The 57,671-nt window shown below is 69.3% G+C and carries 41 protein-coding genes, 1 tRNA gene, 1 other RNA gene and 1 pseudogene; 12 read left to right on the forward strand and 32 right to left on the reverse strand.

Features of this window, described 5'->3' with window-relative positions; translation table 11 throughout:
* Positions 1-399 precede the first annotated feature (399 nt).
* Together IE307_RS37170 and IE307_RS37175 are read right to left on the reverse strand one after the other, a co-directional pair.
* Positions 400-3,939, reverse strand: coding sequence for an FkbM family methyltransferase (locus IE307_RS37170; protein ID WP_191304153.1), 3,540 nt, complete (start codon positions 3,937-3,939; stop codon positions 400-402).
* Between the two features lie 9 nt (positions 3,940-3,948).
* Positions 3,949-5,292 carry a glutamine synthetase family protein gene (locus tag IE307_RS37175; protein ID WP_191304154.1) on the reverse strand — a complete coding sequence of 448 codons (1,344 nt, stop codon included), beginning with the start codon at positions 5,290-5,292 and terminating at the stop codon, positions 3,949-3,951.
* Positions 5,293-5,417: 125 nt separating this feature from the next.
* Here IE307_RS37175 and IE307_RS37180 point away from each other — a divergent pair, with 125 nt between their 5' ends.
* Positions 5,418-5,969 carry an LppX_LprAFG lipoprotein gene (locus IE307_RS37180; RefSeq protein ID WP_229905460.1) on the forward strand — a complete coding sequence of 184 codons (552 nt, stop codon included), beginning with the start codon at positions 5,418-5,420 and terminating at the stop codon, positions 5,967-5,969.
* The gene (locus IE307_RS37185) at positions 5,970-7,484 is read left to right on the forward strand and encodes an MFS transporter (protein ID WP_191304156.1); all 1,515 of its coding nucleotides are present in this window, start codon (positions 5,970-5,972) and stop codon (positions 7,482-7,484) included.
* Here the strand turns inward: IE307_RS37185 and IE307_RS37190 are convergent.
* The gene (locus IE307_RS37190; RefSeq protein WP_191304157.1) at positions 7,439-8,962 is read right to left on the reverse strand and encodes an alpha/beta hydrolase; all 1,524 of its coding nucleotides are present in this window, start codon (positions 8,960-8,962) and stop codon (positions 7,439-7,441) included. The genes IE307_RS37185 and IE307_RS37190 overlap by 46 nt on opposite strands.
* Entirely contained in the window at positions 8,962-10,524 is a 1,563-nt protein-coding gene (locus IE307_RS37195) for an alpha/beta hydrolase (RefSeq protein WP_191304158.1), read from the reverse strand. The genes IE307_RS37190 and IE307_RS37195 overlap by 1 nt, the downstream gene beginning before the upstream one ends.
* A 29-nt stretch (positions 10,525-10,553) precedes the next feature.
* Here IE307_RS37195 and IE307_RS37200 point away from each other — a divergent pair, with 29 nt between their 5' ends.
* On the forward strand, positions 10,554-12,266 hold the full coding sequence (locus IE307_RS37200; protein ID WP_191304159.1) for an NAD+ synthase: 1,713 nt from the start codon (positions 10,554-10,556) through the stop codon (positions 12,264-12,266).
* Here IE307_RS37200 and IE307_RS37205 read toward each other — a convergent pair.
* Together IE307_RS37205 and IE307_RS37210 are read right to left on the reverse strand one after the other, a co-directional pair.
* Positions 12,263-13,315: a serine hydrolase domain-containing protein gene (locus tag IE307_RS37205; protein WP_229905461.1), complete on the reverse strand. Its 1,053-nt coding sequence runs from the start codon at positions 13,313-13,315 to the stop codon at positions 12,263-12,265. The two genes, IE307_RS37200 and IE307_RS37205, sit on opposite strands and share 4 nt — an antisense overlap.
* A 107-nt stretch (positions 13,316-13,422) precedes the next feature.
* Positions 13,423-14,118: a hypothetical protein gene (locus IE307_RS37210; RefSeq protein ID WP_191304160.1), complete on the reverse strand. Its 696-nt coding sequence runs from the start codon at positions 14,116-14,118 to the stop codon at positions 13,423-13,425.
* On the opposite strand from IE307_RS37210, the gene IE307_RS37215 reads away from it, so the two are divergent.
* Positions 14,117-15,307 (forward strand): sensor histidine kinase, encoded by a 1,191-nt coding sequence (locus tag IE307_RS37215; protein ID WP_191304161.1) that lies wholly within the window; start codon positions 14,117-14,119, stop codon positions 15,305-15,307. The two genes, IE307_RS37210 and IE307_RS37215, sit on opposite strands and share 2 nt — an antisense overlap.
* A gap of 3 nt (positions 15,308-15,310) precedes the next feature.
* Positions 15,311-15,958 carry a response regulator gene (locus IE307_RS37220; RefSeq protein WP_191304162.1) on the forward strand — a complete coding sequence of 216 codons (648 nt, stop codon included), beginning with the start codon at positions 15,311-15,313 and terminating at the stop codon, positions 15,956-15,958.
* Here IE307_RS37220 and lysX read toward each other — a convergent pair.
* Positions 15,952-19,194, reverse strand: coding sequence for a bifunctional lysylphosphatidylglycerol synthetase/lysine--tRNA ligase LysX (lysX, locus tag IE307_RS37225; protein WP_229905462.1), 3,243 nt, complete (start codon positions 19,192-19,194; stop codon positions 15,952-15,954). The two genes, IE307_RS37220 and lysX, sit on opposite strands and share 7 nt — an antisense overlap.
* A gap of 21 nt (positions 19,195-19,215) precedes the next feature.
* Here lysX and IE307_RS37230 point away from each other — a divergent pair, with 21 nt between their 5' ends.
* On the forward strand, positions 19,216-20,055 hold the full coding sequence (locus IE307_RS37230) for an alpha/beta fold hydrolase (RefSeq protein ID WP_191304163.1): 840 nt from the start codon (positions 19,216-19,218) through the stop codon (positions 20,053-20,055).
* Here the strand turns inward: IE307_RS37230 and IE307_RS37235 are convergent.
* Positions 20,033-20,395: a VOC family protein gene (locus IE307_RS37235; RefSeq protein ID WP_191304164.1), complete on the reverse strand. Its 363-nt coding sequence runs from the start codon at positions 20,393-20,395 to the stop codon at positions 20,033-20,035. The two genes, IE307_RS37230 and IE307_RS37235, sit on opposite strands and share 23 nt — an antisense overlap.
* Before the next feature lie 125 nt (positions 20,396-20,520).
* On the opposite strand from IE307_RS37235, the gene panB reads away from it, so the two are divergent.
* Positions 20,521-21,375, forward strand: coding sequence for a 3-methyl-2-oxobutanoate hydroxymethyltransferase (panB, locus tag IE307_RS37240; protein WP_191304165.1), 855 nt, complete (start codon positions 20,521-20,523; stop codon positions 21,373-21,375).
* A gap of 18 nt (positions 21,376-21,393) precedes the next feature.
* Here panB and IE307_RS37245 read toward each other — a convergent pair.
* Positions 21,394-22,257, reverse strand: a pseudogene (locus tag IE307_RS37245) (glutathione S-transferase family protein); the annotation flags it as partial.
* An 18-nt stretch (positions 22,258-22,275) separates the two neighbouring features.
* Here IE307_RS37245 and pip point away from each other — a divergent pair.
* Positions 22,276-23,217 (forward strand): prolyl aminopeptidase, encoded by a 942-nt coding sequence (gene pip / locus IE307_RS37250; RefSeq protein ID WP_191304166.1) that lies wholly within the window; start codon positions 22,276-22,278, stop codon positions 23,215-23,217.
* Here pip and IE307_RS37255 read toward each other — a convergent pair.
* From IE307_RS37255 to IE307_RS37310, 12 genes are all read right to left on the reverse strand, one after another.
* Positions 23,214-23,639, reverse strand: coding sequence for an RICIN domain-containing protein (locus IE307_RS37255; protein ID WP_191304167.1), 426 nt, complete (start codon positions 23,637-23,639; stop codon positions 23,214-23,216). The genes pip and IE307_RS37255 overlap by 4 nt on opposite strands.
* 50 nt (positions 23,640-23,689) lie before the next feature.
* Positions 23,690-24,451 carry a helical backbone metal receptor gene (locus tag IE307_RS37260; RefSeq protein WP_191304168.1) on the reverse strand — a complete coding sequence of 254 codons (762 nt, stop codon included), beginning with the start codon at positions 24,449-24,451 and terminating at the stop codon, positions 23,690-23,692.
* Positions 24,451-25,116, reverse strand: a complete 666-nt coding sequence (npdG, locus tag IE307_RS37265; protein WP_191304169.1) for an NADPH-dependent F420 reductase — start codon at positions 25,114-25,116, stop codon at positions 24,451-24,453. The genes IE307_RS37260 and npdG overlap by 1 nt, the downstream gene beginning before the upstream one ends.
* Positions 25,117-25,186: 70 nt before the next feature.
* Positions 25,187-26,593 (reverse strand): RNB domain-containing ribonuclease, encoded by a 1,407-nt coding sequence (locus IE307_RS37270; RefSeq protein ID WP_191304170.1) that lies wholly within the window; start codon positions 26,591-26,593, stop codon positions 25,187-25,189.
* Between the two features lie 23 nt (positions 26,594-26,616).
* A complete protein-coding gene (locus IE307_RS37275; protein ID WP_191304171.1) occupies positions 26,617-26,811 on the reverse strand; it encodes a hypothetical protein in 195 nt (64 codons plus the stop codon).
* Positions 26,808-27,281, reverse strand: coding sequence for a hypothetical protein (locus tag IE307_RS37280; protein WP_191304172.1), 474 nt, complete (start codon positions 27,279-27,281; stop codon positions 26,808-26,810). The genes IE307_RS37275 and IE307_RS37280 overlap by 4 nt, the downstream gene beginning before the upstream one ends.
* Positions 27,282-27,299: 18 nt before the next feature.
* A complete protein-coding gene (locus tag IE307_RS37285; protein ID WP_191304173.1) occupies positions 27,300-28,307 on the reverse strand; it encodes a C40 family peptidase in 1,008 nt (335 codons plus the stop codon).
* Between the two features lie 3 nt (positions 28,308-28,310).
* Entirely contained in the window at positions 28,311-28,910 is a 600-nt protein-coding gene (locus IE307_RS37290) for a hypothetical protein (RefSeq protein WP_191304174.1), read from the reverse strand.
* A 12-nt stretch (positions 28,911-28,922) separates the two neighbouring features.
* Positions 28,923-30,791 (reverse strand): hypothetical protein, encoded by a 1,869-nt coding sequence (locus IE307_RS37295; protein ID WP_191304175.1) that lies wholly within the window; start codon positions 30,789-30,791, stop codon positions 28,923-28,925.
* Positions 30,788-33,649, reverse strand: coding sequence for an ATP-binding protein (locus IE307_RS37300; RefSeq protein ID WP_191304176.1), 2,862 nt, complete (start codon positions 33,647-33,649; stop codon positions 30,788-30,790). The genes IE307_RS37295 and IE307_RS37300 overlap by 4 nt, the downstream gene beginning before the upstream one ends.
* On the reverse strand, positions 33,624-34,100 hold the full coding sequence (locus tag IE307_RS37305; RefSeq protein WP_191304177.1) for a hypothetical protein: 477 nt from the start codon (positions 34,098-34,100) through the stop codon (positions 33,624-33,626). Before IE307_RS37305 ends, IE307_RS37300 begins: the two co-directional genes overlap by 26 nt.
* Positions 34,101-34,103: 3 nt before the next feature.
* The gene (locus tag IE307_RS37310; protein ID WP_191304178.1) at positions 34,104-34,382 is read right to left on the reverse strand and encodes a hypothetical protein; all 279 of its coding nucleotides are present in this window, start codon (positions 34,380-34,382) and stop codon (positions 34,104-34,106) included.
* A 426-nt stretch (positions 34,383-34,808) separates the two neighbouring features.
* On the opposite strand from IE307_RS37310, the gene IE307_RS37315 reads away from it, so the two are divergent.
* Positions 34,809-35,072, forward strand: coding sequence for a ParB family protein (locus IE307_RS37315; RefSeq protein ID WP_229905463.1), 264 nt, complete (start codon positions 34,809-34,811; stop codon positions 35,070-35,072).
* Positions 35,073-35,136: 64 nt separating this feature from the next.
* Here IE307_RS37315 and IE307_RS37320 read toward each other — a convergent pair whose 3' ends face one another.
* The 3 genes from IE307_RS37320 to rnpB form a co-directional block, all read right to left on the reverse strand.
* Entirely contained in the window at positions 35,137-36,723 is a 1,587-nt protein-coding gene (locus IE307_RS37320) for a DUF6345 domain-containing protein (RefSeq protein ID WP_191304180.1), read from the reverse strand.
* A 156-nt stretch (positions 36,724-36,879) separates the two neighbouring features.
* Positions 36,880-38,004 carry a threonine synthase gene (locus IE307_RS37325; protein WP_229905464.1) on the reverse strand — a complete coding sequence of 375 codons (1,125 nt, stop codon included), beginning with the start codon at positions 38,002-38,004 and terminating at the stop codon, positions 36,880-36,882.
* Positions 38,005-38,021: 17 nt separating this feature from the next.
* An RNA gene (gene rnpB / locus IE307_RS37330) (RNase P RNA component class A) lies at positions 38,022-38,404 on the reverse strand.
* A 177-nt stretch (positions 38,405-38,581) separates the two neighbouring features.
* On the opposite strand from rnpB, the gene IE307_RS37335 reads away from it, so the two are divergent.
* Positions 38,582-39,103: an NAD(P)H-dependent oxidoreductase gene (locus IE307_RS37335; protein ID WP_191304182.1), complete on the forward strand. Its 522-nt coding sequence runs from the start codon at positions 38,582-38,584 to the stop codon at positions 39,101-39,103.
* On the opposite strand, the gene IE307_RS37340 is transcribed toward IE307_RS37335, so the two are convergent.
* On the reverse strand, positions 39,096-40,160 hold the full coding sequence (locus IE307_RS37340) for a bifunctional RNase H/acid phosphatase (RefSeq protein WP_229905482.1): 1,065 nt from the start codon (positions 40,158-40,160) through the stop codon (positions 39,096-39,098). The two genes, IE307_RS37335 and IE307_RS37340, sit on opposite strands and share 8 nt — an antisense overlap.
* Before the next feature lie 66 nt (positions 40,161-40,226).
* Here IE307_RS37340 and IE307_RS37345 point away from each other — a divergent pair.
* Positions 40,227-40,309: transfer RNA gene (locus IE307_RS37345), tRNA-Leu, on the forward strand.
* A gap of 533 nt (positions 40,310-40,842) precedes the next feature.
* On the opposite strand, the gene IE307_RS37350 is transcribed toward IE307_RS37345, so the two are convergent.
* Both IE307_RS37350 and IE307_RS37355 read right to left on the reverse strand, forming a co-directional pair.
* The gene (locus IE307_RS37350; RefSeq protein WP_191304183.1) at positions 40,843-41,214 is read right to left on the reverse strand and encodes a hypothetical protein; all 372 of its coding nucleotides are present in this window, start codon (positions 41,212-41,214) and stop codon (positions 40,843-40,845) included.
* A complete protein-coding gene (locus IE307_RS37355; RefSeq protein ID WP_191304184.1) occupies positions 41,214-50,858 on the reverse strand; it encodes a LamG-like jellyroll fold domain-containing protein in 9,645 nt (3,214 codons plus the stop codon). The genes IE307_RS37350 and IE307_RS37355 overlap by 1 nt, the downstream gene beginning before the upstream one ends.
* A gap of 335 nt (positions 50,859-51,193) precedes the next feature.
* Here IE307_RS37355 and IE307_RS37360 point away from each other — a divergent pair, with 335 nt between their 5' ends.
* Entirely contained in the window at positions 51,194-53,989 is a 2,796-nt protein-coding gene (locus IE307_RS37360; protein WP_229905465.1) for a tachylectin-related carbohydrate-binding protein, read from the forward strand.
* 61 nt (positions 53,990-54,050) lie between these two features.
* Here IE307_RS37360 and IE307_RS37365 read toward each other — a convergent pair whose 3' ends face one another.
* The 5 genes from IE307_RS37365 to IE307_RS37385 all read right to left on the reverse strand — a co-directional run bounded on the left by IE307_RS37365 (position 54,051) and on the right by IE307_RS37385 (position 57,593).
* Positions 54,051-54,623: a hypothetical protein gene (locus IE307_RS37365; RefSeq protein ID WP_191304186.1), complete on the reverse strand. Its 573-nt coding sequence runs from the start codon at positions 54,621-54,623 to the stop codon at positions 54,051-54,053.
* 179 nt (positions 54,624-54,802) lie between these two features.
* On the reverse strand, positions 54,803-55,540 hold the full coding sequence (locus IE307_RS37370) for a zinc ribbon domain-containing protein (protein WP_191304187.1): 738 nt from the start codon (positions 55,538-55,540) through the stop codon (positions 54,803-54,805).
* The gene (locus IE307_RS37375; RefSeq protein WP_229905466.1) at positions 55,537-56,358 is read right to left on the reverse strand and encodes a Nif3-like dinuclear metal center hexameric protein; all 822 of its coding nucleotides are present in this window, start codon (positions 56,356-56,358) and stop codon (positions 55,537-55,539) included. The genes IE307_RS37370 and IE307_RS37375 overlap by 4 nt, the downstream gene beginning before the upstream one ends.
* Positions 56,355-57,350 (reverse strand): Rv2231c family histidinol phosphate aminotransferase CobC, encoded by a 996-nt coding sequence (cobC, locus tag IE307_RS37380; protein ID WP_191304188.1) that lies wholly within the window; start codon positions 57,348-57,350, stop codon positions 56,355-56,357. The genes IE307_RS37375 and cobC overlap by 4 nt, the downstream gene beginning before the upstream one ends.
* Positions 57,351-57,386: 36 nt before the next feature.
* Complete coding sequence (locus IE307_RS37385; protein ID WP_030472678.1) at positions 57,387-57,593, reverse strand: hypothetical protein; 207 nt, start codon at positions 57,591-57,593, stop codon at positions 57,387-57,389.
* Positions 57,594-57,671: the final 78 nt, after the last annotated feature.

Consider the following 57,671-nt stretch of genomic DNA (forward strand, 5'->3'; position numbering starts at 1 on the left):
AATTCATATATTACTGGCTGTGTTTCGGCACGCTGTTGAGTTCTCAAAGAACACGCGCTCACCGGTTCCAGTCTCCGTTTCCGGAGGCTTTCTCTCGGGGCTTGTGTTGAAAGCTTAGCCAGTTCGTTTTCGCTTTGTCAAATCGGCCGTTTCGGCTTCTTCAGCTCCGCGCAAACTCGCTTCGCATTCAGTTTTTGGCTTGGTTCAGAAGTTATCTGAGCGGCTTTCCAGGTGTCAAATCGGGGTCATTTTCAGATCCCGGACAGCACGTTAGGCCGCTTATTTACTTCTGGGGGTTTGACGCCGTGAGACTTTACCCGGCCCGATCCGCGGTGTCAACCGCTCGTTCCGGGGTCTCGCTTGCGACTTGGAGAAAGTTACTCACGGGGAGGATCAAAGTCAAATCGCCTGGTCAGCGGGCTGCTTGATCGGCACGGAGGGCGCGGGAGCAGCCGACTTGGCCCCGACCGGACGCGGTCGCAGCCACAGGGTGATGGAACGAAGTCCCTCCATCGCCCGCACGATCTGGTCCGGCGGGGCGGGCTGACGGGTCGCCACGGGCACCAGGTCGTAGCCCCAGACGCCGAACTCCTTGAGCACCGTCACCGGATCGTCACCGAGATCGGCCGTCGCGGTCGCGGAGAACTCGAGGAACACGTGCGGCCTGTCGCGACGCAACAACCGGACGAGTCCCGCGAGAGCGCGATGCCCGCGTCCAGGCGTGTCGACCCGCACGACGGAAAGCTTCATCCCCTGCACAAGTGCGATCTCTTCGAGTGCCTTGTCCAGGCGAACCGCCCGAACTCGGGCCACGTCCTCGCCGGCGTCCTCGGCGAGCGGCGAAACCGACACACCGCCGGTCAACGTCGGCGAAGCCGCGAGCTCGCCCGCGCTCTCCCAAGCCGCGCCCTCGACCACGGTCAGCCGGGAGGCGACGGCGGCGGGGAGGTTCGCCGAGACGTTGTGCCGCAGAAGCGCCGCGGCGGACGCGTCCGGTTCGACGGCGACGACAGCGCCCATCAACCCGAGGCGCGACAACACGCGAATCGAGTGGTAGCCGACGTACGCGCCGACGTCGAGGAAGATCCCGTCCGGTTCCAGCACGGAGTCGAGCAGTTCCGCGAGGTCGGGCTCCCACACGCCGTTGGACGACAACAGCGGAAGCATGAACGCGTCGTCTGAAGGCAGCCGCATCATTCCCGCGTCGCACAACACCAACGACGAACGCACGGCGGGCGCGTCACCTGCGCCCTCGTGCTGACGAACCACCACGCGACGCAACGCGTCCGCGGTCTGTTGTGCCTGGTGAGCGGTGCGAAGAGCAGCGTCGAGACGCACGTCGCGCTCGCGGAACACCTCGACGACCTTGGACTCGAGCGAGTCGATCCTGTCCAGCGTCCGGTCGAGCGCCACGGTCAGCTTGTCGATCCGCTCGGCGAGCACCTCGTCGGACTTCGCGCGCTTGGCCGCCTCGGCGACGACCGCGTCCTCGACGTCGCGCTGCCTGCGGCCCTGACCGGCCATGTCCGCGCGCACGCGCACGACGCCGTCGTCCACGCCGATGAGCTGGTCGGCGAAGTGCGACTGCCGCGCCGCGACCTGCTCGACCTCGGCGCGCAGCAGCTCGAGCTCGCCGGCGCCGATGCCGGCCTTCATCGCGTCCTGCCGGTTGACCAGCTCGGACACCGTGCGCTCGACCCCGTCGATCAGGGTGGTCAGCACCTGGCGCATGTGGTTGTCGTAGTGGTCCAGCGCGCGGAGCACGACCTTGCGCAGCGCGGGTGCCATCGGCGTCCGGCTCGGGCCGTCCACGGTCGGCTGCCGCAGTAAAGCGTGCTTGGCCGACTGCAGGGCGAGCATCGGGTCGACCTCGGCCTTCGGCTTCGGCCGGCGTGCCCGCCACCCCCGGTACGAGTGCTCGACGCGTTCGCGGAGAACCTCGGCCACCCGTGCGACCGACCGCACCGACAGCACGTGCTCTCGTGCGGCCGCACCGAGCGCTTCTGCCGTGGGCAGGTCATCGGCCAATGAACGCAGCAATTTCGCGGCGGCCTGCACGTCGGGTTCGGCGCCCTGGTGACACGGCACGAGAACCGCCGTCTTGCCGAACAGCTCGGCAACGGCGCCGTGATCGGACGCGACGACGGGGACTCCCCGCACGGCCAGTTCGGCCAGGCGCAACGCAATCCGGTCGTCCGCTCCTCCGCGGTGCAACGACACCACGGCGTCGGCGACAGTGGCCACGTCGAGGTCGTCGACCAACGAGATCCGCTGGTCAGAGGCAGTGGCGAGGCGCAACCGCTCGGCCGCCTCCGGGTGCTCGAACGCACCCGACACGGCGATGCGCAGCTCGACGTCCGTCCGGTCCGGGAAGGCGGTCAGGAACGCCGACACCGCACCCAGCACGTTGCCGGGCCTGTCGAGGTCGTGGTCCGCGATCGCCGCGAACACCACCACTTCACCGGTCTCGTGCTCACGGGCACCCACGTCGTGCACGGGCACAGGCACCACACGCACGACAGGACCGCCGACGCGTTCGGCGGCAGCACGCGACACGTCCGAAGAAAGCCATAGTTCATTCACGCCCGTGCGGTCGTCCGCGGCCGTGGCGTCCAGCGCGACCTCGACGACGAACCGGCCGGGAGGCACCTCGTCAGAAGAAGAAGCGCGCACCACGACGGGATAACCCGCACTGGCCGACACCGGCAGACCGGACGCGCGCGCGGCGGCGAGCATCAGCTCCGCCACCGGCCCCGAACCCACGACGGACACACCGAGCTGGTCGAGCAGCGCCGGGCCTTCGGACCGGGGCTGCGGCACGGCGGGCGCGGGCAACCGGCCGGACCCGACGCCGACCCCGGCACACCACTCGCGCCACGCGTCGGCGTCCGCCCCGAAGGGCGCGGGGAACTGCTGTCGCAGCGACCTGTCGGCACGCCAGACCGCGTCGGCCCACCGCGTGCCGCCGTTCTCGGTCGGCTCGCACGCCCAGATGAGGAACCCGCCGCCACCGTCCTCACCGAACGCGGGCGGCGGGGTCGGCACGGAGGCGAGGTAGTCGGCGCGCAGCTCGGACGGGATGGACGTCCCGTCGATCAGGGCGTCGAACCGGTACGGCACGGGTGCCACGGACCAGCCGTTGCGCACCAGCTCGGCGCGATAGGACTGGCAGAGCTCAGCGAGCTCCGGGTGTTCCGAGAGCAGCACACGGGGACGTTCGGCGAACTCGGCCGACAGCAGCCAAGGGCGACGCGGGTCGAACCCGCGGAAGTGCACCGTCAGCAGGTCCTGGCCGACCACGGCGAGAGAGCCGGACTCGGTGCGGTGCAACGGGCGGTCCGCCACGTTCCACACCGACAAACCGACCCGTGCGTCACGCACGACGTGGTGGGGCACGATCGCCGGCATGTCCAAAGAGGTCAGATAGGGCTCGGCGCCCTTGCCCACGGCGATGAAACCGGGGTCGAACGCGCCCTGGTCGTGCAGGTCGGAGGGCCCCGGCTGCAGACCGTCGGACGCCAACGGCCGCAACGTGCGAGGCAGCAGCACGACCGGTGCGTTGCGCAACGCCTCCAGCACGAGCTTCGTCACCGACCCGAACACCTGCACCCACGGATCGAGGTACAGCACGGGCATGCCCTGCGGCAGCAACGCCTCCAGCAGCTTCGGCACCATGGCGGCCTTCAGCGCGGAGGCGTCGAGCGAGGTGGCGAGCACGTGCAGGTCGTGCTCGTCGACACCGATGTCGACCGGTGTCATCAGCCCCGGCCCCGAGTGCTCCGGCTGCGCGTCGACGACCAGCGCGACGAACCGGCCCTCGGGGTGCTCCGCGAGGAACGTGCTGGACAGGACCTTGACCGCGGGCAGCTCGGCCGCCGTGGCGACCGTGCACGCGCAGATCGTCGGCTGGAACTCGGGGACCTCAGTCGCGGAGAGCACGTGCCTGCCTCACAGCATGGGAAGAAGTGTGCGCAACTCGTACGGGGTGACGCTACGACGGTACGCGTCCCATTCCGTCCGCTTGTTGCGCAGGAAGAAGTCGTAGACGTGCTCGCCCAGGGCCTCGGGGAGCAGCTCGGAGTTCTCCATCTCCGTGAGCGCCTCGCCGAGGTTCTGCGGCAGGTTCGCGTATCCCGCCGCACGACGCTCGCGGTCCGTCAGCGACCACACGTCGTCCTCGGCGGGCGGCGGCAGTTCGTAGCCCTTCTCGATGCCCCGCAGGCCGGCGGCCAGGATCACCGAATAGGCCAGGTACGGGTTGCACGCGGAGTCGACTGAACGGACCTCGACGCGGCGCGACGACGACTTGCCGGGCGAGTACATCGGCACACGCACCAGTGCGGAGCGGTTCGCGTGACCCCAGCACACGGCCGTGGGGGCTTCACCGCCGACGATCAGCCTCTTGTAGGAGTTGACCCACTGGTTCGTGACGCCGGAGATCTCGCGCGCGTGCTTGAGGATGCCCGCGACGAACTGCTTGCCGATGTCGGAGAGCTGGTACGGGTCCTCCTCGTCGTAGAAGGCGTTGCGGTCGCCCTCGAACAACGAGAAGTGCGTGTGCATGCCGGAACCGGGCTGGTCCGAGAACGGCTTGGGCATGAACGAGGCGCGCACGCCCTGCGTGATCGCGACCTCCTTCACCACGTAGCGGAACGTCATGACGTTGTCCGCCATGGTCAGCGCGTCGGCGTAGCGCAGGTCGATCTCCTGCTGGCCGGGCGCGCCCTCGTGGTGGCTGAACTCGACGGAGATGCCCATGGCCTCCAGCGCCTCGATGGCGTGGCGGCGGAAGTGCGTGGCCGTCTCGTGCGAGGTCTGGTCGAAGAACCCGCCGTTGTCGGCGGGGATCGGCTCGCTGCCGTCGCCGGGCAGGTCCTTGAGCAGGAAGAACTCGATCTCGGGGTGGACGTAGCAGGTGAAGCCGGCCTCGCTGGCCTTCGACAGCGTGCGGCGCAGCACGTGGCGCGGGTCGGCCCACGACGGGGAGCCGTCCGGCATGGTGATGTCGCAGAACATGCGCGCGGAGTAGTTGGTGCCCTCCGGCGTCTGCCACGGCAGCACCTGGAACGTGCCGGGGTCCGGCTTCGCGACCATGTCCGACTCGTAGACGCGGGCGAAGCCCTCGATCGCGGAGCCGTCGAACCCGATGCCCTCGCTGAAGGCGCCCTCGAGCTCGGCCGGTGCGACCGCCACGGACTTCAAGAAGCCCAGGACGTCCGTGAACCAGAGCCGGACGAACCGGATGTCGCGTTCCTCTAGCGTGCGGAGCACGAACTCCTGCTGGCGGTCCATATGCGGCAGCTTAAGGGCTACTGAGTCTCTACGATCAACGCATGTCGGCACGTTGGTTGTTGGTTTGCGCACTCGCCCTGCTCACGAGCTGCACGTCAGGGGGAGATCTCCCCGATGGTGCGACCTTGCTCTCGAAGTCGGCCGAGTCGATGAAGTCGGTCAAGACCGTGCACTTCACCATCAAGGTCGACGGTGAGCTGCCGGACGTGCCCGTGAAGGACGCCGACGGCGACCTCACGTCCGCCGGTGAGTCCAAGGGCAACGCCAAGGTGACGTTCGGCGGGCAGCTGCTGTCCATCGAGTACGTGCTCACCGGTGGAAACCTGCACTTCAAGGGCCCGACCGGCGGGTTCACGAAGCTGCCTGCGGCGTTCGCGGGCCAGGTGTACGACCCGTCCGCGATCCTGAACCCGGACAAGGGCGTGGCCAAGGTCCTGTCGTCGGCGAAGGACGCGAAGACGAAGTCGTCCGGTGACGTGTCGGTGGTCGAGGCGACGGTGCCGAAGGACGTGGCGGCCGGGCTGGTGCCGGGCATCTCCGCGGACGTGAAGTCGACGTTCTCGGTCGACAAGGACAACAAGCTCAAGAGCGCGCTGTTCGAGCTGCCCGGTGGTCAGAAGGTCGACATCGGCCTCACCGACTTCGACAAGCCCGTCACGGTCACGGCGCCTGCCTAAATGAGACGAGTCGCTCTCGCCGCGTCCGGCGCGGCTGTGCTGCTGGGCGCCCTCGACGCGTACGTCGTCGTCGGGGTCCTCACGGACATGGTGCGCGATCTCGGCATCGCGGTGAACGAGCTGGAGCAGGCGACGCCGATCGTCACCGGCTACCTGCTCGGGTACGTGGCGGGCATGCCGTTGCTCGGGCAGCTGTCGGACCGGCTGGGGCGGCGGTTCGTGCTGCAGGTCTCGCTGCTCGGGTTCCTGGTGGGCTCGGTGGTCACGGCGCTGGCCGCGGACGTGCCGCTGCTCGTTCTCGGGCGCGTGGTGCAGGGCCTCGCCGGCGGCGCGTTGCTGCCGGTGACGATGGCGCTGGTCGCGGACCTGTGGGAGGAGCACCGGCGGTCGGCCGCGCTCGGGACCGTGGGTGCCGCTCAGGAGCTGGGGTCCGTCCTCGGCACGCTGTACGGCATCGCGGTGGCGTCGCTGTTCAACGCGTGGCCGTTGTTCGAGGGCTGGGAGCCGCAGAGCTGGCGGTGGATCTTCTGGGTCAACATCCCGTTGGCGGTCGTCGCGATGGTGATCGTGCAGCGGACCGTGCCGAACACACGGCGTGAAGTGCGCATCGACGTCGTGGGCGGGGTGCTGCTCGCTTCCGCGTTGTCGTTGCTGGTGGTGGCGCTCTACAACCCGACGCCCGCCGAGTCGGTGCTGCCGTCGTGGGGCTGGCCGACGCTGGCTGCCGCTTTCGTCGTGCTGGGTGCCTTCTTCTTGTGGGAACGCCGTAGTGCCGTGCGGCTCATCGATCCCGAGGGCGTGCAGTGGCGGCCGTTCTGGGCGGTGCTCGGGGTGTCGCTGGCCGCCGGTGCCGCGTTGATGGTGACGCTGGTCGACGTGGAGTTGTTCGCGCAGACGGTGTTGCGGCGCGACTCGGCGTCCGCGGCGACGCTGCTCACGCGGTTCCTGATCGCGTTGCCAGTCGGTGCTGTGCTCGGTGGGTTCCTCGCGTCACGCGTCGGAGACCGCTGGGTGTCGTTCGGCGGGCTCGCGATGGCGTCGGTGTCGTACGTGTTCATCGCGCAGTGGCCCGCGGACGTCAGCGGGCTCGTGCTCACGCGTGACCTGGCCATCGCCGGTTTCGGGCTGGGCCTGGTCATCGCGCCGTTGTCCGGTGCCGTGCTGCGTGTGGTGCCCGCCGTGCGTCACGGCGTGGCGTCGGCGTTCGTCGTCGTCGCGCGCATGACGGGCATGCTCGTCGGTGTGGCGGCGTTGTCCGCGTGGGGACTTCACCGGTTCCGCGAGCTCACGGCAGACCTGAACACACCGCTGCCGTTCGGCGTCGAACCCGCTGAGTTCCAGCGTCAGATGGCCGAGTACCAGCGCGGGCTCACCGAGGCGCTGCTCACCGAATACCACGAGATCTTCCTGATCACGGCGGTGATCTGCGCGCTCGGAGCGCTGGGATCGATCTTCCTCCCCGGGAGACGTCAGCAGACGGCGTCCGTTTCCGGCAACCTCAGGTCCACCAGGTAGTTCGTGCCCACGCCGTCCACGCAGCCGATGCCCGCGAGGAACGCCGTGTGCTGGTTTCCGTTGTACGTCAGCAAACGCGCGCCCAACGCCCGTGAGAGGTCCACGCCGGACTGGTAGGGCGTCGCCGGGTCGCCGGTCGTCGACACCACCAGCACCTGCGGCAGTCCGTTCACGTTCGGCGGATGCGGTTCCGACGTGTGCGGGGCCGGCCAGAACGCGCACGGGCCGAGCGCGGTCTCGTCGGTGGGGATCGTGTCGTTGCCCAGCAGTTCCAACAGCCTCCGACGGTTGGACTCCAGGGTGGCGCGGTCCTTGATCGGCGGTTCGTCGACGCAGCGGATGGCCACGAACGCGTCCTGGATGCGGCTGTAGGTGCCGTCCTGGGCGCGGCCGAGGTACTGGTCGGCGAGCTGCAGCAGGGTGGTGCCCTTGTTCTGCCGCAGTTCCTGGAGGCCCTTGAGCGCGGTCTCCCACAGCCGGTCCGTGTACATCGCCTGGATGATGGCGGTGTTCGCGTCCGAGTGGGACAGCTTGCGGTCGCCGACCTGCATCGGGGTCTTCTTCAGCGGCTCGATCATCTGCCGGAACTTGGACTCCGCCGCCGCCGTGTCCCTCCCGATCGGACAGTCGCGCTGCGCGCACCAGCCCGCGAAGCGCTGGAACGACTCCTCGAAGCCCTGCGCCTGACGTGCCGACGCGGCCACCTTGTCCCCGTCGACCTCCACAGCACCGTCGAGCACCATCGCGCGCACGTTGCGGGGGAACATCTCGGCGTACAACGTGCCGATGCGCGTGCCGTAGGAGTAGCCGAGGTAGCTGAGCTTCTTCTCCCCCAACGCCGCCCGCAGCACGTCGACGTCGCGCACGACGTCACGGGTGCCGACGTTGCGCAGCAGGTCGATGCCGCTGCGCTCGGCGCACCGGTCGACGAAGAACTTGTTCTCCTGCTCGGTCTGGTTCGCGCTCTCGCCCTTGGGCCGCAGCCGTTGCGCGTCGCGTTCCGCGTCGGTCAGGCACTGGACGCGGGGCTGGCTCGCCCCGACGCCGCGCGGGTCGAAGCCCACCACGTCGAACCGCTTGCCGATCGGGTTGCCCGCCTGCATGTTCGCGACGTGCGACATACCGGAACCGCCGGGACCGCCGGGGTTCAGCACGAGCGAGCCGACCCTCCGGTCCTTCTCGGCGGCGGGCCTGCGCAGCAGTCCGACCGTGATCGTGCCCGCGTCCGGCTTCTCGTAGTTGAGCGGGACCGCTAATCGCGCGCATTGGATGCCCTCGCGCTCGTACAGTCCCTTGCTCTTCGCATCGGTCGCGTAGGGCTGGCACGCACCCCACGACAACACCTGCGCGTAGAAGCGCTCGATGCCCTTGCGGCCGGCGACGGGGTTGCCGTCGATGCGCGCGTAGGACGTGGACGTGCTGAGCACAACGATCAAGGCGAACAAGGCCGCGGTGACTCGGGATCGCCTCTTCGTCATTAGGCGCACCGGGTTCCGTCAGCGGGCAACGTCTGGTCGATCAGGTACTTCACGCCCGCGCTGTCCACGCACTGGTCACCCTGCAGGAAGACCGTGTGCTGGACGCCCTCGAACGTCAGCAGCCGCGAGTTGAGCGCTTTGGCCAGGTTCACGCCCGCCTCGTAGGGCGTGGCCGGGTCACCGGTCGTGGAGATGACCAGCAGCGGCGGGATGCCGTCGGCCTTGGGCGGGCCGGTGCGGGCGGTGACGGGGGCGGGCCAGAACGCGCACGAGTCGAGTGCCGCGCCCGCCGGGTTGCCGTCGTCGAGGAACGGCGCCGCCTCCTTGTACTTCTTCTGCGTCTCCAACAGCGCGTTCTTGTCCGTCAGCCGTGCGTCGTCGACGCAGTGCACGGCGTTGAACGCGTCCGTGATGGTCGAGTACTGGCCCTGGTCGTCGCGGTCGAAGTACGCGTCGGCCAGACGCAGCAGCGTGGTGCCCTTGCCGCTCTTGAGCTCCTGGAGGCCGTTGAGCAGGATCGGCCACAGCTGCTCCGAGTACATCGCCTGGATCGCCGCGGTGATGGCGTCGTTGTAGGACAGCTTGCGGGCGCCGACGTCGATCGGCTTCTGGATCAGCGGTGTGGTGAGCTGCCGGAAGCTCGCGTTGGCATCGCCGTCCAGCGGGCAGTCCTTCTTCTCACGGCACCACTTCACGAACTCGTCGAAGGCCTTCTGGAAGCCGGCGGCCTGGGCGACCAGCGACGCGAGCTGGTCCTGGGTGGGGTCGACTGCGCCGTCGAGGATCAGTGCGCGCACGTTCTGGGGGAAGGTCTCGGCGTACTCAGTGCCTATCCGGGTGCCGTACGAGTACCCGACGTAGCTCAGCTTCGCGTCGCCGAGCGCAGAGCGGAGGACATCCATGTCCTTAACTACGTCCCGCGTGCCCAAATTGGCGAGCATTGATGCACCGAATTTTGTACCGGCGGCACACTTCTCGGCATACGCCCTGTTCTCTTGCTCCGTTTGGGCGATTCCGGCCGGACTCGTGTCCGTGTCGAGGTCCAAACGCTCCGCGTCGCGCTCCGGTCCGGTGAGGCAGGAGACCGCCGGTTCGCTCGCGCCGATGCCCCTCGGGTCGAACCCGATGAGGTCGAACCGCTCCGCGAGGTCGGTCTTGCGGTAGGTCGAGACCATGCCCGCGGCCGACGCCATGCCGGACGCGCCGGGGCCGCCGGGGTTGGTCAGCAACGAGCCGATCTTTTGCCCGGTGGCCTTGTGGCGGAGCACGCCGATCGTGATCGTGTCGCCGGTTGGTTTGCTGTAGTCGAGGGGAACCCTCAGGCGGGTGCACTCAACGTCGCGCTTGGTGCCGTACGCGTCCCTGCTGGAGCCCGTGGTGGCGTAAGGAGCGCAGTTCTCCCAGCCGAGCTTCTGGCCGTAGAACTCCTCCAGACCAGCGGGGACGACGCCCGCCGGGCCTGCCTTCTCGAAGGCGACGCCGGGCTTGGACGTCCCGTCGATGATCGACGTGCACGACGCGAGCAGGGGAATGACGAGCAACACGCTCAAGAGTCGGACCACAGCCCGATGGTATGGGAGATGATGAGGGCATGCCGCAGCTTCGGATCGCGCTAGCCCAGGTCAACGCCACTGTCGGCGATCTCGCGGGCAACGCTTCGCTGGTCGTGGACTGGACGCGCAAGGCCCGTGAGGGCGGCGCCCACCTCGTCGTGTTCCCCGAGATGGTGCTGACCGGCTACCCGGTCGAGGACCTGGCGATCCGCACGTCGTTCGCCCGCGCGTCCGCCGAGGCGCTGGAGGCCCTGGCCGGTTCGCTCGACGCCGCCGGCCTCGGTGACGTCGCCGCCGTCGTCGGGTACCTGGAGCACGACTCCGCAGGCCCCCGCAACGCCGCCGCCGTCCTGCACGGCGGCCGGATCGTCGCGCGGCAGAGCAAGCACCACCTGCCGAACTACGGCGTGTTCGACGAACGCCGCTACTTCAAGCCGGGGTCGTCGCTCGACATCGTGCGGATCAACGGCGTCGAGGTCGGCATGGTGATCTGCGAGGACCTGTGGCAGGACGGCGGCCCGATCACCGCGCTCGGTGACGCCGGCGTCGACGTCGTGGTCTCGCCCAACGCCTCGCCGTACGAGCGCAACAAGGACGACCAGCGGCTGCCGCTCGTCGCCCGTCGCGCCGCCGAGGCCCACGCGCCCCTCGCCTACTGCAACCTGGTCGGCGGCCAGGACGAGCTGGTGTTCGACGGCGACTCGCTCGTCGTGTCCGCCGAAGGCCGGTTGGTGGGGCGGGCGCCGCAGTTCGTCGAGCACCTGATGTTCGTCGACTTCGACCTCCCCGGCGGCCGCGAGTACGAGCAGGGCCAGATCGGCGACTTCTACGTGCGCCGCGTGTCCCTCTCCGACGCCGTGCCGGCCTACGAGCCGTTGCCCGCGCCGCGCGTGTTCGAGCCGCTGTCCGATGAGGCAGAGGTGTGGCACGCGCTCGTCACCGGCCTGCGCGACTACGTGCACAAGAACGGCTTCCGGTCCGTGGTGCTCGGTCTGTCCGGTGGCATCGACTCGGCCGTGGTGGCCTCTCTGGCCGTGGACGCCCTCGGCGCCGACTCGGTCTACGGCGTCTCGATGCCGTCCTCCTACTCGTCCGAGCACTCGCGTTCGGACGCCTCCGACATGGCCGAGCGCACCGGCCTGCACTTCACCACCGAGCCGATCGGCGAGATGGTCGACGTGTACGTCTCCCAGCTCAAGCTGACCGGCCTCGCCGAGGAGAACATCCAGGCCCGGTGCCGCGGCATGCTGCTGATGGCGTTGTCGAACCAGCACGGCCACCTGGTCCTGGCGACGGGCAACAAGTCCGAGCTCGCCGTGGGCTACTCGACCATCTACGGCGACGCGGTCGGCGGCTACGCCCCGATCAAGGACGTGCTGAAGACCCTGGTCTGGGACCTCGCCCGGTGGCGCAACGCCGAGGCGGAGAAGCGCGGCGAGACCCCGCCCATCCCGGAGAACTCGATCTCCAAGCCCCCGTCGGCCGAACTGCGCCCCGGACAGGTCGACACCGACTCGCTGCCGGACTACGAGATCCTCGACGCCCTGCTGGACGACTACGTCCACTGCGACCGCGGGTACGACGACCTGCTGGCCGCGGGCCACGACCCGGCCCTGGTCGACCGGGTGCTGCGGATGGTCGACAAGGCCGAGTACAAGCGCCGCCAGTACCCGCCGGGCACCAAGATCTCGAACAAGGCCTTCGGCCGGGACCGCCGCCTGCCGATCACCAACGGGTGGCGCGAGGGCTAGCAGAGGGCCCTGTCCTGGGCCTCCCTCACGCGCGCCTCGGCCTGGGCCGGGTCGCCGAGCACGCCGGGCAGCGCGGTCTGCACGACCGCCGCCGCCCGCCCCGTGTCGGTGGCGCCGCCCAGCGAGTAGTAGCCGTGGAAGCCGCCGTTGTGGCCCCACATGGTGACGCCGCAGGTCAGTTCGGTGCTGAACAGGCCCAGTCCGTAGCGGGTGCCTGGTGCGCCGGTTTCAACGGTGGTGCGCATCTGCGCGAGTTGCGCGGATGGGAGCAGGTTCCCTGCCAGCAGGCCGCGGTAGAAGGCAGCCAGGTCCTTCGGCGTCGAGATCAACTGGCCCGCGGCCCACGCCCAGGACGGGTCCATGGTGGTCACGTCGATGACCTTCGACTTCGGGTCGCTCTCGTTTTCCAGGTGCACGCCTCGTGCGTACGGCTGCCGCAGACCTTCGTCGCCTTGGGTCGGCCAGTAGGTGTCTTTGAGCTTCAACCGCTTGATCACCCGTGTGGAGACTTCCTCCTGGATCGGGCGGCCGGTCACCTTTTGCACGAGAAGGCCCAGGGCGACGTAGTTGGTGTTGGTGTAGCGGAAACCCGCGCCGGGCGGGAACTGGGCGGGCTTGGCCAGTGCCGCGTCCAGCAGGTCGTGCGGGCTCAGGTAGCGGTGGCGGACCTGGTCCGGGCGGTCGAGCCCGATGCCGTCGGTGTACTCGGGCAGGCCGCTGGTGTGTTGCAGCAGCTGGCGAACGGTGACGCCGCCCAGCTTCGGGTCCGGCAGCCTGCCGTCGAGGTCGATCCTGCCCTCGGCCACGAGCTGGAGCACGACCACGGCCACGAACGCCTTGGTGTTGCTGCCTATTCTCACGTGCGCGTTCGCCGGTGTGGCTCCGGCATTGTAAGAGCGTTCCGCGTTGTGGCGCTGGACGGACATCATCGCCGCCGGCGCGTGGCCCTCGTCGACGATGCGGTGCACGGCCTCGCGCATCTGGTCCGCGCCCGGCCCCGCTCCGGTCATGCCCACCGCGATCGCCAGTGCCGCTGCTGTCAGGTTCATGTCTCCCCCTCCGTGGATGTCGTGGCACACGATGTCGGGGAGGAGGGGATCGGCGCAGTGCCTCAGGCTGCCGGGAGAACAGGGCAGCCTGCTCCACCACGCCTGACCTATCGGCGGACTCCCTCGTAGATCCGTGTCACCCGTGCCTGGTCCAGGGGCATGCAGAAGGAGAGATTCACTCCTGTGTGGACGGCGACCAGGGTTTCCCCTCGTCGCCACCACGTGTCGGTGACACCACGCACCTCGGGGACCGGCTCGAAACCGTCCAGGTCGACTTCCTCGCGGTCGATCCTGCTGATCCGGGTCGCTCGGTGGACCGCGTCGTACGCCAGAGCCATGGCCTCGATCCAGCCCTCGACCGACTCGTGCAGGGCGACCGGTGCGTGGGCGCGGACCGCGAACTCGTCGTTCGGGCCTATCTCGAACCCGAAGCACCCGGAGGTCCGCTCCAGCCCTGATTCGAACCGCCAGCCGCCTTCCGGGCTCGGCTCCAGGCAGTCGGCGGCGAGGTACCACGGCCCCTCGTCGTACAGCGGAGCGGGCGGCAGCACCAGTCCGCCCCATCGCCGGTCGTACTCCTCGTACCTGTCGACCTGTTCCTCGGGGATGCCCCGCTCCAGCAGGCGCCGGCGGCGATCGGGAGGTGTCTCGAGGTCGAACCAGTGGCAGTAGTCGCGGATGAACTGCTCGGCTCGCGATGTGAGCCCGTCAGGGCATCTGATGAAAGGTCGTATGCCGCAATAGTAAGAGTGGAGCCTGCTCCACCGCGCGAACATTTGCCGCCCGGCTACGTTTGCCCTCATGAAACGGATCTGGGCCGCGATCATCTACCTCGCGACGGGGCTGCTGACGGCCATCGTGTCGTGGCTGGCGCTGGGCATCCTGATCCTGTCCGTGGTCATCCTGCCGCTGCTGCCCGTCACCGCGCCCTACATGCGCCGGATCGTCGACTTCGACCGGCGGCGGCTCGCCCGGTACGCCGGCGTCGAGATCCCGCCGCCCCCGCCTCTCGACGGGCCGTGGTTGCACCGGGCGCAGCGGGTGCTGGCCGACCCGGACAGTCGCCGGGACGGCATCTGGCTGATCACGCACGCCCTGTTCGGCACGTTGTTCGGGGCGGTCGCCATCGGGATCGGCGGTTCGCTGGTGCAGCAGCCGGTCGTGCTGCTGGGCTGGTGGATCTTCCCGGGCGGGAACGAGAACTCGTTCGGCCTGCACGTCGACTCGTGGCCGAAGGCGTTCCTCAGCGTGCCGATCGGGATCGTGCTCGCGCTCATCATGACCCAGATCCCGCGGTTGGCCGATCTCGACGCCAAGTGGGCGCGGAAGTTGTTGTCGCCGCCGAAGGCGTCGCTGGAGAAGCGGCTGGCCGAAGTGGTCGCGACGCGGGCGGCGGCGTTGCAGGCGCACGGGGCCGAGCTCAGGCGGATCGAGCGGAACCTGCACGACGGGACGCAGAACAAGCTCGTCGGTGTGGTCATGATGCTCGGGATCGCGGAGCGGACGCTCAAGCAGAACCCCGACAACGCGTTGCAGGCGCTGCTGCGGGCGCAGGACGCGGCCGGCGACGCCCTGGAAGAGCTTCGCAACGTCGTGCGGAGCATTCATCCGCCCGTGCTGGAGGACTTGGGGCTGGACGGGGCGATCCAGGCGTTGGCGGCCCGGTGCCCGGTGCCGTGCGTGCTCACGGCCGAGCACCTGGGGCGGTTGCCCGCGGCGGTGGAGGCGGCGGCGTACTTCGCGGTGGCCGAGGCGCTCACCAACGTGGCCAAGCACAGCGGGGCGCGGCACGCGTGGGTCAGTCTGACCATCGACCAGGACCGGCTCGCCGTGGTCGTCCACGACGACGGCAAGGGCGGCGCGGACGAGAAGCAGGGGACGGGGCTGGACGGCATTCGCGGCAGGGTGGCGGCGCTGGACGGCACCGCGGAAGTGAGCAGTCCCGAGGGTGGCCCTACCGTTCTCACCGTCGTGCTACCTGTGGGGAAGTGACCTATGCGCATCGTGATCGCCGAAGACGACGCTCTGCTTCGTGAGGGGCTGACGTTGTTGTTGCGCAACGAAGGCATCGAAGTGGCGGCGGCGACGGACAACCCCGTCGACTTCCTGGAGGCCGTGGCCGAGCACGAGCCGGACATCGCCGTGGTGGACGTGCGGATGCCGCCGACGTTCACCGACGAGGGCCTGAAGGCCGCGGTCGAGGCACGGCGCCGGCACCCGAAGCTGGCCGTGCTGGTCCTCAGCGCGTGGGTCGAGCAGAGCTACGCGCACGAACTGCTCGCCGGCACCAACGGCGGCGTCGGTTACCTGCTCAAGGAACGCGTCGGCAAGGTCGCGGACTTCCTCGACTCGCTGCACCGCGTCGCGAACGGCGGCACGGCGCTCGACCCCGAGGTCGTGTCGCAGCTGCTGGTGCGGCGCAGGTCAGACGACGCGCTCAGCGTGTTGTCACCGCGGGAGCGCGAGGTCCTCGGGCTGATGGCGGAAGGGCTGTCGAACGCCGCCATCGGCGAGAAGCTCGTCATCAGCGCGGGAGCCGTGCACAAGCACATCGGCAACGTGTTCCTGAAGCTCGGCCTCAACAGCGAGGACGGCTCGGGAGACCGGCGCGTGCAAGCGGTGCTCGCGTACCTGGATCACTGAGGGCGGACGAACGGGAACAGCACGGTCTGCCGGATCGACGTGCCGGTCAGCATCATCAGCAACCGGTCCACGCCCATGCCGAGCCCACCGGTGGGTGGCATGCCGTGCTCCAGCGCCCGCAGGAAGTCCTCGTCCAGCTCCATCGCCTCGACGTCACCGGACGCGGCCTTCAGCGACTGCGCCTCCAACCGGCGCCGCTGCTCCAGCGGGTCGGTCAGCTCCGAGTAGGCCGTGCCGATCTCCGCGCCGAACGCCACCAGGTCCCACCGCTCGGCCAAGCGCGGGTCGGCGCGGTGCTGCCGGGTCAGCGGTGACACCGAGGTCGGGAAGTCGATGTAAAAGGTCGGGCCGACGGTGTTCGCCTCGACGAACGAGTCGTAGGCCTCCTGCACGAGCTGGCCGTGGTCCCAGTCCTCGTTGACCTCCACGCCTCGCGCGGACAGCAGCGACCGCAGGTCCGCGACGGAGGTGTCCGGGGTGATCTCGGCACTCAGCGCCTCGGAAACGGCTGTGTAGACCGGGACCACCGGCCACTGTCCCGACAGGTCGAACGTGCCGTCCGGGCGGTGCGCGACCTCGGAGCCGAACGCCTCGCGGGCCGCGTGCTGGATCAGGGTGCGGACCAGGTCGAGCATGACGCGGTAGTCCGCATAGGACTGGTAGGCCTCGAGCATCGTGAACTCGGGGTTGTGGGTGGCGTCCGCGCCCTCGTTGCGGAAGTTGCGGTTCAGCTCGAACACCCGGTCCACACCTGCGACGCACAGCCGTTTCAGGTACAGCTCCGGCGCGATCCGCAGGTACATGCGCATGTCGTAGGCGTTGATGTGGGTGACGAACGGCCGGGCGTTCGCGCCGCCGTGCACGGCCTGCAGCATCGGCGTCTCGACCTCGAGGTACTCCTGCGAGTGCAGGAACTCGCGCACGCTGCGGATGACGTCGCTGCGCAGCTTCAGCAGGTGCGCCGAGTCGGAGTTCACCACCAGGTCGAGGTAGCGCTGGCGGACCCGGGCCTCCGGGTCGGTGAAGCCCTTCCGCTTGTCGGGCAACGGGTGCAGGCACTTCGCGGTCATCGTCCACGACGACGCCAGCACCGAGATCTCGCCGTGGTCGGACTTGATCACCCGCCCCGTCACGCCGACGTGGTCGCCGAGGTCGACGTCCGACTTCCACGACGTCAGGGCCTCCCCCAGCGCGTCGGCGGTCAGCATCAGCTGGATCTCGCCGCTGAAGTCGCGGATCCGCGCGAAGCAGAGCTTGCCCATCTCCCGCAGCGCCACCACGCGTCCGGTGACCGACACCTCCTCGCCGAAGCGTTCCCGTGCTCCCGCGAGGAGATCCGTGCGCGCGAACCCGACCGGGTACGGGTCGACGCCCTGGGACAGCAGCCGTTCGACCTTCGCGATCCGCACCCGGACCTGCTCGGGCCTGCGCACGGATTTCGGTTCGACGCGGATCGCGTCGATCTCGGCCACCTTCAAGGCGAAGTCGTGGCTGACGTCCGTCTTCTGCAACGCCCGCTTGCGCAGAGACCGCAGCGACGGCACGAAACCCTCGGCGACACCGGCGGCGATGCTGACCCTCGGCAACGACCGGGAGCGCTGGTAGCAGAGGAAACGCGGCTCCCACTCCGGCAGGTACTTGGCGTTCGACCGGTACAGCGACTCCAGCTGGAAGAACCGCGACGCCAGGGACAGCACGCTCCGCCACGCCCGCAGCACGGGACCGGCGCCGATCTTCTCGCCCTCCTCGAACACCGCGCGGAACATCGCGAAGTTCAACGAGATCCGTTGCACGCCGAGGTGTCCGGCGGCGGCAGCGAGCTGGGCGACCATGTACTCGTTGAGGCCGTTCTCCGCCGCGCGGTCGCGGCGCATCAGGTCCAGGGACACACCGCGACGGCCCCACGGCACGAACGACAGCAGGCCGCGCAACGCGCCCGAGGCGTCGTAGGCCTCGACCATCACGCACCGGCCGTCACCCGGATCTCCCAGGCGCCCCAGCGCCATCGAGAACCCGCGCTCGGTCTCGGCACCGCGCCACGCCTCCGCGAGGTCGAGGATCGACGCCATCTCGTCCGGCGCGATCTCGCTGTGGCGGCGGACCCGCGTGGTGTACCCGGCCCGTTCGACGCGCGAGACCGCCTGGCGCAGGCCCTTGCGCTCCGGACCGGCGAGGACGAACCGGCGGACGTCGAGGATCGCCTCGTCACCAATCTCCAGCGCCTTCAGCCCGGCGTCGGAGTAGACCTGCGCACCTCGTTCGGAAGCGCCGAGCACACCGGGCATCCAGCCGTACGTGCGCGCCTCGGCCAGCCACGCGAGGACGGCCTCCGGCCAGTGCTCCTCGTCGCCGATCGGGTCCGCCGAGGCCAGCGTCACGCCGCCGATCACCCGGTAGGTCAGAGCGGCACGGCCCGATGCCGCGAACACGACGCTCTTGTCGCGCCTGGTCGCGAAGTAGCCCAGCGAGTCGGGCTCACCGTCGGCGGCGAGCAACCGGCGAACGTCCAGCTCCTGGTCGGGAGTGATCATGCTCTGGGTGCGGACGCCGCGGAAGAACAGGTACATCGCCCTGACCGCGACCAGCGCGCCGCCGAGACCCAGCACCACGCTCAGCCACTGCGGGCCCTCGGGGATGTCGAGCCGGCCCAGCCGCACGACCTCACCCGTGGCCTGGTTCGCCGCCCACGCGAGCTTGTCGGTCTGCGCGACGAGCCTGCCGGGGAAGACCTCGGCGAGGGCCCAGCCGGCCAGGACCAGCGCGATCATGCCGAGCACGAACGACGCGAGCGCGCGCCGCCAGGCACCGCGGGCCAGCCGGGCGGGGAACGCCTCGCGCACCACGAACAGCAGCGCCACGAACAGCAGCGAGGTCGTGGCGCCGATACCCAGAAACGCCCAGTGCGGTTCTTCGCCCGCGTCCAGGACTTCTTCAGGTGCCAGGGCCAAGATGACCATGATGAAGCCGACCAGCAGCAGGCCCACGACCTGGAACAGCAGCAGCGTCCACAGCGCCGCTCGCTTGTGCCTGCGCAGGGCGGCGCCGAGCACGAAGAACACCATGGCGATGAAGAGGTTGCCGTCGATGGGCAGGCCGAAGAAGTACCCGATGCCGTCCGCGACGTCGGTGAACCAGCTCTCCTCCGGCAGGATCACCCTGAGCAGGGACAGCACCCCGGCCAGCTGGACGATCGTCGCGATCGCCCCCGCGGTCTTCCACTTCCACGCCGGTGCCACTTCAACCCCCGAGGTCAGCCGATGACCGCCATGATTCCGTCTTCCGCCGGGCGGGTGCACGTCGTGGCCTCCGGGCGTGTCGACGCGCCCGTCGTCGTGCTCAGCTCGGGCCTGGGCGGGGCGTGGTTCGACTGGGACCGGACCGTGCGGCTGCTCGAACCGCACGCTCGGGTGATCGTGTTCGACCGGCCGGGACTGGGGCTCAGCGGTCCCGCCCGGCGCGGCCCGTCACTGGCGCGCGAGGTGGCGGTGCTCGACGCGGTGCTGCGCGGCGTGCCCCGCGCGGTCCTGGTCGGACACTCGATGGCGTCGATGCACGTCGAGGCCTACGCGCGGCTGCGGCCGCACCGGGTCGACGGGGTGGTCCTGCTGGACCCGGACGCCGAGACGCCGGGCGCGGGAGCCCCGTTCGACGTGTCGGCGGTGCTCGCGCAGGGCGTGCGGGCGTTCGGCAGCCGCTGGCTCGGCGCCCGGATGACCCAGCGGTACGGGCACTCGTTCCGCAACCTGCTGACCGCGGTCTCGACGCTGGGCGTCACCGATCCGGCGCCGTCCGACCTGGTCGAGCTCGTCTACCGGCGGCCCGGTGTCGGGCGGGCGGTGCTGTGGGAGCTCGCCTCCTACCCCGGTCAGGTGGCGACGTTGGAACGGCTGCGCGCACGGCGTCCCTTACCGCGTGTGCCGTGGCTCGTGCTCACGGCCGGGCGGAAGGTGTGGCCGGAGCACCGGTCGTTGGCCGCCCTCGTGCCGTGGGGACGCAACGTGCCGGTGCCCGGCAGCCGTCACATGATCCAGATGGACCGGCCGGACGCCGTGGTCATGGCCGTCCGGGAGGTGCTCAGGGGTCTGCCCGACCGCTGAGCAGGCAGAACTCGTTGCCCTCCGGGTCGGCGAGCGTGTGCCAGCTCACGTCCTCGCCCTGGCCGATGTCGGCGCGCGTGGCTCCGAGCGCGAGGAGGCGTTCCAGCTCCTCGTCCTGCGAGCGGTCGGTGGCCGTCACGTCGATGTGCAGGCGGAGCTTCTGCAGCTTGCGGTCGGGGTTGCGCAGGAACAGCAGGGTCGTGCGCCTGTCCGGCGGGCCGATCTCCACCGACTCGTCGTCGCGGTCGAGCACCTCGTAACCCAGAACCTCTCCCCAGAAGGCCGCGAGGCGTTCGGGATCGGTGCAGTCGAGTACCAGTTCAGTGATTCGTGCTGCCACGCGTGTGACGGTAGCCGCATCTCTGTTCCGTTTCCCGTCAACGGTGCCACTCTGGCATTCGGCAACCGTGCACCAAGCGCCCGGGGACCCGCTGATGCGGGCCTCGAGGAAAGGACCGGTCGACGATGACCACTGCCGAAGTTTCCGCGCCCTACGGCTCCGGAGCGGGCCAGAAGCCCCCGGCCAAGCGCGTTCGCGTCCACCACCTGCGTGAGATGAAGGAACGCGGTGAGGCGTGGCCCATGCTCACCTCGTACGACACGTTCACCGCCTCGATCTTCGACGAGGCCGGCATCCCCGTCCTGCTGGTCGGCGACTCGGCGGCGAACACCGTCTACGGGCACGACTCCTCGCTGCCGGTCACGGTGGACGAGCTCGTCCCGCTGGTCCGCGCGGTGACGCGCTCGGTCAAGCGCTCCCTCGTCGTCGCCGACCTGCCGTTCGGCTCCTACCAGGTGTCGGTGGAGCAGGCCGTCGCGACGGCGGTCCGATTCATGAAGGAAGGCCAGGCGCACGCGGTCAAGCTGGAGGGCGGCGCCTACTTCGCACCGCACATCCGCGCGATCACGGCCGCGGGCATCCCCGTCATGGCGCACATCGGCTTCACCCCGCAGTCCGAGCACCAGCTCGGCGGCTACCGCGTGCAGGGCCGTCACGACAACCACGACGTCGTCGTGCAGGACGCGCTGGCCGTACAGGAGGCGGGCGCGTTCGCGGTCGTGCTGGAGATGGTGACCGCCGAGGTCGCGAAGCAGATCACGCACGACCTCGTCATCCCGACCGTCGGCATCGGCGCCGGTCCCGACACCGACGCCCAGGTGCTGGTGTGGCAGGACATGATGGGCCTCAACCGCGGCAAGGCGCCCCGGTTCGTCAAGCGCTACGCGGACATCGGCAACATCATGCTGGGCGCGGCCACCGAGTTCGCCAACGAGGTGCGCGGGCAGCAGTTCCCCGGACCCGAGCACACCTTCCACTGATCGTCGTTGTCTAGCGGGTCCAGACCTCCGGGTCCAGACCTCCGGGTCTGGGCCCGCCGGCACGATGCCGGTCGGGTTGATCTGGTGGTGCGTCACGTAGTAGTGGCGCTTGATGTGGTCCCAGTTCACCGTGTCGCCGAACTGCGCGTAGAGGCGCTTCGCGTACGCCCACAGGTTCGGCATCTCGGTGAGCTTGTTGCGGTTGCACTTGAAGTGGTTGTGGTAGACGGCGTCGAACCGGACCAGCGTGGTCCAGAGCCGGATGTCGGCCTCGGTCAACTGGTCGCCCACCAGGTGGGTGTTCGTCGCGAGGTGGGTCTCGATGCGGTCCAGTTCGGCGAACAGCGCGGTGTACGCCTCCTCGTAGGCCTCCTGTGACGTCGCGAAACCGGCCTTGTAGACGCCGTTGTTGACGTGGTGGAAGATCGGCTCGATCCAGGCGTCGATCTCCTCGCGCAGGTGCTCCGGGTACAGCGTGCTCTCCGGGCGCCATTTCAGGCTGAGGTCCAGGGTGATCTGCGGGTAGTCGTTGGTGACGACCTGCTTCGTGGTCGTGTCGACCAGCGCCGGGACGGTCACGCGGCCCTCGTGGGCGGGATCCGCGTTGTCGTAGGCCTCCTGCAGGAAGTCGATGCCGAGGACCGGGTCGGTCTCCGCGAACCGCCAGCCCTTCTCGTCGCGGATCGGGTCGACGACGGCCAGCGAGATGGCGTCCTCGAGGCCCAGCAGCTTGTGGACGATCACCGCCCGGTGCGCCCACGGGCAGGCGAGGCTGACGACGAGCCGGTAGCGGCCGGGTTCGGGCTCCGGCCGCGCGGTGAAGCGGTTGGACTGCCGGACGAACGCGCCGGTGGTGGACGTCTCCTTCGTGAACTGCGCCATGTGTCCGACGATAGGCCCATGTACCCCGAGATCGAGCCCCACGCGTCAGGCCACCTGGAGACCGGCGACGGCAACCTCGTGTACTGGGAGGAGTGCGGCAACCCGTCCGGCAAGCCCGTCGTCTTCCTGCACGGCGGCCCCGGCGGCGGCTGCTCGCCGTCGCACCGCCGCCTCTTCGACCCGTCCGCCTACCGGATCGTCCTGTTCGACCAGCGCGGCTGCGGGCGTTCGCTGCCGCACGCCTCCACGTCCGGTGACCTGTCGACGAACACGACCTGGCACCTCGTGGCGGACATGGAGCTGCTGCGGACGTCGCTGGGGATCGACCGCTGGCAGGTCTTCGGCGGTTCCTGGGGCTCGACCCTCGCGCTGGCGTACGCGCAGAAGCACCCGTCGCACGTGTCGGAACTGGTGCTGCGCGGGATCTTCACGCTGCGTTCGTCCGAAGTGGACTGGTACTACCGAGGCGGTGCGGCTCAGATCTTCCCGGACCTGTGGGAGCGGTTCATGGCGCCGCTGGACGGGCTCTCCGGTGATCCCGTCGAGCTGTACGCGAAGCTGCTGGCCTCCGAGGATCCTGCGGTGCACGGGCCGGCTGCGGTCGCGTGGAGCACGTGGGAGGGCGCGACCGTGACGTTGCTGCCCCGGCCCGAACTGGTCGCGGAGTTCGCCGTGCCGGAGTACGCGCTGGCGTTCGCGCGGATCGAGAACCACTACTTCGTGCACCGCGGCTGGTTCGAGGAGGGGCAGCTGATCCGGGACGCCCCGGTGCTGGCCGGCATCCCCGGCGTGATCGTGCAGGGCCGCTACGACATGGCGACGCCGGCGGTCTCGGCGTGGGACCTGCACAAGGCGTGGCCGGGGTCGGAACTGGTGCTGGTGCCGGACGCCGGGCACGCGTACGACGAGCCCGGCGTTCTGGCCGCTCTGCTGGAGGCGACGGACAGGTTCCGCGACTAACGGAGGCCGTTCCACTTGGCGCTGGCCGTGGTGCAGGCCGCGACCGTGACGGTCGCGGTCAGGCACTTGTTGGTGCCGACGTTGCGGAACTGGAAGGAGCTTCCCGACGCGACCCGGCGCCAGCGCTGGCCGGCGCTCGACGAGCAGGCCTGGGTCAGCACGTCACCGGCGGCGGTCGCGCCTAGACACTTGTCGGTCGCGATGTTGTGCGGCCAGTCGACACCGCCGCTGATCGGGACGATCCAGCGCTGCTGGTCGTCGATCTCGTTGCACGGCCTCAGGACCACGTTGCCGCCGGTGTCGGCGAGGCAGCGGGTGCTGCCGGCGAGCTGGTAGACGACGACCGGCTCGGCGCTGGCCGGGACGGCGGTGAACGTGACGGTGGCGGCGGCTGTCGCGATGATCGCGGCTAGTTTCCCCATGGGCGAGAATCCTGGCAGCGCACCGGGTTTCGCGAATCCACCCGGGGTTGTCAACCCTGGCCGTAGTCGAGCGCTCTCTCCAGAGCAGGCTTTGCCTCCACGAGCGAAGGCCCGTACCAGGTGAGGTGCCTGCCGTTGACGAGCACGTACGGCAGGCCGGGGAAGCTCTCCGGGCCGTCGTCGTGCGTGAACACGTACGGTTCGTCGGGCAGGACCACCAGGTCGGGCCGCCGGCCGTTCAGCTCGTCGAGGCTCGGCCGCGGGTAGCGCTCGGCGTGGTCCGCGTAGACGTTCTCGATTCCGAGGCGCCGCAACACATCTGTGGCGAATGTGTCCCTGCCGACGACCACCCACGGGCGGCGCCAGACCGGGATGAGCGCGGTGAGCCCGGCCGGTTTCGTGTCGCGCCACAGCTCCCCGGCCTCGACGAGCCAGTCCGGTTCGAGGTCCCACGCGAGCGCGAAGAGCTTCCGCAGGGACTCGAGCGCCATCGGCACCGTCTTCGGCGCCTCGGTCACCCAGACGTTGATGCCGTTGGCGCGCAACCGGTCCACGTCCTCCGGGCGGTTCTCCTCGGAGTTCGCGATCACGAGGTCCGGGGTCAGCGCCTCGATCTTCGCGACGTCCGGGTACTTCGAGCCGCCGATCCGCTGGACGTCGAGATCGGCGGGGTGGGTGCAGTAGTCCGTCGCGCCCACCAGGGACGCGGGCACGCTCCGCGCGACGGCCTCGGTGATCGACGGCACCAGGCTGACCACGCGCCGGGGCTGGTCCAGCGGGACCGGCACACCGAGGTCGTCGGCGGGGAGCATCAGACGCCCGTGATCTTCAGGCCGGCGTGGGTCTTGTAGCGGCGGTTGACCGCGATCAGGTTGGCGGTGAACGCCTCGACCTGGTGGGCGTTGCGCAGCCGCCCGCCGTAGACGCCGCGGAAGCCCGGCACGAGCTCGGCCAGTTCCCGGACGGTGTCGGTGGCCTCGCGGTCGTCGCCCAGCACCAGGACGTCCATGTCCACTTCGGACACCGACAGGTCGGCCAGCAGGACCGCCGACACGTGGTGGAACGCGGCCGTGACGCGGGACTCGGGGAGCAGAACCTCGGCCTGCTGCGCCGCGCTGCCCTCGGTGACCGGCAGGGCGAACGGGCCCTGCTTGTCGAAGCCGAGCGGGTTCACGCAGTCGATGACGATCTTCCCGGCGAGCTGGTCGCGCAGGCTCGCCAGCAGGTCGCCGTGGCCGTCCCACGGAACCGCGACCAGCACGATGTCCGAGTCGGCCGCGCAGTCGGCGTTGTCCGCGCCCCGGACGGTGCCGCCGGCGACGTCGGTGATCTCCTTCGCCGCCACCTCGGCCCGGTCGGCGCTGCGGGAGCCGATGACCACCTCGACGCCCGCCTTGGCCCAGCGGATGGCGAGGCCCTTGCCCTGGGCGCCGGTGCCGCCCAGGACGCCGACGGTGAGGTCACGAATGTCAGTCATCTGAGCATCTTCACACGGGCGGGTGGACGCGGGCCGCCGGACGTGACCTTGCGCTCGGCCGGGAAGCCGATCAGTCCCTCGTGAACCGCACCCGGCGCTGCACCGGGTCCGCCTCGGTCAGCCGCACGCGGATCCGCTCGCCCTCCGGCAGGCGCCTGCCCGCGCACTTGGCGAGGACCGGCGGGTCGGACACGAAGACCTCGGCCTCGTCGTCACCGGCCCGCAGCACCACGGCGTCGAACTCCTGGCCGACCCGCCCGGCCAGCACCCAGGCCTCGACCTGGTCCGTGGCCGCGCGGTCCACCTTGGAGGCCAGCGAGTCGGAGGAGCCCATCAGCGACGGCAGCTGCGGCAGGGCCTCGGCCAGCCACGCGGGCAGCTCCTCCCCCGCCGTCACGGCCAGGCAGACCTCGGTGGCGAAGCGGTCGACCAGGCGGCGCAGCGGCGCGGTGACGTGCGTGTACGGCGCCGCCACACCCGCGTGCGTGATGACCTCGGGGACGGAGCCGGAGAACGCCGAGTAGCCCGCGCCGCGCAGGAGGCGGGTGGCGTCGGTGAACAACGCCAGCGCCTCGGGGGTGGAGGCGTCCAGCCCCGCGAGGAACGCGCCGGGCGAGAGGTCGGCGGGCCACGGCACCCGCAGTGCGGCGGCGGACTTCCGCAACGACTCCACGGCGGCCTCGTCGGGGTTCGGCAGCGTGCGCAGGATGCCGACTTCGGCCTCCAGCATGATGGCGGCCGCCGCCATGCCGGTCATCAGCGAGATCTCGGCGTTCCACGAGTCGACGTCGGCGCGCGGACGGGTGACGAGCTTCCATCCCTGGCCGTCGGGTTCGATCTCCTGCTCGGGCAGCTGCAGTTCGATGGCGCCGCGCTCGCGGGCGTGGGCGCGGCGCAGCGGGCCGAACTCGGCCAGTGCCGCGACGGACGGGTGCGGGGTGCCGGCGTCGAAGGAGGCCTGGACGGTGGCGTAGTCGAACTGGGCCGTGGAACGGACCAGGGCCCGGCGCACCTCGACGTTCGACGGGATGCCGTCGGCGCCGCAGGTGAACGTCCACAGCACGGCGGGACGGGTCACACCGGGAAGGAGCGAGGCCGCGCCCTCGGAGAGCACGGTCGGGTGCAGCGGGACCTTGCCGTCGGGCAGGTAGATCGTCTGGCCCCGGCGGCGGACCTCGGTGTCCAGGGGGCTGCCGGGCGTGACGAACAGGCCCAGGTCGGCGATCGCGTAGTGCACCACGAAGCCGTCACCGGACTTCAGCACGCACAGCGCCTGGTCCAGGTCCTTGGCGCCGGGTGGGTCGATCGTCACCAGCGGCAGCGAGGTGAGGTCGGGGCGGTCTCCCGGGTCACGGGAGACCGCCTCCTCGGCTTCGGCGAGCACGGCCGCGTCAAAAGACGACGCGAGGCCGAACTCGGTGCGGATGCCGTCGAACGAGAGGTCCGCACGGCCCGTGCGGATCACCAGGGAAGCCACCCGCACAGACTAAAGACCGCGGATCAGCTCTCGTCCTCGCCGCGCCACTTCTTGTCGGACTCGTCGGCCGCCTTGGTCCGTTCCCTGGCGATCTCCAGGGAACGGGCCGCGGTGGCCTCGTCCGGGTACGGGCCCATCCGGTCCGGGCCCTTGCAGCCCTTGCCCTGCTCCACCGTCTGGTGGGTCAGGCAGAAGTACCACCCGCTGTTGTCACTCATCTGCGTTCGCCTCCCAAAGGCGCCGGGAATCCCCGCGGCGGCGTCGACTGGTTGGCGTTGGCGTACTCCGACGGGATCGGGTCCAAACACGAGACCAGCACCGTGCGGTCCTCGGCGTTCTCGATCTTACGTCCGGAACGGTCCCGGTAGACCAGTGATCCGTCGGAGTCGATCTCCATGATCGCGCCCACCTCGGCCAGCTGTTCCTCGTCGAGGTCGGCGAGTTTCTCGTAGCGCGACGGCACCACGCGGTAGACCGGCCACTTCAGGTGGCCGTACGTGCGGTGGAACTCCGCCAGCAGGTGCACCATGTGCTGCTGCCACGGCAGCGGCATCGCCTCGGCCAACGCCCGTGGGACCACCACGTAGTCGGGCGAGACCCCCGGAGCGCCGGCCGCCACGTAGTCACGCACCGGGGTGCTCGACGCGGGTGGTCCGGAAGGCCTCGGGATGGGGTCGTGGTTGTACATGCAGCGCCTCCCCGCGATCTACACGCCCGGCCGGACGGCCAGCGGCATCAACTCGTAATAGTCCCAGTTGATCTTGCTGATCTTCACGACGTCACCCGTTTGTGGTGCGTGGATGTACTCGTCCCCGCCGAGGTACATGGCCACGTGGTGCACCGTGCGCGGGTTCGCCGTGTCGGTCGCCCAGAAGATCAGGTCGCCTGCCTGGGCGTCGCGCACCGGGAGGTGGGCGCCGCCCTTCTCGTACTGGTCGTTCGCGACGCGCGGGATGCTCACGCCCGCCGCGCCGAAGGCCTTCACCAGGATGCCCGAGCAGTCCCAGGCGTCCGGGCCGTTGCCGCCCCACAGGTACGGCTCGCCCAGCTGCTGCTTGGTGAACTCGATGGCGATGCCCGCCGCGTTCGACGCCAGCAGGAACTCCCCCGCGCCCGAACCGCAGCCGGCCGGGTCGGTGATCTGCCCGAGCTCGCCCAGCAGGAACGTCGCCATGGGTTCCCAGTTGTGGTACCGGTCGGGGAACGCCGAGCGCTCCACCGCCTGCGCCGAGTCGCCGGGGCGCTTGTTCTCCCAGTCCGGCACCTTCAGCAGCACGTCGTAGAACTTGTTGATCGCGTACGTCGGGTCGGTCACCTGGGCGGGGGTGCCCCAGCCCATCGACGGGCGCATCTGGAAGATCCCGAGCGAGTCGCGGTCGCCGTAGTTCAACGGGCGCAGGCCCGACTCGGTCATGCCCGCCTGGATCGCGATCTGCCACGCGAGCGGCGGCAGCTTGCGCTCCTGGCCGATGGAGATGATGCGCGCGACGATGTTGCGCTGCTCCTCGTTGAGGCGCGCGGCGTCCGCCTGGCCCCTGGCGGAGCCGTCACGGCTGGCCTCCCAGGGCCCGATGGCCGCGTTGCAGCTCATCTTGAGGATGTTCCCGCCGGCCGCGGGGTTCGTGGAGTTGCTGACCACCTGCGACACGCCCGACGTCGCCACCGCGATCACGACGGCCATGGCGAGCGCCCCGATCAGCAACATCACGCGCATGGCTCAGTCCGCCTTCGTGTAGCTGTTCACACGCCACTTGCCGTCCGGTGCCTTCACCAGGGTGATGCGCACCTTGCCGAGGTTCGTGGTGACCTCGTAGTCGATGGACGACGTCGTCGACTTCACCGCTTTGACCTTGTCGACGAGCTTGTTCGGAACGTTTCGCGGGTCGATCGTCGCCATCTGCGCCAGGAACTCGGGCGTCGTGTAGTCCTCGAGCTCCTTGAGCCACTTGTTGACGTCGTTGCCGGGCGGCGGCTTGATCCACGTCTCGGCCCACAGCTCGGCGGTGAGCTGCGCGTCGACGGCGGGCGGCGCCGCCTTCGCGGAGTTGGACGGCGACGGCGCCTTGGTCGGCAGCGAGGCGCCGCTCGACGGCAGCTGCCCGACCTGGGTGCCCTGCGACGACGACGAGGAGGGCTGACCGGCGGCCGACGGGTCGGCGGGGCCGCGGTCGAGCACCCTCGGGATGATCACGCCGAGCGCGACGACGAGCACCACGAAGATGATGATCGACGCGGCCAGGTGACGCGGGGAACGCAGCGGCCAGCCCCACAGCCTGCGGTACACCGCGGCGCGGCCGCGGTTGGTCCGGATCGGCACCTACGCCTCCCTTCAGTTGTCCCTGACTTCGAAACCGCGCGACGGCCGGTAGATCACGTGCACCGGGCGTCCCGCCACCACTTCCGTCTCGGCCCTGCGGGGTTCCTGCACCGGGGCGGCGTAGGCGCTCGCGCGCGACGGCACGAGCACCGCGTCGTCGACCCTGTCCCACTGCCGGTCGGTGACCGTGGGGCTGTCCACCACGCGCGACCGGGCGGCGGGCAGCGCCGCGGGACCCGATCCGGCGGGCAGCGCGCCGGAGCGCACCGGGGAGGACGAGTTGCTGCCGTTGACGATCTGGACCGGCACCGCGTCGCGGTCGAGCCGTTGCGCCGTCGCCATGACCGGGTTGGAGGCCTCGGGGCGGACCCGGCCGCGGCCGCGCTGCGGCACCTCTTCGCCGTTCGGGTCGTTCTCGCGCACGGACTCCCAGAACTCGTCCTGCGGCGTCGGCCCGACCTGCTTGCGGCGGCCCATCATCTTCGACAGCACACCACCGCTCATCGGCAGGACGTTGCCGGCCGACCCGACGGACATCTCGACCATCTGCCACATGCGGCGCAGCGGTTTGCCGATCACGAAGCACACGAGTGTCAGCATCAGGCCGAGCAACGTGCGCGTCAGCAACGAGAGCCCGGTCGCGTTGAAGATCGCCTGCAGCAGCAACGCGTGGACACCCGCGAGGACCGCGAGGACCAGCACGTTGAACACCGTCACGGCGGCCGCGCGGGCGACCTTGCGCAGCAGGTCGTGGTGCAGCAGCGCGACGAGACCGATGAGCGGTCCGGCGAGCGTCAGGATGCGCAGCAGCAGCTGGGCCAGCAGCACCGCGGCCTTCGCGAACAGCTGGAACAGCGAGAACGCGATCGACTGCAGCAGCGCGAGGAACCCCGCGCCGGTGCGGCTGCCGTCGGTGCCGTCGAAGTAGCCCTTGGCGGTGCCGAGCTGGGCCTCCAGGGCCTTCCACTCGGACTTCTTCGCGTCCAGGGCGGCTTGGTCGCCGTCCTTGCCCTCGGCGATCTCGGCCGTGGTCCACGCCTGCGTCTTGAGGATGCGCGGGCCGTACTCGGCGGCCTGCGGCGCTTCAGGCGTGCCGAACGCACCGCGCAGCCAGCTTTGATAGACAACGGCGTCGTGCAGTTTCGTCGGTAGTACGTGGAGCGTGCCTTGTTCTTCAGGCGCCTCGATGAATCCCGCCTGTATCTCGGATGTCTTCGAGACCAGCGTGTTGTCGAGGAGGTTGTAGAACTGCGGCAAGGCCAGTGTGGACGTCGCCAGCCACATGGCCGCCAGCGCCCAGAGCCCGCGTTTGGAGATCGTGGCGAAGTCGCCCGTCCAGATCTGCCGGAACATCAGGATCGCGAGGATCAGCGCCACCAGGCCGAACCAGCGCAGGTAGACGTTGTCGTAGACCTTCTGCACGCCGTTCTTCACGGCGTCGTCCAGCGGGACCAGCAGACCGCGGCCCATCACCGTGTAGTGCAACGCGTTCGTGGCGCCGACGATGTTCTTGCCGATGCTGAACAGCTCGTTGCCCGCCCACGTGTCAAGCGTGGCGTTGGCGTCGGGCAGCACGTTGCACTTGGCGTTGTAGTTGTGCCACACCATGCCCGCGTAGCCGTACTCGAGGTACGGCGAGCCGGGCAGGCCGTTGCCGACGGGCGGGTCGAGCGCGCCGACCATGCCCGCGCCGGGCCGTTCCGGATTCGGTGCCTCGCCACAGGTTTGGGCGTGCGCCATCGGGGCACCTATGACCACCTGGAGCGCCAGGATGGCGGCCACGAGGCCGACCGACCTGGTGCGTGCTGACGCGCGCAGCGCGAACCGCCGCCTTGCCCAGAGCAAGGCGGCGATCGCGAGCACGATCGTCAGCGCGGTCATGCGCCGCCGTCCCGGCGGCGGTTGGACCCGTCACCGTGGCCCACCAGATGGGCCTCTTCCTCCGTCAGTCCCAGCTCCATGTCCGCCGCCAGTTCGTCGTCGATCTCGTCGGGCACGTAGGCGGGCGGCTGAGGCGCCGCGTCGTGGTCGTCCGCCGGCACGAGCTCGCCCTTGCCGTTGTCGCGCTTGGCGTCGGGGGTCGTGTCGAGGGCGTTGCGCAGGTGCTCGAGGTGCGGTCCGCTGAAGTCGATGCGGATCCGCTCCACGCCACCGGCGCCGTCGCCGAAGATGAACTGGCGGGGCGCGCGGTCGCGTTCGGTCGCGGTGCGCTCCCCACCGGGGCGGCGGCCGAGCGACGCGATGACCTGCTCGTACCCGGCGCCGATCGGCACCTTGAGCAGCCGCAGCGCGTCCGCCTGGGCCGAGTCGTCGTCGAGGCGGCCGACGAAGACCGAGTCGAGCAGCGTGACGAAGCCCTGGATCTTCAGGAAGTCCGCGGGGATCTGCGACGACAGCAGCACGCGGACGTTCCACTTGCGCGAGTCACGCGCGAAGCGGTTCATCAGCACGCGGCCGGTCGGGACCTCGGAGAGGAAGAACGCCTCGTCGATCCAGACGCCCTTGCGCTGGTCCTTCGGCTTCTCGTAGATCGAGCGCTGGGTGAGCCACGCGGCGAGGTTCAGCATCTCGACGCCGAGCGACTCCGCGTCGGTCCAGTGCTCGCGGCCGACGCCGTCCTTGGGCAGGTTCAGGCCCGCCATCGTCAGGACGGTGAGGCGGTCGTCGCGCACCTCGTTGTACGGGTCGTGGTTCTCCTCGGGGATCAGCAACGACATGCGCTCGCGCATCTCGTCGAGGAAGTCCGCGACGACGACGGCGTGCTCGTGGTGCTCGGACGCGTCGCGGCGCAGCGCCTCGAAGACGAGACCGGGGTGGGCGTCGAAGCGGCCGCCGACCGTGCGGACGGCGCGCAGCAGCACGATGCGCGTCTGGGGCAGGCGGGCGACCTCGTACGGCAGCAGGCCGGTGAGCACGTCCAGCACGAGACGGCGGCGGGTGGCGGCCGCGAGGGCCTTCTCCCGGCGCCAGGCCCGTTCGGGGTCGTCCTCGTCGAGGAAGTGCTCGATCATCGGCTCGGCGACCACCCGGTACGGGTTGAGGATGCCGGGCTGGGCGTTGAGCAGGTTGATCGGACGCGCGTACGGCCGCAGTTCGGGCAGCTCGCACAGCGCCGAGAGCGGACCGGACGGGTCGAGCAACGTCCAGTGGGCGCCCGCGCGCAGCGTCTTGTAGACCATGCCGCCGCCGAGGAACGACTTACCGGCACCGAGGCCCGCGACCATCGCCGTCAGGCCGGAGGCGTCGCGGAGCTCCTGCGCCATCCACGGGTCCCACGCGACGGGGCGGCGGGTGGCCGTGACGGTCTCGCCGAGCAGGATGCCCCGGCGGTCACCGACCTCGGCCGTGGCCGTGGGAACGGCGGACGCCGCCCACAGCACGCTGCCGCGGCGCAGGTACGCGCCGTTCGACAGCGGCTCGCCGGGGATGAATTCGCGGGCGATCGCGTACTGGGCCTCGGGGTGCTCGATCGCGACCTTCGGCTTGTAGAGCTCCAGCAGCGACTGGGCGAGCCTGAGGGCCTCGCGCTCGGTCGGGCCGGAGACCGCGAGCCGCCACCAGCTGCGCACCCGGGTGCCCAGCGCGGTGAAGCCCGACGTCATCTCGTCGTCGATCTCCAGCACGCGGCCGGCCTGGCGGGCCAGCGACTGCGGCGGCTCCAGTTCGTGCTCGTCGGTGTAGTGGCGGACCTGCGAGCGGACCTTGCTCATCTGCCGCGACAGCTCACCCGACACCTCTTCGGGCTTGCGCACGTAGATGCGGGCGGACCACTCGACGGACGCCGGAAGCCTGTCGGCTCGCTGCACCCACGGGTCGTCGACCTCGGGGATCTGCAGGCCGTGCATGAGCCCGACCGTGAGCACCGCGACGTGCCGCTTGATGCCCGCGTTCGAGCCGGTGCGGCCGCGCACGGTCACCGTCGGCGAGTAGGGCTCCTGGTGGAAGTCCGCGGCGTCGGTGAACGACGCCAGGTCCTCCGGTTCCCAGGCGGCGCCCGGCACGGCGGGCAGGTTGCGCGGCGCGGGCAGGCCCAGCGAGCACGACCGGTGCATCAGCCAGGACATCTCCTCGGCCGTCGCGGGACGGCCTTCGAGACCGGCGGACCCGATGACCTGGTCGAGGTGCTCGACCTCGGAGTCGAGCGCCACCAGCTCGGCGTCGACGGCGTCCGGGAAGACCTTGCGCAGCACGGGGGCCGCGCGTTCGACGGCGCGGTCCATCATGTTGCGGGTCTGCACCTGAACGCCCAGGTAGACCTCTTTCTCCGCCATCGAGCGGCCCATGAGCTGCTGCTGCTCGCCGACCATGTAGTCGTCGAACGACAGCGTGCCGGGGGTGTCCGGCAGGCGCTTGACGGCGTTGTGCACGTGCGCCTCGGCCCACATGCGGATCGGGTACGGCCGTGTGGTGACGCGCAGGTGCATCCAGCGGCCCTGCAGCTCGGCGTACTGGCCCGCGATAGCGGCGATCAGGTCCTGGCGCTGCGAGTCGCTGCGGAACGACCAGCGCTGCGGCGCGAGCCGGTACCAGGCGTAGACCTCCTGGCCGGTGCGCAGCAGGTGACCGTCGATGCTGCGGGCCGCGATCGACGGTGTGTAGCTCGGCACGGCCTGCTCGCCGGGCAGGCGGCGGCCGCGCTTGGAATACGCTGCCCTGTCGCGCTCGCGCGGGTCCGCGGCGGCGTGCTGGGCGATGTGCTGGGCGGAGCGACGGTCACGGTCTCGCCGGCGTCCGAACACCGCGAACCTCCTTCTTACGGCTGTCTGACGTCCGGCGGGGCTGGGCCTGCTGTCTCGCCCGTCGTTGTTGTTTCTTGCTCAACTTGGGACGAGGCCGCTGCGGGTTGACCCGGATCCGGGCGGCGCTGGCCGCTCCGCCGGTGCTAGCCGTGCGCTCTCGAGGTGTGTTCAGCTCGCGGACCCACATCGACATGACGGCCGTGAGGGGCCGTTCGTGGCTGATCCGCTGGGTGATGAAGCGGGTGAGGATGATCGTCGCGACGAGGGCCCACGCGGTCGAGAAGAACCCGAACCCGATGCCCATCTGCCGTTCGATCGTGAGCACGACGAGGAAGACGACGATCCCGACGCCCCACGCGACGTATCGCGCGCGCCAGGGGAATGTCGCCTTGGGCGGACCGAGCCAGACGGCGTCGACCCGGTAGACCTCGTCGTCGGTGCGGACCCGCACGTGTCAGCCTCCGACGAACAAACCGGCGAGCCACTGGCCGATGTTCGCTCCAGCGTCGGTCGTGACGGCGAGGCCGATGATGGCCAGGGCGACGATCACGCCACCGAGGCGGCGCATGACGCCCGCGTTGTCGCCTTTGCCACCGCCCAGCCAGAGGAGCAGCAGCGCGACGGTCAGCAGGAGCAGCGGGACGATGTTGTCCAGGATCCAGTTCCGGACGTTGCCTGTGCCCGGCACCGTCGGCTGCTGCTGAGCGAGTGTCACCAGGTCCATGGCGATCATTTAGGTACTCCAGAGTGCGCGGGGGCTAGCGCTACGAGTAGAACACGAGTTCGTCACGGCGTGTGGAGCAAGTGAAGTGGGCGGTAGATCATCTGGCCGTTCCCCCTGGGAGGAATTACGTCTAATCTGGCCGACACATCATCACTGAGGAGAGGTCAGCGGGGAACACCCGGATCAAGATTCTCTCCGTCGCTGGCAAGGTTCACCCGACTGCGAACGCCCTGGTCACCCACAGTGCGTGCGTCTCAAACATGCGCACGTGTGCACCCATGTGAACGCCCTGATCGGCCGGTTCGCGACCCCTGTGACGGACACGGCGGGCGCGCTCCGGAGCGACGACTCCGAGGAGATTCGCCCATGCTCGAACCTGACCTCGTGCCGGACGGAAGTGTGGACGGAATCACAGCCTCCCCTAGTGCTCCAGGCGTGGACGAGCCTACCGGGCAGAGCGCGCAATCCCGGCGCCGGGTCCAAAGGACGATCAACTTCGACAGGTCCGTGCTGGAGCGCGCGCGTGCGGCGGCGACCTACCTCTCCTCCTACGAGCCCCAGGCCGGCGTGCGGTCGCTCGCCGACATCGTGAATCCCGCGGTGCTCGCCTACGTGACCGAGTTGGAGGAGACCTACAACGGCGGTGAGCCGTTCCGGCCGGTGCTGCGGATGCCGTCGGGGCGTCCGGCGAACCGGTGAAGCCCGGCGACCAGGAGGTCACCGGGCTTCGTTTCCAGGGGGTCGTCGCGAGGGGGCTCGTCGGTCAGGAGCTGCCGGTGATCCGCCAGAACCACCCGGTCGAGGCGTAGTCGGGCCCGACCGAGCCCTTGCCCCAGAAGTAGTCGTCGTAGTTGCCGAGCCCGCCGCTCGCCGGCAGGTAGACGCCCATGGTCGCCCAGCGCACCTGCGCGGGCTGGGTGTCGATGCTGGCCTGCGCCCACGCGTCGCGGACCTTCATCGGGTTGTTCCACCACAGGAACGGCGAGCGCCACATGTAGTGGCCGAACTTGCCGCCGTGGTTGGACGAGTTGTAGCTGACCGTGGTGAAGCTGTTGATCTGGTGCAGGCCGCGGAAGGCCTGGCCCCAGCGCTGCGCCCAGTTCTGGCCGCCGGTCGAGTCCTCGAGGATCTGACAGGTGAAGAGGCTCATCCACTCGACGTCGTTCTGGCCCCAGCGCGCCTCGGTGTTGGCGAGCTTGGTGTCGTTGTGGTTGGAGCAGCCGGTGAAGTAGAAGCCGGTGCCGCTGCCGTGGCCCTGCCAGTAGGTGAGGTCGACGTCGTCGGCCCACTGCGTGTCCTGGCCGCCCGCGAACGCCGGGTCCTTGAAGTCGCTCTCCCACGCGTTGCCGTCGAGCCAGCTGAACGCGCGCGGGATGCCGTGGTTGCCCGCCTCGGTGTTGAACGTGCCGATGTTGGCGACCGTGTTGGGCAGGCCGGAGCAGTTGCCGGTGCCCTCGCTGCCGACCTGCGTGCCGGCGGCCTGGATCTTGAACTGCGCCTCGGGCCGCGGCTCCTGGCCCGGTCCCGGCTGCGGCAGCTCGGCGCCGACCGCGGCGGGCAGGGTGATGGCCTGCGGAGCGCCACCGTCGGCGTTGCGGCCTGCGCAGCGGAACGACGGCTCGACCTTGTCCGCCTTCTCCTCGAGCGGCGCGGCCACGTAGACGTAGCTCGCCTCCGCCTTGACCTCGGAGCCCAGGTACTTCTGGCACAGCTTCGCGCCGTACGCGAGGTCGTTGACCTTGACCGTGCCGGCCTTGTCGTAGGTGCGGGCGGCGTGGCTGACCGCCGTCACGCCCTGCGCGTCGAACGAGACGCGGACGTTCGCGCCCTCGCCCTCCAGCGGGATGCCGCCGAGCTGGAACGTGTACGACACGCTCGTGTCGAGGTTGGCCGTGACCGCGTTGCGGCCGTTGGGATCCGCGAGTTCGAACGTCGTGTGCTGCGCGGTGGGCGAGGCGTTGTCCGGCAGCACGCCGGCGTCGCGGAGGCCCTCCTGCGCGCGCTTGGCCGCCTCCTCCGTGGAGATCGTCCTGATGCGCTTGAGCGCCTCGGTGTCGAGCGCGGTCTGCGTGGTGGCGTTGCCGTCCTCGTCCGGTCTGCCCCGTCCTTTGTCGACGGTCGGCAAGTACTGGTAACGCTGTTCGTCGGCGAAGGACACCGCGCCGAACTCGGATCTCTGGACGTCTTTGAGGCCGAACGCCCGTTGCAGCCTCTGGGCCTGTTCCTGGTCGAGACCGGAGCTGGTGACCCCGTAGACGGGCAGCTCCGTGACGTCGGCGGCCGCGACACCGGCCGCTCCAGCGGTGACGAGGCTGGACAGGGCCAGCACCACCGTCAGCTTGCGTTGCATGTCTCTTCCCTCCCTTGGAGACGGCCGGCTGCAGGGGCCGACCGTCTGACAGGAGGATCTGGCGTTGTTCGTGGTGATACCGAGAGTGGCCACTTGTGCTGGGCGGACCACTCGAACGGCCGAAATTCTGTAACACCCTTGGGGCAGCAGCGGACCCTAGAGGCGGAGAGATGGGTATTTGATGCCTGCTCCCGTGTTCAGCACGACCACTTCGTCGTCCGCCGCGAGCCACCCGGACTCGCGGAGGTTCCTGACGGCGCTGATCGTCGCGGCGCCCTCCGGGCACAGGAACACGCCTTCACGCCGTGCGGTCTCGGCGCGGTCGGCCTCGATCTGCTCGTCCGTCACCGCCACCGCGGTGCCGTTCGTCTCCCTGATGGCCTGCAGGATGATGAAGTCCCCCAACGGTTTCGGCACGTTGATGCCGAACGCGCTGGTGTAGGCCGCGTCCCAGAACGCCGACTCCGCCCTGCCCTCCTCGAACGCCTTGACGATCGGCGCGCACCCGGTCGACTGCACGGCCACCAGGCGCGGCAGCTTCCCGTCGATCCAGCCGAGCGCGCGCATCTCGTGCAGCGCCTTGTGGATCCCGATCAGCCCGACGCCTCCGCCGGTCGGGTAGACGATCACGTCGGGAACGCGCCAGCCGAGCTGCTCGACGATCTCGTAGCCCATCGTCTTCTTGCCCTCGATGCGGTAGGGCTCCCGCAACGTCGAGGCGTCGAAGAGGTCCACGTCCGCGATGGCCTTGCCGGCGTCGGCGATGGTCCCCGGCACGATCCGCAGCTCGGCACCGCTCGCCTCGACCTCCTCGCGGGTGATCAGCGGGGCGTCCTCGGGCATCGCGATGACGCTGCGCAGACCGGCGCGCGCCGCGTACAGGGCCCAGGCGGCGCCCGCGTTGCCGTTGGTCGGCATCTTGATGCCCTCGATGCCGAGCTCCTTCGCCCGCGCCACCCCGACAGCCGCCCCGCGCGCCTTGAACGAGCCGGTCGGGATGAGCGATTCGTCCTTCATGAGCACGTTCGCGTCCAACACCCTGCTCAGCGCGGGCAACGGCACGAGCGGCGTCATGCCCTCCCCGAGGCTGAACGCCGGGTCGAGGTCGCGCACCGGCAGGACGCCGCGGTAGCGCCACAGCGAGTTCTCGCTGGTCGGACGGCCGACCTTGCTGAGGTCGTAGCGCGCGAGCAGCGGCGACGCGCACTCGTGGCAGAGGTTCTGGACGGCGTTGGCGTCGTGTTCGCGGCCGCAACGGGCGCATTCCAGATGCGAGAGCATGACTTCATGCATACAGGCGGATGAGCCGGCATGTAAGCCGGATCCTGTTCGTGGGACCGAGGTCCCAGTCGGCGGCCATCCATCTACGCCTGCCGTTGCCGACAGGCTCTAGCGGCCTACCCGCGAGCATCGGGCGGGCAGCCCTCGAACGCTCACGCAGGTGCCTCGCGACACCCTCTTGGCCTTGCTCCGGGTGGGGTTTACCTAGCCGCCCCAGTCACCTGGGGCGCTGGTGGTCTCTTACACCACCGTTTCACCCTTACCGCGGCTCGCGCCGAGGCGGTCTGATTTCTGTGGCACTGTCCCGAGGGTCACCCCTGGTTGCCGTTAACAACCACCCTGCCCTGTGGAGTCCGGACTTTCCTCGACAGTCTCCTGCCGCGGCCGCCCTGCCGACTCATCCGCGTGGGCCAGGATATCCCAGCGTCTGGAACCGGTTGTCCACCGGTGCGGACGTTGGTTGACTCTGGAGTCATGACACGACGTCGCCACGTCGACTACGGCCGCGTGGCAGCAAGCCTGTGTTGCCGTCCCTGAGCGTGTTCCTGGTCGACGCCACTTCAGGGAGTGCCTTGTCATGTCCGATCTGCTGATCATCTCCGGCGCGCCGTCCCACTCCGCGCCCACCGGTGTGGTCGTCTCGCACGTGGCCGGCGTCCTGCAGGCCGCGGGCCACCGCGTCTCGCTGCTCGACGTCCGGTCGCTACCGACGTTGTCGCTGCTCACCGAGGACCTGCGCGACCCGGAGATCTCCGACGCCGTGAGCGCCGTCCTGTCCGCCGACGGCGTGGTGGTCGCCTCCCCCGTCTACCGCGCCGCCTACAGCGGCCTGGTCAAGGCACTGCTGGACCTGCTGCCCAAGAAGGCGCTGCGCGGCCGCGCCGTCCTGCCCCTGGCGACGGGCGGCAGCCAGGGCTTCCTGGTGGCGATGGACTACGCGCTGCACCCGTTGCTCGCGGCCAAGGGCGCCGACCAGGTGGTGCGCGGCGAGTTCGTGCTGGACCAGAACGTGGGAACACCCGCCGCGGCCGCCGCCCTGGACGCGGCGGCCGACCGCTTCACCACCGCGCTGACCCCACGCCTGCGCAAGGTCAGCTGAGGTGTGAGGTGTCGTTGACGAGCTTCACCGACGCGTGCCCGTCCGGGTAGAACTCGGCGATCGACACACCCGTCAGGTCCAGGTGCATCCGGAACAGGAACTGCGGCCCGACGTCCAACGCCTGCCGAAGCATCGTCTTGATCGGCGTCACGTGACTGACCAGCACCAACGTCTTACCGCCGTACTTGGCGATGATGTCCGTCCGCGCCCTGCGCACCCGCGCATGAACCTCGTCGAAGCTCTCCCCGTCCGGCGGCTTCACGGACGTGTCGCCCAGCCACCTGCCGTGCACCTCGGGGTCCTGCTCCGCCGCCTCCGCGAACGTCAGCCCTTCCCACGTCCCGAAGTCCGTCTCGATCAGCCCCTGGTGCGTGACGACCTCAAGCCCCAACTTGTCCGCGAGCTTCCGGGCCGTCTGGTGCGCCCTTTGGAGCGGCGACGAGATGACCGCCGCGATGCCGTCCACCTTGGACAGCCGGGCCGCCGCCTTCTCCGCCTGCTCGAGCCCCAGTTCCGTCAGCGGGTGATCGCCCCGCCCCGAGTACCGCCGGTCGACCGACAGCTTCGTCTGCCCGTGCCGCAGCAGGATGATCCGCGTGGGCTCCCCCACCGCACCACTCCAGTGCGGCTGCTTGGCCCCTTCGGCCTTCTTCTGGGGCTTGTTCTCCCCGTCCATGGCCTCGTTGGCCAGCCGGTCGGCGTGCTTGTTGCGCTCGCGCGGGATCCACTCGTAGGTGACCTTGCCGAACGCCTCCGCGACCTCCCGCGCCTCTTTCGCCAGCGGCTGCATCGAGGGGTGCTTGATCTTCCAGCGCCCGGACATCTGCTCGACGACGAGCTTGGAGTCCATCCGCACGTCGATTGTGTCGGCTCCGAGTTCCTCAGCGGCCCTGAGCCCGGCGATCAGCCCCTGGTACTCGGCCACGTTGTTGGTGGCGACACCGATGAAACCCCTGCGCTCGGCCAGGGTCTCCCCCGTTCGTGCGTCCTTCACGACCGCGCCGTATCCAGCGGGTCCGGGGTTGCCACGCGAGCCGCCATCGGCCTCGACGATCACCTTCACGGGGCCGATCGTAACCCCGCGTTCAGGGGCCTCCGGAGGGCCTGTATTCTGTTCACATCAGTCTGGGTGGCGGAATGGCAGACGCGCTAGCTTGAGGTGCTAGTGCCCGAAAGGGCGTGGGGGTTCAAGTCCCCCCTCGGACACTGGTTTTATCCCTACCAACAGGGCGGATGCTCCCATCGAGCGTCCGCCCTGTTGCGTTGTAGACGATCTCCAGGTTCAGCCGGTTCTCACAGGTGGACGCCGACTCAGGAGTATCGGGAGTACGCATGAGCCCGACGCGAACCTGGCGATCAGGTCGCTGCCTTGCAGGAAGCTCGGCCGCGAAACCCCGGTGCTACTCGGGCGATGGACCGTCGAACGTTCCTTGTTGACGTTGTGGTTCCTCGATGGCCGAGCTGAAGGTCAACTGCGCACTGCTGACGCCCTACCCACTATTCGACGTGACGTCGATCGTCGTCACAACCGGACGTCGCAAGGGGAGCTTCTCTCACGATCTACGCCGACTCGGCAGTCGGCACGGCGAAGCGGCTGAGTTGGCGTTCGCGGTCATGTTCGGGATCCCGGCTGTGTTGATCAGTGTGAAGTGTTCGGACCGTCATGCCGACGACGGCCGGGACTTCGCCGACCTGATCAGGTCGGCGAAGTCCCGGCCGAAGACCAGTTCCCGAGACGCCTACCGCGACTTCTTGAACTCCGGGGTCTTCATGAATTCGACCAGGCGCACCAGGGCTCGTTCGAACTCCGCTGCTCTCATCCTGAAGTCCTCGAACTGCCCATACAGGTCTTGAACTTCGGTCCACTCCTCGTCGAGTCGCTCCACGCAGGCGCTCGGCGTGTCGATCGAGTACTTCGGTCCGTGCTCGTCGCGCAACACACGCCACTGGACAAGGAAGTCTTCCGCCGCGTCCAGGTTGCCGATCGGGTCAAATAGGGTTTCCAGCCCGATGCGCGCGTTCTCCGTCGTCCCTGGAGGCCCTGACGGGACAACCATCCCGTCCTCATCAACCGTGTATGACCAATCCTCGTCACTCGCGACTTCGTTCATCATCTTCCTTGAGGAAAGAAGGTTGATGGAGTGTAGTTGCCGTCGGCGTTCTTCTCCAGATACCCGGTCATCGAGACGCCGTTGAACTTTCCGGTGACCTTGGTGCCGTTGTTCTTGGGTTTGCCGCGAGCGAAGAGCTCCCGGCCGGCTGCCTCGATGTCGCTGGCTGTCCAGTCAGAGGGGAAGAAGGTGTGACCGGCTCGCGCTTCCTTTGCGACGATGCTGCCGTCGGAAAAGCGCGCTCCGACCTGCCCGCCGACTACCCTGACGCTACCGTCGTCTGTGGTTCGCAGCGTACCCCCGATGAATCGGTCGTCGGGGATGCCGCCAGTCTGATCGGGGTGAAGGTGCCAGCCCGCAAATCTCGTGCCGTTATCAAGAACTTCTCCGTGCAGCACGTGATTGAGCGCCCCAGCGCTGAGTGAAGGGCCGGAAAGGCTCTCGTCACAGTCCGGACTTCTCTGGTCCTCGTTGTGGACGAGGAGTGGCGCAGCCTCCCGAGAACTGGCGACGTAGTAGGTGTGCAGCCCATCGACCGTGAAGTTGTGGACCTTCTCGATCCCACTCCAAGTCCGCGTCCCCGTGACCTCAGCCGACCGGTTGTCGGCGGTGAGGAACCGGTACGTCGGCTTGAGATCGATCGCCTTGACCCAGCGCTTCTCCGACTCCACCCAGAACGGGTGCTCATCGGTCGCCTTGATCTTGCCGCCCGAACTGTCGGTCAGCTCGACCATGACCCGCTCCGAGGTCTTGGTGCGGACCTCGGTCACCTCACGCGGGCCGGACGTACTGGTGGTCGGGTCGGTCGCCAGGACGTGCTCGCCGGCTCGCAGGTCCTCGATCTTCTTGCGCGAGCCGTCGCCCATGACGACGAGGGTGCCGGGCACGAAGCTGTTCGACGCCGCCCACGGCACGGGGCAGGAGCCGCCCGCCGCCGCGTTCTGCTTGGCTTCCTTGCCCTTGTCGCCCGTGCGTTTCTTCTTCTTCGAACCGCCGGCGATGTCGAGGATGTCCTCGGCGTACGGAACACCCATCGTGGCAAGGGTTTCGGCGACCTGGGCCTGGGCCGCCTCCTTCACGACCTCCTTGCCCACCCCGAGCATCGCGGTCTTGATCGTCTCGTAGACCTTGTTCAGGTCCTGCACGTTGGTGACCGCGGTCTGCACGATGCGGGCCGGGGCGTTGGGCATCGCCGAGATGATGTTCTTGGCGTTGGCGATGCGCGGCTTGAGAGCCGCCTTCAGAGTAGGAATCGGGTTGGTCTTGACGGCGCGGGCAACGGCCGCCTTCGCGGCAGCTGTACGTCGAACCGCTGCCTGGTAGGCGGCGGCTGCCGCTGCGGCGCGTCTGGCTGCCGCCTCTGCCGCCAGTTTGCGTGGGTCGGGCAGGGACTTCGAGGCGTTCGGGACGTCCGTCTTCTTCAACGGCATGCCGTCGGGGCCCTTGCCCGCGTTCGGGCCGTCGGGGCGGCGGGGGTGCGGGGCGTCGGGGCTGCGCGGGGTCGGGACGTTGTCGGCGCCTCGGACGGCGTCGTAGCCGCGGTTGCCCCACTTGGCCGCGGTGGCGCCCCAGCCGCCGAACGGGATCATGCCCGCCGCGGAGAGGGCGGCGTCGGTGTAGTTGCCTTCCGCGAGGTACCAGACGGCGTTGATGCCGTCGGCGATCTCGCCGAAGCCCGGGATGAGGCCTGCCACGTCCAGGGCGGTGTGGCCGATGGTGGAGATGTTGTCGCCGACCCAGGAGACGGCGTCGCTGAACCAGTTGTGGCCGTTGGGGTCGAAGCCGTTGACCGGGGAGCCGACGCCGTAGGAGTAGCGGTTGAAGCCGCCGGATCCCGGGCCGCCCTGGTCGACGGAGTCCCGTGAGGCGAAGCCTCCGGTGGACGGGTCGTACCAGCGGGCGCCCATGTTGACGTGGCCGCTGTCCGGGTCGGTCCAGTCGCCCTGGAAGCCCACGGCGCGCTTGGTGCCGGTGGAGGCGGTCACCTTGCCCCACGGGTCGTAGGACGTGGAGTCCTTCAGTTCGGCGGTGGAGGCGTCCAGGCCGCCTACGACGTCGCCGTGCTTGTCGGACAACAACAAGCGCTTGTCCGAACCGGACGAGAGCGACAGCAGTTCGCCGCCGGCGCCGCGGCCGAACAACGACGTCGAGTCGGAGACCGGGTCGGTGTCGGGGCCGGAGTACTTGAACTGCTTGGAGCCTCGGGTGACCGGGCGGTCGAGGCCGTCGTAGGTGTAGGTGGCCGAACCGACCTTCGCGAGGCGGTCGAAGGCGTCGAACTCGAACTTCTCCTCGAAGCCCGACGAGGTGCGGGACTCGCGGGTGCCGCGCGGCGAGTACTTGTAGGTGTAGTCGCCGTCGGACTCGAGGCGGTTGCGGGCGTCGAAGGTCGACGTCTTGGCGCCGTTGCGGATCCGGTTGCCGGACTTGTCCCAGCCGTACTCGGTCGTGGCCCCGCCCGAGGTCCACGACGTCATGCGGCCGAGGTCGTCGTAGCCGTAGGTCTGCTCACCGCCACCGGCGGTTCCGGTGGTGGTCTTCTTCTTCAGCCGGTCGGCCAGGTCGTACTCGTAACCGACCGACGCGACGGTGCCACCGGTGGAGTTCTTGGTGGTGTCACTGGTTTCGCGGCCGAAGTCGTCGTAGCCGAACGTGCGAACCCGGCCGGAGCCGTAGTTCATCGACTCGACCATGCCCGCGGCGTTGTAGCCGAACGCGACCAGCGCGCCCGACACACCGTCCTGGGCGGAGTTGAGGCGGCCGTTGACGTAGCTGAACGACGACGTGCCCGCCGCGTCCGTCCTCGTCGACAGGCGGCCGACCTCGTCGTAGCCGAAGCTCGCGTCACCGGACGGGCCGGTGGCCGAGGTCAGCAGACCGCGGGTGTTGTACTCGTAGGTGTTGGATCCGCCCGGAGCCGAGACGGACGTCGGCCGGCCGACGAGGTCGTAGCCGACCAGACGTTCCGTTGTGGACACCGCCGCGCCCGCGCCGGTTTCCTTGCGCAGACGGCCGAGACCGTCGTACTCACGGGTCCGCGTGACGCCACCCGGCGCCGTCATGATCGTGGGCCTGCCGGAGGTGTCGTACGCGGTGGTCCACGTGCGGTCGGCGGGGTTCGGGTGGGCCGGGGTGGACGGTTCGACGACCGACTCCGGCTTGCCCAGGGCGTTGTAGGTGTAGAAGGTCGAGTTCGTGCGGCCGTCCGTCACGCGCGTCCGGCGGCCCGAGGTGTCGTAGCCGTAGGACGTGGTGATGGACTCGGTGGCCGACACCGGTTCTTCCAGCGCGGTGAGCTGGCCGAGGGCGTCGTAGGTGTTCTTGGTGACCTTGCCGAGCGGGTCGGTCGCGGTCAGCTGGTTGCCCGCGACGTCGTAGGTGTACTTGCCCTGCCGCAGCACCTGGCCGTTCGGGGCGAGGCTCAGGTCGAGGACCTTGTTGCCCGCCTGGTCCAGGCGCTGGTACGACGCACGGCCCTGGGCGTCGCGGGAGTAGACCTGGTTGCCGAACGAGTCGTAGCCGAGCTGCGTGACGACGCCGGCGGCGTCGGTGACGCTGGTCTTCTGGCCCAGCAGGTCGTAGCCGAAGCGGGTGACCTCGTTGCGAGGCGAGGTCACCGTCTCCAGGTTGCCCTTGGCGTCGTAGGCGAACTTCGTCTCGAACGCCGCGGGCTGCGGCTTCGTCTCCAGGACGGTCTGGGTGACGGCGCGGCTGAACTGGTCGTAGGTGCGCTGGGTCGTGCCGCCCGTCGGGTCCTGTGTGGACAGGAGGTCGCCGTTGTCGGTGTAGGTGTAGCGCCACGAACCGCCCGGCGTCGTGCGCTCGTCCGGGTTCGGGTCGCGCTTCTCCACCAGCCGGCCGCGCTGGTCGTAGTACATCCAGATCGACGCGCCGGAGGGATCGGTCGTCTTGGTGGCGCGGCCCATCGCGTCGTACTCGACCGAGGCGACACCGGTGGCCGGCGTGCTCGATCCGGGGGCCTGGTACGACGGGGAGGTCGTGCGCACGGCACGGCCCGCCTTGTCGTAGGCCATGGTCATCACGCCGCCCGCGGGGTTGCGGACGTGCGTGACGTCACCGAACGCGTTGTAGCCCGTGGTCGAGACCGGGCGGTTCACCGACGGGGACTGGCCGAACTGCTCGGTCGTCACCGGAGGCGAGATCATCGAGACCGAACGGCCCCGCTCGTCGTACCGGTACTCGGTGGTGTGACCGGCCTCGACGGCGCCGGCGACGTTGCCGAGCGGCGCGATGACCGAGGTGACGAGGTCGCGCTGGTCGTACTTCTTGCGCGTGACCGCGAGTCCGGCCGAACCGCGCGTCGACTCCTTGACCTGACGGCCGTACAGGTCGTACTCGAAGTCCACCACCTCGGAGAACGCCGCCGAGTACGGACCGGTGTTGGAGTGCGCGCCACCGCGGGTGAGCTTGGTGATGTTGCCGCTGACGTCGTAGGTGTAGTCGGTGCGGCGGCGCAGGGTGTCGGGTTCCTGGACGGACGACTTCAGCCTGCCGGTGGCGTCGACCTCGTGGACGACGACCTTGCCGCCCATGCCGACCTGACGGGTCAGGTTGCCCGCCGCGTCGTACGTGTTCTGCTGGATCGTGACCGCCGGCGTGCCGGTCTTGTTGTCCGCCTTGGCCCGGATCTCCTTGACCAGGCCGTCGCCGTAGTAGGAGGTCTCGGTGCGGCGGCCCATCGCGTCGGTCTGCACGATCAGCTTGCCGCTGTGGTCGTACTGGTTCGACTCGAGCACCAGGTCCGGCAACGGCGTCTTGGGGTCGAGCGGGTCGAAACCGGTGGCACCGGGTGTGATCGCCTTGCCGTGGTGACCGACGAGCCTCACCTGCGCGACCTTGTTGCGGGCCGTGTAGGTGAAGGCCGTCTTCACGCCGTTGGCGTCGATCGCCCACGTGCGGTTGCCGAAGACGTCGTAGCCGAACGAGGCTTCGTTGCCCTCCGGGCCGATCGTCTTGACCATGCGGCCGTAGTCGTCGAACTCGAACGTCGACCGGCGCGGGTTGCCGGGGTCCTGCGAGTCGACGAGCTCCGCCGCGGTGGTGTTGCCGTCCGCGTCGTACTCGGTCTTCGCCGTCTCCACGTGCGTCACACCGGTGACGGCGTTCTTCGTCGCCGGATAGGTCACCTCGGTGACCCGGCCCAGCTTGTCGTACTTGTAGGACGTCGTGGCGCCGCCCGGGACGGAGTCGGAGTACTCCGTCGCGGTCTTCTTGCGGCCCAGCACGTCGTAGGTGAACACGGTGAGCATGCCGGCCGGGGACTTCGTCTCGGCCAGGTCACCGTTGCGGTAGTACCTGTTGACCGTCGTCGCGCCGCGCGGGTCGGTGGTCGACTTCAGCAGCCGCAACGGTTCCAGGGCCGGGTTCTGCGGCGTGGAGTCGTAGGCCTGCGTCGAACCGTCGGTGTAGCGGTGGAACGTGGACCCGCCGTCCGGGTTCGTCTCCTGTTCCAGGTCACCGAAATCGGTGTACCTCGACTGCGTCAGGAAGGTGTTGTCCGCCGGACCGGACGACCGGGCGTCGCGGGTCTCGAGGAGCTTGTCCGCGCGCGGATCGGTCGGATCCCCCGTGGGCGCCTGGTACTTGTAGTGCGTGGTCTGGCAGTCCCAGGTCCCGTCCGCGCGCTTCTCCCGGCAGCTGACCTTCTGCGTCAGGTTGCCGCGCTCGTCGTGGATCAGCTGGACCTCGTTGCCGACCTCGTCGTGGATCTTCTGCTGGAAGCCCGACTTGTCGTACTCGAACAACCGGACGCCGAGCGCCACGACGAGACCCTCGCACGTGGTGATGCCGTCGCCGTTGGTCTTGCAGTCGCGGCCGACCATGTCCTCCGGCCGGACACCGGCGCCGATCGGCGTCACCTGCCGCAGGATCCGGCCCTTCAGGCCGTCGAAGTCGTAGTACTGCGGCCGGTTGCCCGGATCCACCACCCGCACCGAGCGGACGATGTTCTCCTCGTTGCCGCCCACCGTCGGGACGCCCAGCTGCCAGCGACCACCGTCGCTGTCCACGTATTCGCGCATGCGGTCGTGCGTGTGGTCGTAGCTGATCCTCGCGGCCACCCGGTTCGTGCTGCTCGGCATGGTGACCTCGGTGATCTGGTCACCCGCGGTCTGCGCGGCGTGGTGCGTCGCGACCTGGCTCAGCCCCAGCGGACGCGCGTAGAACGCGACCTCGTCCACCAGACCGGAGAACGACGTGCGGCCCGAGGCGATCGACGGCCACGCACCCGTCGTGTTCGCCGCGCCGACCTGCGCGAACTGCAGCAGCGCGTGGTCGATCGGTCCTTCGAGCGGGGTCGTGTTGACGACCTTGCCGTCCAGGAACAACGTCTGGCTGGCCACCGAGCCCGACAGCACCACGTGGTGCCACTTGTCGTCGTTCACCGCACCGGACGACGTGATCGGGTTGATCCCGCCCTGCCAGAACTGGCCGCGCAGCTTGCCGTCGGAACCGACGTACAGCAGCGGGACGCCGCGGCCGGGCGTCTCGCCGATCGCCTTGTCCTGGTAGCCGACCAGCGGACCGGCCGAGGTCGTCTTGAACCACAGCTCGATCGCGAGGTCGCGGTGCTTGTTGACGGACTTCTCCGGCAGCGTGACGTGGCTGCCGCCGCCCAGGCGCACGGCGCGGTCGTCACTGCCGTTCAGCGCGCCGGTCTGGTTCTGGTTCGGGGCGCCGACGCCGACGAACTTGCCGAGGTCCTTGCCCAGCTTGATGCTGATCTGGCTGTTCGCGTCGTCGCCGCCGGCCTCACCGAGCCTCCAGTAGGAGTCGGGGCGGGAGTCCAGCACGGTGCTGCGGTAGTGCGAACCCTTCTCGTAGTTGTAGCGCGTGCACTTCGCCGTCGGGTCGCACACCTCACGCAGCTGGTCGGCGTCGTAGACGTACTTCCACTCCAGCGCGGAGCCGTCGACCTGCTCGGTGCGCACGTACTCGACGTGGGTCTTCTCGGCGTTCCAGGCGAAGAACAACGCCCGGTTGCTGGTCCGGCTGATCACCTTGTCCAGCAGCTTCTTGCCGTTGTCGTCCTTGTACTCCAGCTCGACCAGGCGCTGCGCACTGTCCTTGATGGACGACAGCAGACCGGCGGGGGTGAAGCCGTAGACGGTGCGGTCCTTGTCGACCAGTTTCCAGTCCGACGCGGACTTCGCCAGCGTGGCGGCACGACCGGGCGGCGGGGTGAAGCTCCCGTCGGGGTTCTTGCCGAAGCGCACCTGCTGGCCGTCGGGGTAGGTGACCACGACGTTGCCGCTGCCGTCGCCGTCCTCGACGATCCGCATGTCGTAGCGGGTCGACCAGCCGCTGCCGAACGTCAGCTTCGCCCGCGGGTCCAGGCTGTTGTACGTGCGGGCGACGTTGAGCTCCGGGCCCGTCGTCGCGGCGGCGGCGTCGATCGCGGCGGTGGTGTAGTTGCCGACCATCGGGTCGAACCCGAGACCGTTGCCGGTGTACGGGGCGTTGCCCATCCTCGAGGTGACCTCGGGCTGCGGCACCGAGGCGAACAGCCTCGACCATTCCGTGTACGGGCTCTCACCGCCCTGGCTGTCCCGCGCGGCCACGTGCCAGAGGTAGACGCGGTCCCAGCGCAGCTTGTTCTCCGGCACCGTCCAGTACGAGGGCGCGATGAACCCGGAGTCGAAGCAGCCCACCGCGTTTCCGGCCTGGTCCTGCTCGCAGACCTCGAACTTGTGGCTGATGCCGTCGTTCTCGTGGTCCTCCGCCTTGGCCCAGAACTGCGGGCGCAGCGTCTCCGCGCTCCACCCCGACGGGGGGTACTGGTCGGTCACGACTGGCGGGAGGTTGAACACGTCGAGCGTGATCCGGCCCGGCGCCACCTGCTCGTCGGTGAACGTCGTGCTCCCGTGCCGCATCGTGAAGTCGAAGATGTACTTGCCGTACGGCAGCTTCTCGATCGCCGCGTCGAGCGTGACCTCGCCGCCGCGGTTCACCGTGCCCGGCAGGCCCGCCGCGTGCTTCACCGCGACCAGCTCGTTCGTGGTGGCGTTGAAGACCTTGTACGCCAGGTCGTAGCTGCCCTGGTCCCACGCGTTCGCACCGGTGTTGCGGACCCGGATCTTGACCTTGCCGCCCTGCTGGCTCGTCAGGGGCGGGTCGGGGATCGGCTGGTCGATCACGTACTCGGCGTTGTACGGGCTGTGCGTGACGAACAGCTTCGGCGGGTTCGCCGTTCCCGCACCGACGATCTTCTTCCACTGACTCGCGTTGGACTGGTTCTGCGCCTGCAGCGCGATGCCGTTGTTCGCACCGCCGTTGGCCCATCCCTGCACCAGCTGCTCGCCACCGACACCGAGGTCGATCAGCTCGGGCGCGGCCGGGCACGACGACCGCGTCTGCCCCACCGACATGAAGCCGTGCGAGAACGACCCGCCGCCGATCGCACCGCCCAGAGCGGGCGGGGAATCGGTGAAGTTGCCCGCGACGGACCGCACCACCATCGGCTGCGGCTTGCACGTCGCCGAGTCGAAGTTCACGAGCTGCAGCTGCGCGCCGAAGATCTTGTGGTTGCGCAACGTGGTGCTCACCGCGCCGAACTTCAGCAACGCCGTCTTGCCGCTGCCGATGGTCAGCTCACCGGGAACCGCGTCCTGGCCGAGCTGCCGGGCCTCCGGCCTGCCCTCGAACACCGTCGGGTCGACCAGCACCGGGTACACGCGGGCCGGGTCGTCCAGCCACGCGGAGTCGAGCGACACCCGCAGGGTGCGGCCGCCGTCGGTGATCTCGTACTTCACCCCGAACGACTGCGCGGGAACGACGTCTTCCCTGCGCGGCGCGGAATCGGTCATGAAGCCGGGCGGGATGCTCAGGCGTTCGCGGCCCGACCCGTCCGACAGCACGACGGAGCCGTCCACGACCTTCGCCGTCAAACCCTTGAGCCGCAACGGGAAGTCCCACGTCCGCGCCGCCGCGCGGTCGTGCAGGACCAGGATCTCCTTGGCACCGCCCGGAACCGACTCGATCCGCAGGTCGGCGTGGTCGGCCACCCCGGGGTACGTGACCGTCGCACCCGCCTGCTGACCCGCGCTGCCCCGAGCGCCCGCGAAGCCGTAGGCGAACTCGTGCGCGTCGTCGAGCTTGATCGTGACGAGCGACGACGCGTCCGCCCTGCCCGCGAGGTGGACCGAGACGCCGTCGGCCTTGTTGCGCCACGAGCCGTTCTCCGCGACCAGGGACGGGTCGATCGGCGCCCACGTGCCGTCGGCCTTGCGGTAGTTGAGCGGCGTGTCGCTGAACTCCGTGGTCCGCGTGCCGTCGGTGTTGCGGTACGTCGTCTCGTTGCGCGCCCGCGAGTCCGGGACGCTGCTGGCCGAGTCGTACCCGGTCACGTTGCTCGGGCCCTGCTCCACCTTCGCGGCGTTGCGGGGTCCCTGCCCCGGCGTCCCGAACTTCGGCCGCGGGTGCTGGGCCATCTCGGAGACCGGCATGCCGAGGTTGCCCTCGCCGCTGGTGCTCTCGGAGGGAAGACCGTCCGCGGTGCCGCGGTCCTGCTCGGGGGCGAGCCCGCGGGCCCTGTCGAGTTGCTCGGCCAGCTCACGTCCGGCGTCGGTGAACCAGGGCAGCAACGCCGTGATGCCCGACCCGCCGACACCGATGACGAGCGTCACGGTGAGCAACAGTCCAAGGACAGGAACCAGGAATTTGGGCGCGCGGAAGCGCCCGGCTCTACGGCCGGTCATAGTGATCTTCCCCCAGGAAGTGAGGCCCCCAGATGCAGGCGGACCGGAGCATAAGACGCTAAACATCGATTTCACAAGGGATGTGCGACTGCTCACCTTGTGTAACGAACAGCGTCTGACGAGAGGTTCGTCCGCAGGATTCCCTTCCGGGGATTTCGTCTGCTACAAAGCGTTCCGTCAGCATCCTCTGGGGGATGTCCACTGCTACCTGCCGCGCGACGAGCGCGTGCTTTGGCATGTCCGGAATTGGGGGACCAACAGCCATGACCAGACCCGAAAGCGGGTCGTGGAGACGCTGGACGAGGGTGGCTCTCGCCGCAGCCGTGGGGATCGCCGGTCTACCGGTCCTCATGAGCGGTGGCAACGTCGCCAACGCCGTCGACACGATCTTCTGCAAGCCCAAGGCCAACGTGTTCGTGAGCTTCTCGAACAGCCCGGCCCTCAACCTGCGCACGACGAACGAGCCCTCCGCCGGCTACAACCAGTGGACCAGCGACCAGCACATCGGCAACGGCTGGGACTTCCACTTCGCCGCGGGTCCCGACGGCTACATCTGGTTCACCCTGGACAACGGCGAACTCCGCCGCCACCAGTGGATCGACGGCGTCGGCTGGGCCGACAACGGCGTCAGCAAGCTGATCGCGACCGGCTGGACGGGCTGGAACGACCCCGCCTACCGCTACCGGCTGACGGTGGACCCCACCAACGCCCTGTACACAGTGGACAACAGCGGCGTCCTCAAGCAGCACAGGTACAACAACACCACTGGCGTGCTGACCACGAAGGTCATCGAGGCCGGCTGGGGCAAGTACGACCAGGTCTTCGCGGCCGGTACCGGCGTCCTCTACGCCCGTGACCGCAACGTGAACGACGGCCAGCTCTACCGCTTCCAGTACGACGACGCCACGAACAGCTTCACCCAGCGGGAGAAGACCGTCGGTGGCGGCTGGAACGGCTTCAAGCAGATCACCTCTCCCGGTGGCGACATCATCTACGGCACCGCGCCCGGTGGCGCGACCTTCTGGTACCGCTGGAAGGCCGAGAGCGCCGAGAACCCGACCGGCTACCTCGAGAACGGTGGCGCGGCCAGCTGGAAGCAGCAGATCAGCACCTGGGGCGACGTCGACGAGATCGCACCCGCGGTCGACACGTGCAGCGTCAAGCCCATCGCGACCGACGTGGTGTGCAAGCCGAGCGCGAACATGTGGGGCTCGAGCCCCGACGCCGGCCTGTACATGCGCAGGTACCTGGAGCCCGAAAGCGGTCTGACCGCGTGGGACCACTCCACGGGCCGCATCGGCAACGGCTGGGCCGACATGCGGTTCATCGCGGGCGCCGACGGCTACAAGTTCCTGATCAAGTCCAACGGCGACGTCGAACGCCACCGCTGGATCGAGGGCGTCGGCTGGGACCGCGGCGGCGTCAGCGTGCGGGTCGCGACCGGCTGGACCGGGTGGACCGATCCCGCGAACTTCAACAAGATCACGGTCGACACCAACAACCACGTCTACGCGGCGCTCCACAACGGACAGTTGCAGCACAGCGTCTACAACGAACTGGCCGGCACCTGGGCCCAGGAGGTCATCGACGACGGCTGGGGCAAGTACGACCAGGTGTTCGCCGCGGGTGACGGCGTGATCTACGCCCGCGACCGCAACGTCCAGGACGGCACGCTGTACCGCTTCCACTACGACCACAAGAACAAGCGGTGGATCGAGTACGCGCGCAACCTCGGGTGGGGCTGGAACGGCTACCAGCAGATCCTCTCGGCCGGTGGCGACGTCGTCATCGGGCGCAGCGGCCCCGACGTCTTCTGGTACCGCTACGACAACGCCACGAAGGACTGGGCGCACGGCGCCGAGGACACGTGGAAGGAATACATCGCCTGGTGGCCGGACCTCCAGCAGCTGATGGTCGACGTGGACTCCTGCAAGCTCAAGAACCCCGACAAGATCACTCCTCCGCAGACGCCCGCACCGGCGGTCGACAAGGCGGAGATGATCTACAACACGCAGAAGTCGCGCTTCGAGCTCACCTACGCCGACGGCGACGGCACGGTGCACCGCGCTCACCAGACGGCGCCCGACACCGAGAGCGTCGAGTTCAACCCCTTGTCCAGCACCGGGTTCACCGGCAGGGCGACCCTCGCCCAGCAGGAGGACAACAAGGTCGTCGTGATGGCGCGGGGCACGAACGCCCAGACGAAGGCGTTCATCGAGCCGGCCCCGAACGCCGGCACGAGCGTGTGGACGCAGAAGGACCTCAAGGGAGCGCTCAACACCTCGCCGATCCTGGTGCGCGGCAACAACAAGCTGCTCACCGCGTTCGCCGTCGACGGCAACAACAAGTTGTGGTTCTCCGAGCAGTTCGGGATCAACGGCGAGTTCAAGCCGTGGCGTCAGGCCACCGCGCCCGACACCTACAACATGACCGGCGAGATGACGATCGTGCCGTCCGGTGACGGCTTCGAGATCGCCTACACCAGCGTCACCAACGTGGTAGCGGTCAAGAAGTTCGCCAACGGCGCGCTGAGTCCGCACCGGGTGGCCGCCGGCATCTCCGCCGTCGGTGCTCCGGCCGCCGTCGTCTTCTCCGACGGCAAGGTGCAGCTGGTGGTCCGCGCCAGCAACAACAAGCTCTACACGCAGAAGGAAGGCGCGTCGGGCTTCGCGGGCTGGGCCGACATCAGCGGTGCGCTCCAGTTCACCGGCGCTCCCGAGGCGGTGCTGAACAAGTTCAACATCGTCGAGGTCGCCGCCCGCACCACCGACGGCCGGATCCACCGCGGTGGCCAGACGGCGCCGAACTCCGCGACCTGGCGGATGTGGACCTACCAGGCGTGGGAGTCGCCGTTCGACGTGACGTTCGCGGCGAGCGCGACCGGTGGTGAGCAGCGGATCTTCGCCAACACCGGCGACGGCCTGTTCGTCCTGATCGACGCCGACCCGTACTCCTCCGACACGAGCCTCGCCATGTCCGCGGACGCGGCGACCTCGGTGGAGAAGTCGAGCAGGACGGTGCCCGCCAAGGCGACCAAGCAGCAACTGCCCAAGAAGTAGTGCCGAACGCGGGAAGGGGGCTGCCCGCCTGGGCAGCCCCCTTCTTCCGTCGGCGCGCCGGTCATTCGTTCCAGGCGCGTCCGAGGGCGACCCGGATCTTGTTCTTCAGCTCGTGCTCGAAGGTCGTGAAGGTGTCGTAGCCCTCGTGGTCGCCCACCAGGAGCAGCTCGCCGGCCGCGGTGACCCCGTGCTTCACCCGCCCGTGGCTCAGTTTCACCACCACCTCGGAGCGAGGTGCCCTGGCCGCCGGGTAGTCCCGGTAGAGCAGCGTCGTGACGAGCTCGGCCTTCAGCTCCCCGAGAGGCCGCAGAACGGGCTGCTGCTCCCTGCCCTCGACCAGGTCACCGGACAGCGTGATGCCGACACCGGACGTGCCGATCAGGTGGTACTCCAGGACCGTCGTCTCGGTGGCGGTGCGACCGAACCGCTTCTTGATCGTGCGCTGGGTCTGGTGCCGGTGCGGCGCGATGCCGATCTCCGCGGCCACCTTCACGAACGCGCGCGCCTGCTCCGCCCACTGCGCGCGGTAGCCGTCCATGCCCGCCAGCACTTCGGCGATCTGGTCTTTCTCGCGGTCGTCCTGCTGCCTGGCGCGGTGGACCTGCTGACGCAGTTGGTCTTCGAAATCGCCCACGAGCGGACTCCAGGAGGTTGAACGGCGGCCTGGTGGAGTATCGCGGACGACCGGAAGCCGTTACGCAGAACGCTTTCAGAGTTCGGCGTCGCCGCTGGTCGCCCGCGCGCTCGTCGGCCTCGCAGAAGGCCGTGGCCGCCGTGAACTCGTCCTGGCGAACGGTCGCGGCGTGTGCGGAGTTACAGGCCGGATTCGGTGGTGCGGACCAGGATCGCGCCGCACTCCTCGCAGCGCACGACCTCGTCGGCCGCCGCTTCCTTGACCTTCGACACCGCGCTGCGGTCCAGCTCGATCCGGCACGCGCCGCAGCGGCGGGACTGGATCAGGGCCGCGCCGATGCCGCGCTGCTCGCGCTGGCGGTCGTAGAGCTTCAGCAGGTCGTCCGGGAAGCCCTTGGCCATGGTGGAGCGGTCGGCGGTGCGCCTGGTCTCCACGGACTCGAGGTCGGCCAGGGCGGTGTCGCGGCGGCGGGTGGCGTCTTCGAGCTTCTCGCCGGCCTTCTGGAGTTCGACGCGGGCGAAGGAGGCGTCGGCGTCGACGGCCTCGCGGCGTTCCATGAGCTCGAGGAGGTCGTCCTCGAGGATGCCCTGGCGGCGCTGGATGGTGGCGAGCTCGTGTTCGAGGTCGGTGAGCTGCTTGGCGCCGACGGTGCCGGACTGCAGCAGCTTGCGGTCGCGCTCGCCGCGGGCGCGGACCTGGTCGATCTCGGTCTCCTGGCGCTTCACGTCGCGGTCGAGGTCGGTGAGCGACGTCTCGACGGCCACGAGGGCGTCCTGCTTGGCGCGCTTGTGCTGCTCGGCCTCGGTGATCTCCGCGATCTCGGGCAGCGTGCGGCGACGGTGGGTGACACGCGCCAGTTCGGCGTCGACCTCGGCGAGGTCGAGCAGCCTGCGCTGCACTGCGGGATCGGCTTTCACGCAAGTCCTCCTGCTGATGGGCTCGTCGCACCGACGGTCCACGGGTCGGTCCGGCGGGTGGAGACGAGTACGTCGACCCTACCGCCGAAGGCCGACCGCAGGATCCCCGCCGCCTGCTCGCACCACGGCCACTCACTGGCCCAGTGCGCGACGTCGACCAACGCGGGCCCGCCGGACTCGACGTGCTCGCTCGCCGGGTGGTGCCTCAGGTCGGCGGTGACGTAGGCGTCGACGCCCAGGCGCCGCACCGTCCCGAGGAAGCTGTCGCCCGCGCCTCCGCACACCGCGACCCGCTTGACCAGGCGTTCCGGGTCGCCTGCGGCGCGCACCCCCTGCACGGTGGCGGGCAGCGCGTCGGCCACGCGCTGGACGAACGCCCTGAGCGGCTCGGCCTCCGCGAGCTCTCCGACGCGCCCGATGCCGGGAGCGTCCGCCGCTTCTTCGAGCGGGCCCGTGACCGTCAGCCCGATGGCCTTCGCCAGCGCGTCCGACACTCCGGGCTGCGCGCTGTCCGCGTTGGTGTGCGCGCAGTACAGCGCGGCGCCGTTGCGGATCAGCTTGTGCACCAACGCGCCCTTGGGGTCGTCGGCGGGAACGCCGTTGACGCCCTTGAGGAGCAACGGGTGGTGGGCGAGCACGAGCTGCGCCCCGGCCTCGACGGCCTCCTGCACGATGGCCGACGTCGGGTCGACGCACACCAGGACCCTGGTGACCTCGTCTGCCGGATCACCGCACACCAGGCCTACCGCGTCCCACTTCTCGGCGGTCTTCGGCGGATACGCGGACTCCAGGACCGCGATCACGTCGGCGAGCTTCACGCCAGTTCCTCCATCACTACCCGCAGCGCGTCCACGAACACCGCGAACTCCTCCGGCGGCCGGATCGCCACCCGCAGGTACGTGTCGTCCAGTCCGGGGAACGTGTCGCAGCGCCGCACGGCGATCCCCTTGTCCCGCAACGCCTGCCGCGCGCCCTTCGGTGCCCTGATCAGCAGGAACGGCCCGTTCGGCGCAACGACGACGAGGTCTTGGAGCTGCTCCGACGCGTACGCGGCGTGCTGCTGCGCCTCACGGGCGAACCGCGCGGACTCCTCGAGGGCGAACGGCTCGCAGCACGCCGTGATCGCCTCCAGCGTGAGACTGCCCACGGGCCAGTGCGGGCGGCCGTGCGCGAGGCGCCGGAGCGTCTCCGGATCACCGAGGAGGTAACCGGCGCGCAGGCCCGCGAGACCCCAGGTCTTGGTCAGGCTGCGCAGCACCAGCACGTCCGGGTCGTGCGCGAGCGACTCGGGCTCACCGGGAACGGCGTCCATGAACGCCTCGTCGACGACCAGCCTGCCGGGCAACGCCTTGAGCGCGGCGGCCTCGTGCAGCACGGACGTCGGGTTCGTGGGGTTGCCGATGACGATCAGATCGGCGTCCGACCGCACCTCGCGCAACCGGAAGTCGCCGTCGAGGAGCACGTGCTCCACCGGGATCCCGGCATCGCGAAAGGCCACCTCGGGTTCGGTGAAGCCGGGGTGGACGATCGCGGCACGGCGCGGCGCGAGCTTCGGCAGCAGCGCGAAGCCCTCGGCGGCGCCGTTGAGCAGGAGGACCTCGTCCGGCGAGCGCCCGTGACGACGTGCGACGGTCTCACGGGCGCGCTCTTCAGCCGGCTTCGAGGGGTAACGCCCGAGCTCGCCGAGCGCCGCGGCCAGCCGTTCGCGCAGCCAATCGGGCGGGTGCGGCACCCGCACGTTGACGGCGAAGTCGGCGAGGCCCGGCGCGGCGTCGACGTCACCGTGGTGGCGCAGGTCTGGGCTGGTCATCGCCGGAATCCTAGGCGACGGGCCCAGAGCACCGCGTCACTGCATGTAGCGGCGGAGCTCGGTGAGGTGGCTGATCAGCTCGTCCAGCTGGAACGCGTCGAGCTGCGCCGACTCACCGGGCGGGGTGCGGAAGCAGACGCGCCCCTTCTCGTTGAGGTACACCTCGAACGCACGACGGCGCCCGAGGGCGTCGGTACACCCGATGATCTCCCGTTGCGGGGGCACGTCGGTACCTGTCTGCATGGGCGGCCTCCATGTCGTTTGTCCGTACATCTTGCGACAACGCTTGAGCGTTACCGTGCGGCGGCGCTCAGCCTCGGC

The organism is Lentzea cavernae, from assembly GCF_014653695.1.
GTDB lineage: Bacteria > Actinomycetota > Actinomycetes > Mycobacteriales > Pseudonocardiaceae > Lentzea > Lentzea cavernae.

Bases quoted from the DNA above. Each gene is read 5' to 3' on its own strand.
- IE307_RS37175 (WP_191304154.1), bottom strand. From the start codon at position 5,292: ATGGACCGCCAGCAGGAGTTCGTGCTCCGCACGCTAGAGGAACGCGAC.
- IE307_RS37185 (WP_191304156.1), top strand. From the start codon at position 5,970: ATGAGACGAGTCGCTCTCGCCGCGTCCGGCGCGGCTGTGCTGCTGGGC.
- IE307_RS37190 (WP_191304157.1), bottom strand. From the start codon at position 8,962: ATGACGAAGAGGCGATCCCGAGTCACCGCGGCCTTGTTCGCCTTGATC.
- IE307_RS37200 (WP_191304159.1), top strand. From the start codon at position 10,554: ATGCCGCAGCTTCGGATCGCGCTAGCCCAGGTCAACGCCACTGTCGGC.
- IE307_RS37205 (WP_229905461.1), bottom strand. From the start codon at position 13,315: ATGAACCTGACAGCAGCGGCACTGGCGATCGCGGTGGGCATGACCGGA.
- IE307_RS37215 (WP_191304161.1), top strand. From the start codon at position 14,117: ATGAAACGGATCTGGGCCGCGATCATCTACCTCGCGACGGGGCTGCTG.
- IE307_RS37210 (WP_191304160.1), bottom strand. From the start codon at position 14,118: ATGAGGGCAAACGTAGCCGGGCGGCAAATGTTCGCGCGGTGGAGCAGG.
- IE307_RS37220 (WP_191304162.1), top strand. From the start codon at position 15,311: ATGCGCATCGTGATCGCCGAAGACGACGCTCTGCTTCGTGAGGGGCTG.
- IE307_RS37230 (WP_191304163.1), top strand. From the start codon at position 19,216: ATGACCGCCATGATTCCGTCTTCCGCCGGGCGGGTGCACGTCGTGGCC.
- panB (WP_191304165.1), top strand. From the start codon at position 20,521: ATGACCACTGCCGAAGTTTCCGCGCCCTACGGCTCCGGAGCGGGCCAG.
- pip (WP_191304166.1), top strand. From the start codon at position 22,276: ATGTACCCCGAGATCGAGCCCCACGCGTCAGGCCACCTGGAGACCGGC.
- IE307_RS37255 (WP_191304167.1), bottom strand. From the start codon at position 23,639: ATGGGGAAACTAGCCGCGATCATCGCGACAGCCGCCGCCACCGTCACG.
- IE307_RS37260 (WP_191304168.1), bottom strand. From the start codon at position 24,451: ATGCTCCCCGCCGACGACCTCGGTGTGCCGGTCCCGCTGGACCAGCCC.
- npdG (WP_191304169.1), bottom strand. From the start codon at position 25,116: ATGACTGACATTCGTGACCTCACCGTCGGCGTCCTGGGCGGCACCGGC.
- IE307_RS37275 (WP_191304171.1), bottom strand. From the start codon at position 26,811: ATGAGTGACAACAGCGGGTGGTACTTCTGCCTGACCCACCAGACGGTG.
- IE307_RS37280 (WP_191304172.1), bottom strand. From the start codon at position 27,281: ATGTACAACCACGACCCCATCCCGAGGCCTTCCGGACCACCCGCGTCG.
- IE307_RS37285 (WP_191304173.1), bottom strand. From the start codon at position 28,307: ATGCGCGTGATGTTGCTGATCGGGGCGCTCGCCATGGCCGTCGTGATC.
- IE307_RS37295 (WP_191304175.1), bottom strand. From the start codon at position 30,791: ATGACCGCGCTGACGATCGTGCTCGCGATCGCCGCCTTGCTCTGGGCA.
- IE307_RS37310 (WP_191304178.1), bottom strand. From the start codon at position 34,382: ATGATCGCCATGGACCTGGTGACACTCGCTCAGCAGCAGCCGACGGTG.
- IE307_RS37320 (WP_191304180.1), bottom strand. From the start codon at position 36,723: ATGCAACGCAAGCTGACGGTGGTGCTGGCCCTGTCCAGCCTCGTCACC.
- IE307_RS37325 (WP_229905464.1), bottom strand. From the start codon at position 38,004: ATGCTCTCGCATCTGGAATGCGCCCGTTGCGGCCGCGAACACGACGCC.
- IE307_RS37335 (WP_191304182.1), top strand. From the start codon at position 38,582: ATGTCCGATCTGCTGATCATCTCCGGCGCGCCGTCCCACTCCGCGCCC.
- IE307_RS37350 (WP_191304183.1), bottom strand. From the start codon at position 41,214: ATGAACGAAGTCGCGAGTGACGAGGATTGGTCATACACGGTTGATGAG.
- IE307_RS37360 (WP_229905465.1), top strand. From the start codon at position 51,194: ATGACCAGACCCGAAAGCGGGTCGTGGAGACGCTGGACGAGGGTGGCT.
- cobC (WP_191304188.1), bottom strand. From the start codon at position 57,350: ATGACCAGCCCAGACCTGCGCCACCACGGTGACGTCGACGCCGCGCCG.
- IE307_RS37385 (WP_030472678.1), bottom strand. From the start codon at position 57,593: ATGCAGACAGGTACCGACGTGCCCCCGCAACGGGAGATCATCGGGTGT.